We start from the raw sequence: 56,871 nt of genomic DNA, 5'->3' as shown, positions 1-56,871 counted from the left end.
ATGAGCAGCACCACCACGGCCACCGCCGCCATCAGCTTGTTGCGGTTGCCTGACGGTTCGTCGTCTTCCACGATCTCGACCACCGCCGCGCGCTCACGCTGGCGCAGCGATTTGTCGTACGCCGCTCGCCGGCGCTGGTTGGAAAGTATGTTGTGGGCCTCTTTCAAGGCCAGCTGTTGAGCAGGGTCGGGCAGGGTGTCGTCTTCGTCGGAGCGTGTCAGCTCTTCATAGACGGCATGTATCTCGGCGACGGTCGCCTCGGGCTTCACGCCCAGGATCTCGTACAAGGTCTTCCGCTTCGAAGCCTCTGTCATGCAGCCTCCGGGCTCAGTTCAGCACGTCTCCTCACAGTCACTCCTCAGTGGTCGCGGCGCACCTGCCCGGCTCAAACCGGGTCTGCTGCGCGCCACGTTGCATTGTGGCTTTGAGTCTATTGCAGGATCGCGGCGCAGCAACGCCGGCCGTGTCGCGTTTCGGCACCGTTTATCCCTTGACCGGCAAGAGGGCAAGCAAGCCCGCTTCGTCGATCACCTCAACGCCCAGCTCGCGGGCCTTGTCCAGCTTGCTGCCTGCTTCTTCGCCCGCCACCAGGTAGGTCGTCTTCTTCGACACAGAGCCCGAGACCTTGCCGCCTGCGGCTTCGATCATGTCCTTGGCCTCGTCGCGCGTGAGCACAGGCAATGTGCCAGTCAACACGAAGGTCTTGCCGGCCAGGGGCTTGGGCGACAGATCGCCGGCACCATCGTTCTCGTCCCAGTGGATGCCCGCCGCGCGCAGCTGCTCTACCACCTCGCGGTTGTGCGGCTGGTCGAAGAAGGTGCGGATGCTTTGCGCCACGATCGGCCCCACGTCGTTCACATCGAGAAGCTGCTCGACCGTCGCGCTCATGATGCGATCGAGCGCGCCGAAGTGCTTGGCCAAATCTTTGGCCGTGGTCTCGCCGATCTGGCGGATGCCGAGCGAAAACAGAAAGCGCGCCAGCGTCGTGCGCTTGCTCTTCTCTAGCCCTGCCAGCAAGTTCTGCGCGCTCTTCTCACCCATGCGCTCCAGCGCGCTCAGGCTGGCCATGCCGAGCTTGTAGAGGTCGGGCAAGGTGTGCACCACTTGCGCTTCGATCAGCTGGTCGGCGAGCTTGTCGCCCAGGCCTTCCACATCCATCGCGCGCCGCCCGGCGTAATGCAGCATCGCCTGCTTGCGCTGCGCCGGGCAGAACAGGCCACCGCTGCAGCGCCAGTCGGCACTGCCTTCTTCGCGTGCGATGTCACTGCCGCACACCGGGCACTTGCCGCCCAGGCGCTTGTAGAGATCGAAGGGTTCACCAACGTCGGCGCCGCGCTTGTCCAGCACCACGCTCACCACTTCGGGAATCACGTCACCCGCGCGGCGAACCACCACGGTGTCGCCAATGCGAACGTCTTTGCGGCGGGTTTCATCTTCGTTGTGCAGCGTGGCGTTGCTCACCGTGGTGCCACCCACAAACACCGGCTCCAGCTTGGCCACCGGCGTGAGCTTGCCGGTGCGGCCGACCTGAATGTCGATGTCGCGCACCACCGTCATCTGCTCTTGGGCCGGATACTTGTGCGCCACCGCCCAGCGCGGCTCGCGCGACACGAAGCCCAGCTTCTTCTGCAGCTCGCGCGAGTTGACCTTGTAGACTACGCCGTCGATGTCAAACGGGAAGCTGTCGCGCTTCTCGCCCATGGCTAGATGGAATGCGACCAACCCCTCAGCACCTTGCGTCACGACACGGTCGCGGCTCACCGGCACGCCGAAAGACGCGAGCGCATCCAGCATCTGGCTGTGGGTGGGTGGGATGTCCCAGCCCTGCACGTCACCCAGGCCATAGGCAAAGAAGCTCAGCGGCCGTTTGCGAGACAGCGCCGGGTCGAGCTGGCGCACTGCACCGGCCGCGGCATTGCGCGGGTTGACGAAGGTCTTCTCGTTCTTGGCCCCTTTGGCGATCAGCTCGCGCTGGCGGTCGTTGACCGCCTCGAAATCGTCGCGCCGCATGTAGACCTCGCCACGCACCTCGATCACCGGCGCATCCACGCCCAAAAGCCGCAGCGGTATCTGGTTGATGACGCGGATGTTCTGCGTCACGTCTTCGCCTTTCTCGCCGTCGCCGCGCGTGGCGGCTTGCACCAGCACACCGGCCTCGTAGCGCAGGTTGATGGCCAGGCCGTCGAACTTCAGCTCGGCGGCGTACTCGACCGGCTCATCTTCGGGCGTCAACGAGAGCTCGCGCCGCACACGCGCATCGAAGGCCGCGGCACCGCTCGACTCGGTGTCGGTCTCGGTGCGTATGCTCAGCATGGGCACGGCGTGGGGCACCGGCACAAAGCCATCGAGCACCTTGCCGATCACGCGCTGCGTGGGCGAGTCGGTGGTCAGCAGCTCGGGGTGTGCCGCCTCCAGCGCCTGCAGCTCCTGGAAGAGCTTGTCGTAAGCGGCATCGGGCAGGCTGGGCTCGTCGAGCACGTAATAGAGATGCGCATGGTGGTTGAGCTGCGCGCGCAATTCGGCAGCGCGCCGCTCAGCGGTGGAATGGGAGGCACTAGGCGGCGAGGTCATGCCCCGATTTTGCGACAAGCGAAAGCCTCCGGCTGATGCGAGTGCCAGGGGTGGCGGGCTCCACCCGCAGCTGGGCGCCAAAGGCTGCCGCGACAACTCACTTTCCGTTCGCACTGAGCCTGTCGAAGTGCCTGCGACCAGGTGCACGCGGGCTTCGACAAGCTAAGCCCGAACGGAGATTGATGCCGCGATTTTTGAAAAGCTCAATGGCTTGCCCCAGCCTCAGCTGAACAAGCGCCTCGCCATCATCGACCCTGCCGCCAGATCACGCGACTCCAGCGCCTCATACAAGCGCCCCAGCTCGGCGCCGATGGCGGCAAAGCCTTGCGGGCTCAGCGGCTGGCCGTTGTCATCCACGATCAGCGCGTCCATGCCCAGCGACAAGGCTTGGGCGCTCGCCTGCCAGGCCGAGAAGGGTTGGGCGCTCGCCTCGGTTTGCGGCACATCGAAGCTCAGCGTCACGTCGCGCACCGCGGCCTTGCTGGGGTCTTCGGCCAGCGCGGCTTGTGAGTCGAAGGTGAGCGTGAGCACGGGCGGCGCCCCCTCTTCCGTCGACGGCAACACCAGCCGGCCAGGCACCATGCCCGGCACAAAGCCGTGGCGCGCCGCGTGCTGCTGGATGTAGCCCACACTCCAGGCCGCCGAGCGCGCCTGCAGGTGCACTGCGAGCTGCGCGTCGTATTGGCTGGCAAAGCCATCGAGCTCGCGCGCGCGGCTGGCTGCGTCGAGCATGTCGGGAAAGTCGGCCATGGCGCCGATGGCTTCGGCAAACGGCTCGATCTTCTGCACAAACTCGGAATACTCGATTTCGTTCATTGCCCCCGTGCGGTTGGCCAACTGCACCCCGGCCTGGATCTCGCCGTAAAGCTGGCCCGCGACCGGGGCCTCCCACTCGCCGGTCTCGAAGTTCAGGCCTTCGACCAAAACCGGCTTGCTGCCCGCACGGCGTGTGGGCGGCTGGTGGGCTTGCACCATCTCGCCGCTCACCGGTGCTTCCAGGCTGAGCGTGGCGATGGCATCGATGAGCGCATCGACACGCAGGCTCAAGCGGCGTGGCAGCGAGGGCAATGGCGGCGACTCGGGTTCGCCGGTCACCGTGGGCTCGGTGCGCTCGGTCGGCAGCGCGTCTAGCACGGGTTCGCGGGGTTCGACTGGAGCTTCTTCCGGCCGCTTGGGGCCGGCCTTGCGCGCTTGCCAGGCGCCATGCACCACCACACCGGCCAAGACCACGCCACCCAGTCCGGCCAGTGCGATGGTGAGGCTGTTCATGGTGTTGTCGATCAGGCCGCTTCGGCCAGGCTGACCGCGGCTTCCATGTCGACGGCCACGATGCGCGACACGCCCTGCTCCTGCATGGTCACGCCGATCAACTGCTCGGCCATTTCCATTGCGATCTTGTTGTGGCTGATGAAAAGGAACTGCGTGCCACGGCTCATCTCGCGCACCAGCTTGGCGTAGCGCTCGGTGTTGGCGTCGTCCAATGGCGCGTCCACTTCGTCCAGCAAGCAAAAGGGTGCCGGGTTGAGCTGGAAGATGGCAAACACCAGCGCGATGGCGGTGAGCGCCTTCTCGCCACCCGACAGCAGGTGAATCGTGCTGTTTTTCTTGCCGGGCGGCTGCGCCATCACCTGCACGCCAGCGTCCAGAATCTCGTCGCCCGTCATCACCAGCTTGGCGTTGCCACCGCCGAAGAGGCTGGGGAACATGCGGCCGAAATGCTCATTGACCTGGTTGAAGGTGTTGGCCAGCAGGTCGCGCGTCTCCAGGTCGATCTTGTGGATGGCGCCTTCGAGCGTGTTGATGGCTTCGTTCAGGTCAGCGTACTGCGCATCAAGGAAGGTCTTGCGCTCGCGTGAGGCGGTGAGCTCGTCAAGCGCGGCCAGGTTGACAGCGCCCAGCGCATTGATCTCGCGGTTGATGCGGTCGATCTCGCCTTGCAGTCCGTAGAGCTTCACGCCTGTGTCGGCTACGTTTTGCGCCAACGCTTCAAGGTTGACCTCGGCGGCCGTCAGCTGCTCCATGAACTGCGCCCCGCCCAATTGCGCGGCCTGCTCTTCGAGCTGCAGCTTGGTGATGCGGTCACGCAGCGGCTGCAGGCTTTGCTCGTGTTGCAGGCGCTGCTCATCAGAGCGCTTCAGGCGCAGCGTGAGGTCGTCATACTCGCTGCGCTTGGCGCCGAGCGCGGCTTCGCGGTCTAGCCTCAACGCCAGCGCGGCTTCCAGGCCCACTTGAGCTGAGGCGTCTGTCAGGCGGGCCAACTCTTCTTGCAATTGAATCGCCGATTGCTCGTTGCTGGCCACTTGCTGCACCGCGGTCTCGATGCTGCGCTGCAACTCGCCGCGGCGTGACGCCAGCGCGCGTGACGAAAACTGCGCCTCTTGCGCCTGGCGCTCCAGCGAGCGCAGTTGCTCGCGGGCTTCAGAGAGCTTGCGCTCGGCGGTGATCACGGCTTCGTCGAGCTCGGCGTGGCGCTCTTGCGTGGTGGCCAGTTGCATGTCGAGCTCTTCGAACTTGGCTTCGCCCATGGCGCGTCGCTCGTTCAGCTCTTCAAGCTGGCCGTCGACTTCGGCCAGCTCGCCGTCGAGCTGCCCGCGGCGGGCGCTGGTCTGCTCGGCCAGTTGCGACAGGCGCAGCAGCTCGACTTGCAGCTGGTGCGCGCGTGTCTGCGTTTCGCCGGCTTCGCGACGGGCCGTGATGAGGCGTTGCGATGCGTCGGTATAGGCCGCCTCGGCGCGGATCAAACCACTGCGCGATTCTTCAGCGATGAGTGCCTGCGCGCGCAGCTGGCGCTCCAGGTTTTCAATCTCCTGCGCCCGGGCCAGCATGCCGGCCTGCTCGGAGTCGGGGGCGTAGAAGGCCACCGCAAACTGGCTCACCGCGTGGCCTTCGCGGGTCATGATCACCTCGCCGTGCGTGAGCTTGCTGCGTGAGGCCAGGGCGTCGTCGATGTTGGCGGCGGTGTACACGCCTTCCAGCCAATCGTTGAGCAACGCCTTCAGGCCAGCCTGATCATGATTCCCCAGGCGCAGAAGGTCGCTCAGGCGCGCAAGCGTCTGGTGTGTGTTGGCGATTGCCGCCTGCGGCGGCGTGTAGAACGCGAGCTTGGCCGGCGGCGCGTCGGTAGCAAAAGCGCGCACGGTTTCGATGCGCCCCACTTCGAGCGCATTGATGCGCTCGCGCAGCGCGGCTTCGAGCGCCGTTTCCCAGCCCGACTCGATGTGGATCTTGGTCCACAGGCCTTGCAGGCCTTCGAGCCCGTGCTTGGCCAGCCAGGGCTTGAGCTTGCCTTCGGTCTGTACCTTTTCTTGCAAGGCGCGCAGGGCGTCGAGCCGTGCGCTCAGGTCGGCTTGCTTGCCACCTTCTGCGTTGACCTGCTCTTGCTTGGCACGGCGGTCTTCGTCGAGCGCGGGCACCTGATCGTTCAGCTCGTGCAAGCGCGCATCGGCCACACCATTCGCTTCATCGGCCACGGCGTATTGGCTCTTCAGCTCGGCCAAGCGGTCCATGTCGGGCGCGGCAAGTTGGCGGCGCTCGCCATCCAGGCGCTCGCGGCGCGCATTGAACTGGCGGCTCTGGTCCTCGATGTTGCGGCTCTCCGCTGCCAGCACCTGGATCTGCTGCTGCACGCTCCCCACCACCGTACGCTGCTCGTTGCTGCGGCTTTGTGCAGCGCGCACGGCGTCTTCCACTGTGGGCAGGTTGCCGGCTTGTTCTTCGGCCTGGGCAGCCAGCACTTCGCTTTGCTCGTCGGCACCGGCGATCTGTTCGGCAATCTGCTCCAGCTCGTCTTGCGCCGAGGTCTGGCGCTCTTGCCATTGCTCGCTCTGCGCCTTGAGCTCGACCAGGCGTTGCTCTACGCGCTGGCGGCCTTCGACCACATAGCGGATGCGTTCTTCGAGGCGGCTCACTTCGAGTGCGGCTTCGGCCAGCGCGCCTTGCGACACGTGCAGCTCGTCGCTCGCAGCGTAGTGCGCCTGGCGTATGGTTTCCAGCTCGGCTTCGCCGTGGCGCAGCTCGGCCATGCGCTCTTCAAACGAATTGGTGGCGGCCAGCACTTCGCTCTTCACCCGCTCTTGCTCGCTCGCGGCATCTCGGTGCTTCAAGAACCACAACTGGTGCAGCTTGAGCGTGCCCGACTCTTGCAGGCCGCGGTACTGGCTGGCCACCTCGGCCTGCTTTTCCAGCTTGTCGAGGTTGCTGTTGAGCTCGCGAAGGATGTCGTCTACGCGGGTGAGGTTTTCGCGCGTGTCTTTCAGCCGGTTTTCGGTCTCGCGGCGGCGCTCTTTGTACTTGGACACGCCGGCCGCTTCTTCGAGGAACAGGCGCAGCTCTTCAGGCTTGCTCTCGATGATGCGGCTGATGGTGCCCTGGCCAATGATGGCGTAGGCGCGCGGGCCCAGGCCGGTGCCGAGGAACACGTCTTGCACGTCTCGGCGGCGCACCACCTGGTTGTTGATGAAATAGCTGCTGGTGCCGTCGCGCGTGAGGGTGCGCTTCACCGCAATCTCGGTGAACTGGTTCCACTGCCCGCCGGCGCGCGCATCTTCGTTGCTGAACACCAGCTCCACGCTGGCGCGGCTCGCCGCCTTGCGGTTGCCCGAGCCGCTGAAGATCACGTCTTGCATCGACTCGCCACGCAACTCGCTGGCTTTCGACTCGCCGAGCACCCAGCGCACGGCGTCCATGATGTTGGATTTGCCGCAACCGTTAGGCCCCACCACGCCCACCAGCTGGCCGGGCAGCTGAAAATTCGTGGGCTCGGCAAACGACTTGAAGCCCGAAAGCTTGATGGAGTTCAAACGCATGGAGAGAGCGATCCCGGTGGCACTGCCCGGCGCGCGGCCGAACGCACCTAAGTGCTTGATTTATTTGGGGAATCTCACGCTGACGCGAGCTTCTGGCGAGGCGCGATGATACCATCGCGCCCCTGCTCCCCTTCCCCGCAAAACCTTCTCAAAACGTGACCGTCATGGCCAAGATGTCTGCCAAAGTTCCTGCGCCCAAAGCTGCCCCCAAAACCGCACCTACACAGCGCGAAAAGCCGGCCAAGCCGCCCACGATTCCGAGCAAACAGCTCGACGTGTTTCCCAACCCCAGCCCGAAGCGCGACTACGTCATTCAATTCCAGGTGCCCGAGTTCACCTGCAACTGCCCGCTCACCGGCCAGCCTGACTTTGCGCACTTCACCATCGACATGATTGCCAACCAGCTGTGCATCGAGCTGAAGAGCCTGAAGCTGTACTTCTGGAGCTACCGCAACGAAGGTGCGTTTCATGAGAAGGTGACCAACACCATCCTCGACGACATCGTGAAAGCCACCGACCCGCGCTTCGTGCGCATCACGGCCAAGTGGTACGTGCGCGGCGGCATCTACACCAACGTGGTCGCCGAGCACCGGCAAAAGGGCTGGAAGCCGCAGCCGGTGGTCGACCTGCCAGCGCACGAGATGCAGACCGGCCTGCACCGATAATTCGCACGATGAATCCGCTGCTTTCCAGGCTCAACCCCTACCCCTTCGAGCGGCTGCGAGCCCTCACCAAAGACATCACGCCCAACCCCGCCCTCAAGGCCATCAGCCTCGGCATCGGCGAGCCCAAGCACGCTACGCCCGAGCTGGTGCTTGAGGCCATCAAGAGCAGCCTGGGCGGCCTGGCGGCTTACCCCGCCACAGCTGGCGAGCCCGCATTGCGCAAGGCCTGCGTCGACTGGCTCACACGGCGCTACGGCGTAGCGGTAGACGTGAACACGCAGGTGCTGCCGGTCAACGGCTCGCGTGAGGCGCTGTTTGCCTTGGCGCAAACGGTGATCGACCCGACAAAACCGGGTGCGACTGTCGTCTGCCCCAACCCGTTCTATCAAATCTACGAAGGCGCCGCGCTGCTGGCCGGCGCCGAGACCTTCTTCGTCAACAGCAACCCGGCCCGCAACTTTGCGGCCGACTGGGCCGGCGTGCCCGAGAGCATTTGGGCCAAGACCCAGCTGGTCTATGTGTGCTCGCCTGGCAACCCGACTGGGGCGGTGATGCCGCTCAGCGAATGGAAGCATTTGTTCGAGTTGAGCGACCGCTTCGGCTTCGTGATTGCCTCTGACGAGTGCTATTCCGAGATCTACTTCCGCGCCGAAGCGCCGCTGGGCTCGCTGGAAGCGGCCACGCAGCTCGGCCGCAAGGACTTCAAGAACCTGATCGCGCTGACCAGCCTGTCAAAGCGCTCCAACGTGCCCGGCATGCGCTCGGGCTTCGTGGCGGGTGACGCGCAGATCATCAAGCAGTTCTTGCTGTACCGCACGTATCACGGCAGTGCCATGGGCCAAACCATCCAGCAGGCCAGCATCGCCGCCTGGAACGACGAAGCCCACGTGGTGGTCAACCGTGACAAGTACCGCCGCAAGTTTTCGCAGGTCACCCCGGTGCTGGCCCAAGCACTCGACGTGAAGCTGCCTGATGCGAGTTTCTACCTCTGGGCCGGCGTGCCCTCAAACATCGCCGGCGGTGACGACATCGCCTTCGCCCAGCAGCTGCTGGCTCAATACAATGTGGCGGTCTTGCCGGGCAGCCTGCTGGCACGCAAGGCACACGGCATCAACCCGGGCGCCGGGCGAATTCGGCTGGCCCTGGTGGCCGAAGTTGACGAATGCCTGGAAGCCGCGCACCGCATCGTCTCGTTTGTTCGCTCTTACGTCACCCCTCGGTAAATCTCCATGACTCAACAACTGCAAAGCCTCATCGACAGCGCCTGGGAAGACCGTGCGAGCCTGAATGCACAAAACGCGGGCAAGGAAATCCGCGACGCGGTCGAGCATGTGCTCAACGACCTCAACAAGGGCCGCATCCGCGTGGCCGAGCGCCAGGGCGTGGGCCAGTGGACAGTCAACCAATGGATGAAGAAGGCCGTGCTGCTGTCGTTCCGCCTGAACGACAACGCGCTGATGCACGCCGGCGAGCTGGCCTTCTTCGACAAGGTGAAAACCAAGTTTTCTAAGCTCGATGAAGCGCAGGTGCGTGAGGCCGGCGTGCGCATCGTGCCGCCCGCCGTGGCCCGCCACGGCGCCTACCTCGCCAAAAACGTGGTGATGATGCCCAGCTACGTGAATATCGGCGCCTACGTCGACGAAGGCACCATGGTCGACACCTGGTCGACCGTGGGCTCGTGCGCTCAGATCGGCAAGAACGTGCACCTCTCGGGCGGCGTGGGCATCGGCGGCGTGCTGGAGCCGCTGCAGGCCAACCCGACCATCATCGAAGACAACTGCTTCGTCGGCGCGCGTTCCGAAGTCGCCGAAGGCGTGATCGTCGAAGAAAACTCGGTGATCTCGATGGGCGTCTACCTGGGCCAGAGCACCAAGATCTACGACCGCTCTACCGGCGAGGTGATCTATGGGCGCGTACCGTCGGGCTCGGTCGTGGTGGCAGGCAACATGCCCAGCGCCGACGGCAGCCACAGCCTTTACTGCGCCGTGATCGTGAAGCGCGTAGACGCCAAGACCCGCAGCAAGACCAGCATCAACGAATTGCTGCGCAGCTGAACCACCCTCAATTCTTCGCTTCCCTTCTTCGCTTTCCTTGACCAACCCGACGGGCCCCAAAGGACTTCCATGAACACCACGACGAACGGCGCCACCAGCACCAGTGCAAGCAGCGGCGGCAACATGGAGCGCGTGCTGCGGCTGATGGCCGAGAAGAGCGCGTCTGACGTCTACCTGTCGGCCGCCACGCCCATCTTGATCAAGATCAACGGGCAGATTCTTCAGCTCTCCGACCAGCCGCTGAGCGCAGCGCAACCGCGCCAGCTGCTGGCCGAGCTGCTCACGCCCAGCCAGCTCGAAGACCTGGAAGACACCGGCGAGCTCAACGTGGGCATCGGCATTCAAGGCGTGGGCAGCTTTCGTTTGAGCGCCTTCCGCCAGCGCGGATCGATTGCGGCGGTGTTTCGCTGCATTCCGCACGACATCCCCCTGCTGGGAACCCTCAACCTGCCGCCCATCCTCAACACACTGATTCTTGAGAAGCGCGGCCTGATTCTTCTGGTGGGCGCCACCGGCACCGGCAAGAGCACCACGCTCGCGTCGATGATCGAGCAGCGCAACCAGCAGATGGCCGGGCACATCCTCACGATCGAAGACCCGATCGAGTTCATGTTCCACAACAAGCGCTCGATGGTCAACCAGCGCGAGGTCGGGCGTGACACGCAGTCGCTGCAGGTCGCGCTGAAAAACGCGCTGCGCCAGGCACCTGACTGCATCTACATCGGCGAAATCCGCGACCGCGAAACCATGACGATGGCGATTTCGTACTCGCTGTCAGGCCACCTGGTGGTGTCGACCCTGCACGCCAACAACAGCTACCACGCGCTGGGCCGTATCTTGTCGTTCTACGCGCCCGAGTCGCGCCCCGCCCTGCTGTCCGACCTGTCCTCGGGCCTGCGCGCCATCGTGTCGCAGCGTCTGGTGCGCGCTTCGGCTGGCGGGCGTCGCCCGGCGGTGGAGGTGATGCTCAACACCAAGCTGGTGTCCGAGCTGATCGAGCAAGGCGACTTCAACGGCGTGAAAGAAGCAATGGAAAAGTCGCTGGCCGAAGGCTCACAGACCTTCGAAGCCGACCTCGCCAAGCTCATAGGCGAAGGCGTGATCACCCGCGACGAAGGCCTGGCCTACGCTGATTCGCCCACCAACCTGATGTGGCGCCTGGCAAACGACATGGAACCGGTGTCGCGCCTGCAGCCCAAGAAGGAAGAGAGCGACGACCAGCCCACCTTTACTGAGATCCAGCTCGACGTGCACACCGACGACGGCCGCGCAAGCAGTTTCATGCCCAGATACTGATGTCGGCCGCCCTGCAGCTCACCGAGGCGCTGATCGCACGCCGATCGCCCACACCCGAGGATGGTGGCTGCCAGACGCTGTTGATCGAGCGCCTGAAGCCGCTGGGCTTCGAATGCGAAACGTTGAGCTTCGGCCCCGACAACTTTCGCGTCACCAACTTGTGGGCCGTGCGGCGCGGCCGCCCCGGCGGCAAGCTGTTGATGTTCGCCGGCCACACCGACGTGGTGCCCACCGGCCCGCTCAACCAGTGGCACAGCGACCCCTTCGTGCCCACGCACCGAGACGGTCGGCTGTATGGCCGTGGCGCAGCCGACATGAAAACCTCGATCGCGGCCATGGTGGTGGCCATCGAAGAATTCATCGGCGCACATGGCGAGCACTGCGCTGGCATCTCCCTGCTGATCACAAGCGACGAAGAAGGCCCATCGGTCGACGGCACGGTGAAGGTCTGCGAAGTGCTGACGCAGCGCGGCGAGCACATTGACTACTGCATAGTGGGCGAGCCCACCAGCGTCACCCGGCTGGGCGACATGATCAAAAACGGTCGACGCGGTTCGCTCTCGGGCAAGCTCACCGTGAAGGGTGTTCAAGGTCACATCGCCTACCCGCAGCTGGCCAGCAACCCCATCCACCTGGCAGCGCCTGCTCTGGCCGAGCTGGCCCGCGTCGAGTGGGATCGTGGCAACGCCTACTTCCCGCCCACCAGCTGGCAGGTGTCGAATATCCACGCCGGCACGGGCGCCACCAATGTGATCCCTGGCGAGCTGGTGCTTGACTTCAACTTCCGCTTCTCGACTGAGGCCACGCCCGAGACGCTGAAGGCGCGACTGCACGCCGTACTCGACAAGCACGGCCTGAACTACGAGCTGGCCTGGACGCTGAGCGGCGAGCCCTTCTTGACGCCGCAAGGCGCGTTGGTTGAATCGCTGAGCGCGGCGATCCGCAACGAATGCGGCGTGGTCACCGAGCTATCGACCACCGGCGGCACGTCAGACGGCCGCTTCATTTCGAAAATCTGCGCGCAAGTGGTCGAGTTTGGCCCGCTTAACGAGACCATCCACAAGATCGACGAACACGTGTTGGTAGCCGACATCGAGCCACTGAAGAACATTTACCGCAAGACACTGGAAGGTCTGTTGTCATGAATCTGATTGACTGCATCACCGCGCAAGCCGCCCGCCTCAAACAGGCGGGCGTTTCGTTTGGGCATGGCACGACCAACGCTTTCGACGAAGCGGCCTGGCTGATTCTTTGGTCGCTGGGCATGCCGCTCGACGAGCTGGAGCCGCACGCCCAGCGCGAGCTGATGGCCGATGAGTTGGCCAAGATCGAGGCCGTGATCGCCGAGCGCATCACCACGCGCCGCCCTGCCGCCTACATCACGAAGGAAGCCTGGCTGCAGAACGTACCCTTCTATGTGGACGAGCGCGCCATCGTGCCGCGCTCTTTCATTGCCGAGCTGCTGGCCGATGGCGAAGGCGAGGGCACGCTAGACACCTGGCTGTCAGACACCACCCAGCGCGTACTCGACCTGTGCACGGGCAACGGCAGCCTGGCCGTGATCGCCGCCATGGCCTACCCCGACGTGGTGGTAGACGCCGCCGACATCTCCGACGACGCGCTGGCCGTGGCGCGCATCAACGTCGACAAACACAAGCTGGCCAAGCGCATCTCGCTCGTCAAGTCAGACCTGCTGACCGATTTGAAGGGCCCTTACGACCTGATCGTCTGCAACCCGCCCTACGTCAATGCTCAAAGCATGGCCGAGCTGCCTCAGGAGTACCAGCACGAGCCCTCGTTGGCCCTGGCCGGTGGCGACGACGGCATGGACCTGGTGCGCCGCATCTTGAAAGACGCATCTTCGCGCCTGAGCCCCATCGGCGTGCTGGTGCTGGAAATCGGCAACGAGCGGGCGCACTTCGAGCACGCCTTCCGCAAACTCGAAGTGGTGTGGCTGGACACCAGCGCCGGCGACGACCAGGTGCTGCTGGTCACAAGAGATTCGCTTGTGCGTTGGACTCGCTGAGGCGCGCAAGCCAGCGACGGGTGCTTATCGCAACCTGATTCGCGACATGCCTCAGCCCACTTTCGTTCGGCCTGAGGTATCGAAGGGCAGCGCAGTGCACCGACGCACCTTTCGATACCTCAGGGCGACCGGAGCCAATGAAACGGCTGAGATTCGCCGCAAATCAGGCATCGCAAAGAGGCGCTACACCCTTGTCAACGCCTGCTCGAAGTCGGCTTGTAGATCGTCGTAGTCCTCGATCCCGACAGACAGCCGCACCAGCGACTCCGAGATGCCCATGCGCCGGCGCTTCTCCAACCCCATCTCCCAGAAGATGGTCTGCGCCACCGGCAATGCCAGCGTGCGGTTGTCGCCCAGGTGGCTGGACTTGATGACGATCTCCAGCGCATCGAGAAACGCCACGGTGTCGTGCCCTGGGTTCAGCTCGAAGCTCATCAAGGCACCGTAGGCCCGAAACCAGCGCTTGGCCGTTTCGTGCTGGGCGTGGCTGGCAAGCCCCGGGTAGTGCACGGCAAGCACTGCCGGCTGTGCCGACAGCCAGGTGGCCAGGCGCAGCGCGTTGTCGCAGGCACGGTCCAGTCGCAAGGCCAGCGTCTCGGCCCCGGTGGCAATGCGGTGCGCCGCCTCGGCACCCAGGGTCGCGCCGAAGTCGCGCAGGCCTTTCTTGCGGATTTGCAACAGGCCCCAGGTCTTGGGCGCGCCCTTCTTGTACGAATCGGCAATGTTGGGGTAGGTCGTCCAGTCGAACAGCCCGGTGTCGGTGATGGCGCCGCCCAGCACGTTGCCGTGGCCGCTGATCGACTTGCTGAGCGAATTCATCACCAGGCTGGCACCCACCTTCGCCGGTTGGAACAGGTGCGGGGTGGTCATGGTGTTGTCGACCACGTACAAAACGCCGCGTTCTGCACACACTTTGCCTATGGCTTGGAGGTCGGCAATCTGGGTGCGCGGGTTGGCAATCGTTTCTACGAAGACAATACGGGTTTTGGGCGTGATTGCCTGGCCCACTTGCGTGACATCGGTGGCGTCGACCAGAGACACCGTGCAACCCAGGTTTTCAATGGTTTGCAAGAGGCTGGCGGTGTTGCCAAAGAGAAACTGGCTGGCCACGATGTGGTCGCCCTGTTTCAGCAAGGCAAACAGCATGGAGCCGATGGCACCCATGCCGGTTGCGAAGCAGACGCTGCCCACGCCGTTTTCCATCAGGTTCAGCTTGTGCTCCAGCGCATGGCTGGTCGGGTTGCCCTGGCGCGCATAGATATGGCCGCTGCGCTCGCCCTGGAAAACGGAAACCAGCTCGGTGGCCGTGTCGTAGCCGAAGGCGGCCGACAGGTGCAGCGGCTTGTGGGTGGCACCGTGTTCCACGCCGCCCAAGCGGTCGGCATGCAAGAGTTGGGTGGTCAGGCCGCGTTTCATGTTTTTTCTCTCAGATAGGTAGATTCGATTTCATCATGATTGTCATCAAGAACGTCACCCTGCGCCGGGGCACCAAGATCGTGCTGCAAGACGCGAGCGTCACCCTGCAACCCGGCGAGAAGATCGGCCTGATCGGCCGCAACGGCGCGGGCAAATCTTCGCTGTTTTCGCTGCTCCGGCACCGGCTTCAATCAGACGCCGGCGATGTATCCATCCCCCCGCGCTGGCTGGTGGGTGAGGTGATGCAGTCCATGCCCGAAACCGACGACTCTGCCACCGACTATGTGCTCGAAGGCGACACCCGCCTGCAAGCCGCCAATGAAGCGCTGATCGCTGCCGAGGCTGCCGACGATGGCCACGCCATGGCAGAGGCGCACCAAGAGATTGCCGAGGCGGGTGGATTTGAAGCCCGCCCCAAGGCGCAAGCCCTGCTGATGGGCCTGGGCTTTCGCGTTGACCAGCTCGACGAGCCGGTCAACAGCTTCTCGGGCGGCTGGCGCATGCGGCTTCAGCTTGCGCGCGCGCTGATGTGCCCCGCCGACCTGATGCTGCTCGACGAGCCCACCAACCACTTGGACCTGGACGCCCTCGTCTGGCTGGAAGCCTGGCTGCAGAAGTACGAAGGCACCATGCTCGTGATCAGCCATGACCGCGAGTTTCTCGACGCCATCACCAAGGTCACGCTGCACCTGGACGAGACCCGCCTCACGCGCTACACCGGCAACTACACCGCGTTCGAAGAAATGCGTGCCGAACGCATGATGCAAGCCCAGGCCAGCTTCGCCAAGCAGCAAGAACGCATGGCCCACCTGCAAAAGTTCATTGACCGCTTCAAGGCCAAGGCCAGCAAGGCCAAGCAGGCGCAAAGCCGTGTGAAAGCGCTGGCCCGCATGGAAAAGCTGGGCCCGGTGCTGACCAGCAGCGACTTCCAGTTTGAGTTTCGCGAGCCGCAAAGCCTGCCCAACCCGATGCTGGCCTTCTCGATGATGAACTGCGGCTACAACGGCACGGCCATCGTGAAAGACATCAACCGCTCGGTGCTGGCCGGCCAGCGCATCGGCATCTTGGGCGCCAATGGCCAAGGCAAGTCGACGCTGGTGAAGACCATCGCAAAAGAGATCCCGCTGGTCTCGGGCGAAGTCACCGAGGGCAAGGGCCTGTCGATCGGCTACTTTGCTCAGCAAGAGCTAGACGTGCTCTCGCTAGACGACGGCCCGCTGATGCACATGATCCGCCTCGCGCGCGATGTGGGCCCGCCAGCGCGCGAGCAAGAGTTGCGCGACTTTTTGGGCTCCTTCCGCTTCGTGGGCGAAATGGTCTCGCAAGCCGTGGGGTCGCTCAGCGGCGGCGAGAAGGCGCGCTTGGTGCTGGCCATGCTGGTATGGCAGCGCCCCAACCTGCTGCTGCTAGACGAGCCCACCAACCACCTCGACTTGACCACCCGCGAGGCACTCTCGATGGCGCTCAACGAGTTCGAGGGCACGGTGATGCTGGTGAGCCACGACCGGGCCTTGCTGCGCGAGGTGTGCGACGAGTTCTGGCTCGTCACCGCGGGTGCAGTACAGCCCTTTGATGGCGACCTCGACGACTACCAGAAGTGGCTGCTCGAAACCTCGCGTGAAATGGCGCGGGCCGCCAAAGACGCAGGCAACGCCAAGGTCAAGGCCAAGAAAGCCGCTGCAGCCGCGCCCAAAAATGAAGACCGCAAGGCCTCAGCCCAGGCGCGCCAAAAGTCTGCTGAGCTGGCCAAACCGCTGCGCAACGAGCTGTCCACACTGGAAAAGCGCCTGGCTGCGCTCACGCAAGAAAAAGGCAACATCGAAGCCGCCTCTGCGCTGTCCGACGTCAGCCCCACGCAGCGCGTGGCGCAAGGCAAGCGCCTGAAGCAGATCGCAGACGACACCGAAATCGCCGAAGCTCGTTGGCTGGAGCTGACCACGCAAATCGACACGCTGACGGTGGACTGATCACAGACAACGCCGTCAGCTGCGCAAGGCCAACGCCAGCGCGTGATAGGCCGGCAGCGACACCGGGTCATTAAACACATTGGCCGCACCCGGGTGCGAGGCGAAGCGGGCGATGACCATCTCGGCCGCCGGGTCGACGTAGATCGCCTGGCCATGTATGCCCCGCGCGCTGAAGGCGCCGTGCGCGTTGTGCGTCACCCACCACATGTTGCGGTAGCTCCAGCCAGTGAGCACGTGGTAGCCGGCGCGCTCGCAGCAGTCGCGCTCGCCGCCGCGGCGTATGTCGGCCACCACGCTTTCAGGCACGACCTGGCAGCCGTTGAACGCGCCGCCGCAACGCATGGCTTCGCCGAAGCGGGCCATGTCGCGCAGGCAGGCGTTGAGCCCACCGCCGCCAAACTCGGTGCCCCAGGCGTCGACGCTGAAGTAGGCGTCGTACTCCATGCCCAGCGGTGCCCACAGGCGCGATTGCAGCAGCTCGCCCAACGACTGGCCGGTCACACGGTGCATCACCCAGGCCATCACGTCGGTGTTGACCGTCTTGTAGGCAAAGCCCTGGTCGTGTTCGCCGAGCTTGGCCACCGAGCGCAGGTAGTCGGTGATCGATGCGGCGCCGTCGTCTTCGGGGCGACGTGGTGCCAGGCCTGCGGCGCGTGAGTACATGGCCACGCCGGCCTTCGGGTCGGTGTAGTCCTCGGAGTAGTCGATGCCAGTGCGCATGTCGAGCACCTGGCGCAGGGTGGCGTCGCCAAAGCCACTCGCCGCGAGCTCGGGCACATAGTGGTCGACCCTCTGAGCTTCGTCGAGCACGCCTTCGCTGAGCAAGGTGGCCGCCAAAGTGCCGACGAAAGACTTGGTGACCGACATCGACAGGTGCGGCATCTGGTGGCGCAGCGCACCGAAGTAGCGCTCGTAAATGATGCGCCCGCGGTGCAGCACCACGACGCCGTCGGTCCAGGTGGCGGCCAGCGCCTGCGACCACGTCAAGGGCGCTGTTGCGCCTATGGGCGTCGAGACGATGCCGTCGAGGTCGCTGCGCTCGGCACGCGGCAGCGCGGCCACCGGGCCATCACCCCGCCACACCTGGCGGGTGGGCAGCAGGCTGCGCTGGTGGGCAAACGCCCAGCGCAGCTGCGGGAAGCGCGCGCGGCTGTTGTCGGCGAAGCAGATACGCTTGTCGCTGTCGGGCGGTGCGCCGGTCATCCAGCCCAAGCGTTGCGGGTCGCTTGCGTGTGCATCGGGGTGGTGGGCCATCGCGGCAGTGGCGGCGCGTGCGGCCTGCATGGCGGCCTCGGTGTAGACAGTGGTCATGGGGTGCCTCTGTGTGAACGATGCTTGAACTTAGCAATGCGCAGGCCGCCTCGCCATTCGGCCCGACCCTTCACACAACAGGGTATTTATATTGCGCACAATTTAATTGCTCACACTGCATTACATTAACTGCATGGAAACGAACCCGCGCCGCGTCGATGCCCAAAGCGGAGCCCAGGCCGATTGGCTGCGGCTCGACCAGCAGCTTTGCTTCGCGCTGTACTCCACCTCGCTGGCCATGACCAAGGTCTACAAACCGCTGCTCGCTCCGCTGGGCATCACCTACCCGCAGTACCTGGCGCTGCTGGTGCTGTGGGAGCGCGATGGCATCGCCGTGGGTGAGCTGGGCGAGCGCCTGTTCCTCGACTCGGGCACCCTCACCCCGCTGCTCAAGCGCATGGAAGGCGCTGGCCTGCTCAAGCGTGAGCGCGCCGCCGACGACGAGCGCCGCGTGATCGTGAGCCTTACCTCAGAAGGCCGTGCGCTGCGCCAGAAAGCCAAGCGCGTGCCTGTGCAGCTGGCCCAAGCCACCCACTGCGATGTGGCCGAGCTGGCATCCCTGACACAACGCCTTCAGCAGCTGCGCTCGCAGCTGCTGGGCGCTGATGAAAACGCGCAGCCCGCTGCGCACTGACCCACCCACTTTTTCACCACAACGGAGTTCACCATGGCACTCGACAAAGTTCTCTACACCGCCCACGCCACCGCCACCGGCGGCCGCAGCGGCACCGCTGAATCGTCCGACAGCGCACTCAAGGTCGACCTCAGCACGCCCAAGGAACTGGGTGGCGCCGGCGGCGCAGGCACCAATCCCGAGCAGCTGTTCGCTGCGGGTTACGCGGCCTGCTTCATCGGCGCGATGAAGGCGGTGGCAGGTGGCCAGAAGATCAAGCTGCCGGACGACGTGTCGATCACGTCTGACGTGGGCATCGGCCCCATCACTGGCGGCTTCGGCATTCAGGTGGCCATGGCCATCACCATCCCAGGCTTCGAGAAGGCCCAAGCTGAAGCGCTGGTTGCAGCCGCCCACAAGGTGTGCCCGTATTCGAACGCCACCCGCGGCAACATCGACGTCACGTTGACGATTGTCTAAGCCGACCTGAGCAGGGACATCAGCCCCAGCATCAACTCGATCCGCGCCTTCGCCGGCGTGAGATCGTCGGCCGACGGCAGCACGTCGTCGGCCCGCGCCAGCACCCTGCCACCCAGGCAGCGGCTGCTGCGCAGCACCCTCACCCCACCCGCCTGAGCTTCCAGCAGCGCCGCTTCGAGATCGTGGTGTACCGTGCCGTTGCCCGTGGCTGCGACGACCAAGCCATGCACACCTGCAGCGACCAGCGCACGCACGACGGCGCCGTTGGCGCCCACATGGCTGTGCACGATCTCCACCCGCGGCCACGCCGCCAGGTCAGCCGGCAAGACATCTGTGCCCAGCGCAATGCCGAGCGGTGGCGCGCGCGAAATGTGCACCTGGGCTTGCATGACCATGCCCACCACACCCGCATCGCCAGAGCTGAACGCATCCATGCGGTAGGTGTGCAGCTTGCGCACGTCGTGGGCCGCGTGCACCTGGCCATTCAACACCGCGAGCACGCCGTGCACGCCAGCATGCCCGGCCACATGCACGGCATCGAGCAGGTTTTGCGGGCCGTCGGCCTGCGCTGAGGTGGCGGGCCGCATGGCCGCAGTCATCACCACTGCCTTGGCAGGCGCCAGCACGCGCTGCAGAAAATAAGCGGTCTCTTCCAGCGTGTCAGTGCCATGCGTGACCACGATGCCGGCCACGTCAGCGCGCGTCAGGTGGTGCGCCAGGCGCAGGGCCAACGCGCGCCACACGGCGAAGCCCATGTCCTTGCTGTCAATCTGCGCCACCTGCTCAGATTCGAGCGGCACATCGGCCAGGGCCGGCACAGCCTTCACGAGTTGCGCCACGCCGATCTGCGCCGCGGTGTAGCCCACGTCGTCACCCGCCACCGCCGAGGTGCCGGCGATGGTGCCGCCGGTGCCCAGCACCACAATCGTTCGTGCGATGTTTTGCATTTTTCTAAAAGCTGGATGAAAATACAGCCACTGGATGAATGCTCAGCCCCTGCGCTTGCAGCCAGTCGCCACCAAGCTTCCACCAAGGACCCGCCATGTACGAAGCGCCCAAGCTCACCGACCGCCAGCAGCAAATTCTCGACCTGGTGCAAAGCGCCATCGAGCGCACTGGCGCCCCGCCGACGCGGGCCGAGATCGCAACAGAGCTTGGCTTTCGCTCGGCCAACGCCGCTGAAGAACACCTGCAGGCCCTGGCCCGCAAAGGCGTCATCGAGCTGATCGGCGGCACCTCTCGTGGCATTCGTTTGAAGTCTGACACATTGCGTGCGCTCAACGAGAGCCGTGGCAAGCAGTTCAGCCTGCCCTTGCCCAGCCTGTCGCAGCTCACGCTGCCCCTGGTGGGCCGCGTGGCCGCCGGCAGCCCCATCCTCGCGCAAGAGCACATCGACCAGACGTATCTGATGGAAGCCAGCATGTTCCCGCGCCGGCCCGACTACCTGCTCAAGGTCAAGGGCATGAGCATGCGAGACGCCGGCATCATGGACGGCGACCTGCTCGCCGTGCAAAAGGCCAAAGACGCCAAGAACGGCCAGATCGTCGTGGCGCGCCTGGGTGATGAGGTCACCGTCAAGCGCTTCAAGCGCACCCGCACCAGCATCGAGCTGCTGCCCGAAAACCCCGACTTCAAGCCCATCATCATCCCCTTCGGCGATGTCGACTTCGAGCTAGAAGGCCTGGCGGTCGGCTTGATTCGCAACAACATGCTGATGTGAGGCGCATCGTGGCTTCCATCAAATCACCCAAAGCACACAGTGCGACCGAGTGCGAGACGCTGGAGCAACTGCCCAACATCGGCCCCTCGCTCGCCGAAGACCTGCGCCTGATCGGCATAGACCACCCGCGCCAGCTGCGCGGCAAAGACGCCTTCGTGCTCTACCAGAAGCTGTGCGCCGTCACCGGCCAGCGGCACGACCCCTGCGTGCTCGACACCTTCATGGCCGCCACCGATTTCATGGGCGGTGCAGCGCCTGCACCTTGGTGGAACTACACCGCACAGCGCAAGGCGCTGTTCGGCCAGGTTTGAAAGGACCCCTGCGATGACGCTCACCGCCAAAGGCACGTTCCAAGTTCAGATGAAACCCCTGGCAGAGGCCGACACACGCGACGGCGTGAGCCTGGGCCGCATGTCGCTCGACAAGGCGTTCGAAGGTGAGCTGTCGGGCACAGGCAAGGGCGAAATGCTGAGCGCCCTCACCCCAACGAAGGGCTCAGCCGGCTATGTGGCCATCGAGCGCGTCACAGCCAGCCTGCATGGGCGGCACGGCAGCTTCGTCTTCCAACATTCCGGCGTCATGGACCGCGGGGCTCAGCAGCTGTCCATCACCGTGGTGCCTGGCTCCGGCACAGGCGAGCTGACTGGCATTGCCGGTGTGTTCAAGATCAACATCGTCGACGGGCAGCACTTCTACGAGTTCGACTACTCGCTGCCCGAGTAGGCAGCGGGCGGTCGCAACCATCGATCAAGGGCGAGGCTTCAGCTGCAAGGTTCTCTTCGTTTCACCACCCCACACCGGCACATCTTTCACCTCGCGCCAGCGCTCGACAAAGCTGCTGTACAGCGGCGAAAACACGATGCCCGACTGCCCGCTCGAATGCATGAAGCGTGATTTCGACGGGTCGCCCAGGTCGTAGAGCGCACGAAACGACGGGCCGTGCTCGTCAAGGTACAGCTCGCCCGTCGTCACGTCGGGGCGCAGGCTCACCCGTGACACGTTGACGGTATAGGTGTCACCACCCACCGGCGTGCGCAGCTCGAACCATTTGTTGAGCGGCTTGACTCGGCTGAACGGCCGGTGTTCAGAGCGCGCCAGATGCACCCTGCCCCACTGCCACTTCGACACATCGGCGCCTTGCATGGCCTGCAGCTCGTCGAGAGCGCGCGTGAACGCGGCGTTGATTTGTTCGGCGCAGGTCTCGGCAGCCGGCGTGGCCTTGTTGTCGCACCACCAGGCATCGTTGCGCTCAAGCACGGCTTCGAGTGCTTCGCGAAAGCTGCGGCTGCCGATCTGCTTTTCGTACAACGGGTCGCCGACCTCGTCGCGAAAGATCGCCTGCGTGAGCTGGCGCGCCCAGGCCCAGGCGATCAGCGGCGCGGCCTTGTCGGCAGCCATCACGCCGTCAAACGCCGCCAGCTCTCGCTGTGCAGCCTGTGCGAGCGCGTGCGATGACTGTGCCTTGCGCAAGAACGGCATCAGCCGCAGGGTGCCCGCCGACAGCTGATCCGACTGGATGCTGCGCAGGCTCTCCAGGCTGTGCTTGGGCTTGGCCGCCAGCAGCTGCTCGATGCGCTGCTGGCGGTAAGGCGCCGCCCATTCGCTGGTGATGAAGTGCGGGTAGTCGACGGGGTGGATGCGCTGGTTGGCGGTGGCTATCCAGCCGCGCGCGGGGTCGAGCTCGCGCGGCGTCCAGGTGGGCTCAAGCACCCCCGCCCAGTCGTAGCGCGCGTCCCAGCCCGGTGCGGGCACCAGGCCCTTGAGGTCGTTCTCGGGCTTGCGCACCGGCACACGGCCGGCGGCCACCATGCCGATGTGGCCCTGGTCGTCGGCGACCACCATGTTTTGCATGGGTGCAAGGTGCTTGCCCGAGGCAGCGACGAAATCGGCCACCGAGCGGCTGGCATTGAAGCCCAGCCCGGCGTCCATCGTGGCCGAGTCGACGTCTAGCGCCGTCCAGCGCAAGGCCAGCGCGTAGGCGGGTTTTGCAGGGGGGCCGGTCAGCCCCTCGGTCGCACCACCAGCGTCTGAGATCACAGGGCCATGGCGGGTGTTGCGCACCGTGAGCGTCACGTCGGGCTTGCCGCGCACCTTGATCACCTCGGGGTAGGTGATGAATTTGGCCCAGCCCTCGGGCGTCTGGTACTGCGTGGCATCGTCGGGCTTGATGCGCTCGATGTAGAGGTCTTGCACGTCGGGGGCGGTGTTGGTGAAGCCCCAGGCCACGTGCTCGTTTTGCCCGAGCACCACAAAAGGCAGGCCCGGCAGCGTGGCACCGGCCACTTTGAAGCCCGGCGCCTCCAGCCGCGCAAAGTACCAAAGCGCCGGCGCCGTGAGCTTCAGGTGCGGATCATTGGCCAGCAGCGGCTTGCCGCTTTCGGTGTGCGTGCCGTGCACCACCCAGTTGTTGGAGCCCACGCCTTCCACGCCCGACTCGGGTGCGGCATTGAGCGCCTGCTGGCCCAGCGTGCCGTCGAGCTTGAGGCTGCGAAACAAGGCGGCGTAGTCGGCCGTTTGCAGCGGCTTGTCGCCCGCGTACGGCGGTAGCAACTCGTTGACGCGTTCCACCGGCAGCTTGAGCGACAAGCGCATGCGCAGCAGCTCGGCCGACCAGTTGGCGCCCAGGTCCCAGGCCATCATCGTGGCCCAGGCCATGCTGTCTTCGGGCACCCAGGGCTCAGGCTGCAAGCCGAGCAGCATGAACTCGGGCGGCCGCGCGCTCAGCTCGTTTTCCACGAAGGCGTTGATGCCGTCAGCGTACGCCGTGAGCACAGCGCGCGAATCGGCGCTGGCCTGCGCGTACTGCTCGGCGGCGACGCGCCGCACGCCCAGGGCTCGCAAGAACTTGTCGGCATCGACCGCTGACTCGCCAAAGGCCTCGGCCAAGCGGCCAGCGCCTATGCGCTTGTGCGTCTCCAACTGCCACAGCCGGTCTTGTGCATGCACGTAACCGAGGCCAAACACCGCGTCTTCACGCGAGGCCGCCTTGATGGTGGGGATGCCGTTGGCATCGCGCTCGATGCTTATCTCGGCGCGCAGGCCTTGCAGCAGCACCGCGCCCTGCGTTTGCGGCAGCACGCGCCGGCTGTAAATCCACAGCGCGGCTGCAACCGCCAACACCAACAACAGCAGCGTCCACGCGCCGCGACGTAGCCATTTCATGCGTTCTTCCTGTCGCTGTCGTGATACCGGTGAGCGTAACCGTTAGCTACTGCACACCGCATCGGTGTTGCCCAGGCCCGGCGCCGAACTGCCGGGCCAGGAGAGGTCTTTTCGCGCTTTAGGCGTTGCCTGCGCCTGCCGACAATTGCTTACAAGCTCTGGACACACCGCCATGAACACCCCTTCGTTCGAACTGACCTTCAACCGCGCCGCCGACCTGCCCGTCTTCGGCATGCCGGAAGACCGCCTCGCCCGCCTGGCCGCACGCCGCGCCTTCGTCGAGATGAAGGCCTGTTTCATGCGGGCTGCCGCCGAGGTAGAAGGCAGCACCGGCGCGCTGCTGCAACGCAAGGTGCGCTTGGCAAGCGAAGTGATCGAGCTCTGGCGCCTGCGCCTGGCCTTGTTTGCCGCCCTGCCGCGCCACAAGGCCAGCGCTGAAATGCAACGCCAGGAACTCATGCAGCAGATCGACAGCGCCTTCCCGGAAGGCGGCGGCAACACGGCCTTCGTGCCGCTGTGATTCTCTAGCGGCTGCTGACGGCAAGCTTCACCCCCAGGCCCACGAACATCGCGCCAGTGGCGCGCTGCAGCCACAGGCCCAGCCGGCCTGCACGCGCGCTGCCGGCCAGCCGCTCGCGCGCCAGGCCACCGACCCAGGCCATGGCCAGCGTGACCAGGGTGCCGTTTACCGTGAACACCAAGCCCAGCAGGCCAAAGGCCCATGCCTGGTAAGCGCTGTGCGGCGTGATGAACTGCGGCAAAAACGCCAAGAAAAACAAGGCCACCTTGGGGTTGAGCGCATTCGTCAAGACCCCGCGCCAGAACAGGCGCCGCGGGTCTATGGCAGACGGTGCCGATGCACTGCCACCGCGCGAGCGCAACATGCCAACCCCCATCCAGACCAGGTAGGCCGCACCCACCCACTTCACCAGCGTGAACGCCAGCTCAGACGCCGCCAGCAAGGCCGACAGGCCCAGCGCCGCCAACGTCACGTGGAAGAGGCAACCGGCGCCTATGCCCAGCGCCGCCAGCATGCCGCCACGGCGCCCCCCAGTGGCGGTGCTGCCGGCCACGTACAGCAGATCAGCGCCAGGCGTCAGGTTGAGCAGCAGCCCCGCCACCACGAAGAGCAGCAGGTCGTGTATGCCCAGCGCTGACAGCAGCGCCTCCACTCAGGTCAGGCCCAGGAAGTCGCCCTTGCCCAGCTCCACGCCGTTGTGGCGCAGCAAGGCATAGGCGGTGGTCACGTGGAAGTAGAAGTTGGGCATCACGAAGTGGTTGAGGTACGGCAGCCCTTTCATCACCTGCACGCCGTCGCGGCGCGGCACGTTGATGTCTTTGTCTTCGGTGCCCACGATCTGCTCCGCCGACACCGATTGAACGAAGGCGATCGTCTTGGCGATGCGCGCCTTCAGGTCGGCCAGCGAGGCTTCGTTGTCTTCATGCTTGGGCGCCTCGATGCCGGCCAGGCGGGCAACGCAAAACTTGGGGCCATCGCAGGCAATCTGGATCTGCCGGGTGAAAGCCAGCATGTCGGGCGACAGGCGGGCGACGAGGTAGACGTTGGGGTCGAACTTCTTGGCCGTGGCATGGGCCTCGGCCTTGTCGAGAAACTTGCTCAGGCTGCCGAGCATGCGAACGAACACCGGCACGCTGGCCGAGTACATGGTGATGGACATGATGTCTCCGTTTTTCGGGAGGTTGGATGCTACTTCTAACGGGCACAATCGACTTTCCCTCGCAGCAGTGGCCCTTGATGAACATCATCATCCTCGACGACTACCAAGACGCGGTGCGCAAGCTCAAGTGCGCCGCCCGCCTGGAGCACCTGAACGCCAAGGTCTTCACCAACACCGTGAAGGGCATAGGCCAGCTGTCGGTGCGGCTGCGCGATGCCGAGGTGCTGGTGCTGATACGCGAACGCACGCACTTCCCGCGGCAGCTGCTCGAGAAGCTGCCCAAGCTCAAGCTGCTGGCGCAGACCGGCCGCGCCGGCCCGCACATCGACATCGAGACCTGTACCCGCCTGGGCATTGCCGTGGCCGAAGGCGTGGGCTCGCCAGTCGCCCCGGCCGAGCTCACTTGGGCGCTGATCATGGCGTCGATGCGCCGGCTGCCGCAGTACGTGGGAAATTTGAAGCACGGGGCCTGGCAGCAGTCGGGCCTGAAGGCAGCCTCTATGCCGGCCAACTTCGGCATCGGCATGCTGCTCAAGGGCAAGACGCTGGGCATCTGGGGCTACGGTCGCGTCGGCGAGCTGGTGGCGGGCTACGGCCGCGCCTTTGGCATGAACGTGGTGGTGTGGGGTGGCGAGGCGTCGTGCGAACGGGCCCGTGCCGACGGCTACGCCCTCGCCGAGTCGCGCCAGGCCTTGTTCGAGGCCAGCGACGTGCTCAGCCTGCACCTGAGGCTGGCAGATGCCACGCGCGGCATGGTCAAGCTCGACGACCTCACCCGCATGAAACCCACAGCGCTCCTGGTCAACACCTCGCGCGCCGAGCTGATCGAAGAAGGCGCGCTGGTGTCGGCGCTCAACCGCGGGCTCCCCGGCATGGCGGCGGTCGATGTGTTCGAGACCGAGCCCATCTTGCAAGGCCAACCATTGCTGAGGCTCGAAAACGCCATCTGCACGCCGCACATCGGCTACGTGGAACAAGACAGCTACGAGCTGTACTTCGGTGCGGCGTTTGACAACGTCATCAACTTCGTCAACGGCAACCCCACCGGCCTGGTCAACCCCGAAGCGCTGAAAGTGCTCAGAGGATGAGCGCTGGCGCGCTGACACCGCACCAGCAGCTGACCCGCGCCCGCTGGGCGCTGATGTTCGGCAACTTCGCCATCGGCTGCGGCGTGATGGTGGTGGCGGGCTCCCTCAACGACCTGATCCGCTCGCTCAACGTGAGCGTGGCGGTGGGCGGCCAGCTGATCTCCATCGCCGCGGTGATGATGTGCTTTGGCGCACCCGTGCTGGCCGCGCTGGTCGGTGGCTGGGACCGGCGGCGCCTGCTCACGCTGTCACTGGTGTGGTTTGCCGTCGGCCATGCGCTCAGCGCCATCGCACCCAACTACGCCTTGCTGCTGCCGCTGCGCGCGGTGAGCGTCATCGCCGCGGCGGTCTTCACGCCGCAGGCTGCCGCCGCCATCGGCTATGTAGCGCCGCCCGAAGAGCGCGGCCGCGCCATCATCTTCATCTTTCTCGGCTGGTCTGTGGCCTCGGTGGTGGGCATGCCGGTGCACAGCTTCATCGGCGAGAGCTTCGGCTGGCGCTGGGCCTTCGGCCTGGTGACCGTGCTGTCAGGTGCCGCCGCCTGGTGGGTGTGGAAGGTGATGCCCGATGGCGTCAAGCCGCCCGCCATGCGCCTGGCCGCCTGGCGCGAGGTGTTCACCCACCCGGTGCTGATGGCCATGATCCTCGTCACTGCCTTGTCGGGTGCGGGCCAGTTCACCCTCTTCGCCTACATGGCGCCCTACTACCGCCAGGTGATAGGCGCCAACGCCGCCGAGACGAGTTTTCTGTTTTTCTGGTTCGGCGCTTTCGGTCTGCTGGGCAACCTGCTGCTGTCGCGCTACATCGACCGCGTGGGTGCGGCGCGCATCGTGGCGGTCTCCTTGAGTGCCATGGCCGTGAGCCTGGTGCTGTGGCCGCTTGCCGCCAGCGTGACGCTACTCGCAGTGATGATGATCCCGTGGGGCTTGGGCGGCTTCGCTTCAAATTCAGCGCAGCAGGCGCGCCTGGGGCATGCCGCCCCCGAGCTCGCCACGGCACTCATGGCCTTGAACACCTCGGCCATCTACCTGGGCCAGGCAATCGGTGCAGGCGGCGGTGGCGCCGTGGTGGCCGCGCATGAGGCTCTCGGGCAAACCGGCAAGGCCCTCTATGCCAACCTGCATTGGATAGGACTCGGCTGGATGCTGCTGGCACTGGCCCTGAGCGTCTGGGCCCAGCGCCAGATGACCCAGAGTGGCGGCCGCGTCTGATCGAGTGGCGCTGCGCGCCTTTGCCTGACCGCGCTCAGGCAGACAGGGCTTCGTCGAGCACGCTCGGCAGGTCGGCCAGGTCGTGCTTCACCTGGGCCGACAAACCCTCGGGCAGGTCACGCAGTGCGCCCTGGTACAAGAAGACCTCGGTGCCGCCCTGATGGCCTCGACGCAGGATCACGCTCAGCAGCATGTCGGGCTGCGCATCGGGCGTTTCCATCTGCACCGGCGTGCCGCCTTGCGACGACTCGAACACGATCATGTAGCGCGACTCACCCGTGACCGAATCGGTCACCTGCGGCAAGCAGGCCAGCACATGCATGCCGTGCCGCTGGGCACTGGCTTCGATGCGGTGCACGGTCTCGGAGACGCTGTAGCGGCTGACCCGCGCGCGCGTCAATCGCTCTTCGCCCGCAAAGGCGCGGCCACCGCTCACGGCGGCCACCATGATGGCAATACCGCTGGTCATCCAGAAGCGAAACGGGGTCTTCATCAGATACTCCTTTTGCGCTCAGAGCGGCAGACCTTACGACCCGCTGTGACGAGGGTCAAGGCATACGGGCGGTCCAAAAAGTAACGCTTTTTATCGCGGCGCAGCATCGAGGTTTTCACCCCGCTATCGGAATGTCCGGTATGGGTGTGACAGGGCCTTGACCCACGACAATCGCCGGGATTGAGAGCCCGTCATTCCGTGAAAACGGGAATGACGCGCGCCAGACCTCAGCGTCACTTGGTACCGAAGATCTTGTCGCCGGCGTCGCCCAGACCCGGAATGATGTAGCCCATGTCGTCGAGCCGGTCGTCGATCGCCGCCGCCCAGCAGCGCACATCGGGGTGCGCTGCCTGCAATGCAGAAACACCTTCCGGTGCCGCCACCAGCACCAGCGCTCGCACATCCACACAACCGCGGCGCTTGAGCAGGTCGACGGTTGCGATCATCGAACCCGCCGTGGCAAGCATGGGGTCGACGATCAGCGCGGTACGCTCGTCGAGATGCCCCACGAAGTTTTCGAAGTAATGCTCAGGTTGCAAGGTGTCGTGGTTGCGGCTCAGGCCCACCACGCTCACCTTGGCGTTTGGAATCATGTCGAGCACGCCATCGAGCATGCCCAGCCCAGCCCGCAGGATGGGCACCACTGTGACCTTCTTGCCGCGCACCTGGTCGATCTGGACCGGCCCGCTCCAGCATTCGATGGTGATTTTTTCCAGCGGAAAGTCTGCTGTTGCCTCGTAGGCGAGCAGACAGCCGAGCTCATTGGTGAGCTCGCGAAACTGCTTGGTCGAGATGTCTTTCTCGCGCAGCAGGCCGATCTTGTGCTTGACCAGGGGGTGCTTGACTTCAATGACGGGCATGGCAATACCTTCAAGTTCACTTCCATCAGCACAGGCAACAACTGTGCCTCAGAGGGGCGTTCTTTTGGACGGCCCTAGCTCTTTCTCAACCCCCTCGCTGACGCACGGCTTCGTACAAGCAAACCCCTGAGGCCACCGACACATTCAGGCTCTCCACCGCGCCCTTCATCGGCAAGCGCACCAGCTCGTCGCAGGTCTTGCTCGTGAGCTGGCGCATGCCGCTGCCTTCAGCACCCAGCACCAACGCCACGGGGCCAGTAAGGTCGATCTCGTAGAGCGATTTTTCGGCAGTATCAGACGTGCCAATGATGCGAACGTCGCGCTCCTTCAGCTCATTGAGCGTGCGCGCCAGGTTGGTCACCATGAAGTACGGCACGGTCTCGGCTGCGCCGCTCGCCACCTTGGCCACGGTGGCGTTTACGCCCACGGCGTGATCCTTCGGCGCGATGACGGCGTGCGCGCCCGCGCCATCGGCCACACGCAGACAGGCACCCAGGTTGTGCGGGTCGGTGATGCCGTCAAGCACCAGCAGCAGCAGCGGGCCTTCCATGGCGTCGAGTGTGTCGTCTAGCGAATGGCTCATGGCCACCGCCTCCACCCGCGCCACCACGCCTTGGTGGCGGTGCGTGCCGCACATCTTGTGCAGGCGGTCGTCGTCGCTGTCGACGAAGCGCACACCCGCCTCTTTCGCGCGCTCCACGAATTGCCGCATGCGTTGGTCGCGCCGGCTGGCGTCGACATGGATTTCGATGATGGATTTGGGCGTCGTCTTCAGCCGCACCGTGATGGCATGAAAGCCAAACAAGATCTTGTTGCTCATGCGCGAATGGTAGCCGTGAGGCCACGATGTAAAAGCGCCGCCCTCAGCCCAGGGCGCGCTCCACCACCGCCATCAGGTCGTTGTAGTGATAAGGCTTGGCCAGGTAGGCGTCGCAGCCGGCGGCCATGATGCGCTCGGCATCGCCTTTCATTGCCAGGGCCGTCAGCGCCACCACCTTGATGTGTGCCGTGTCGGGGCTTTGCTTGAGCAGCCGGGTGGCGCTCAGGCCGTCCATGCCAGGCATCTGCACGTCCATCAAGACCAGGTCGGGCTGCTGGGCACTTGCGATCTGCAGGCCGGTCTCGCCGCTGTCGGCCGACAGCACCTCGTGCCCTGCCTTCTTCAACACCAACAGTGCCAGTTTCAGGTTGTGCGGGTTGTCTTCGACCACGAGGATGGTTGCCATGTTGTTCCTTCAGAGACTCGCCGTGCCCACCGTTGGCAACGGGCCCAAGGTAAAGAAGAAGCAGGCCCCATGGCCCGGGGCCGACTCGGCCCAGATGCGCCCGCCGTGCTTGTCGACCACTCGCTGCGCGATGGCCAGGCCTACGCCGTTGCCCTTGAAAACAGCGTCAGAGTGAAATCGCTGGAAGGGGCGGAACAAGCGCTCCGCCGCCTTGGGCGCATCGAAGCCCGCACCGTTGTCGCGCACGTAAAACATCGGCTGGCCCGCCAGCTCGGCGTGGCCGAACTCCACCCTCGGGTGCGGCACGCCGGTGCTGTACTTCCAGGCGTTGGAAAGCAGGTTGGACAAGGCCACACGCAGCAGGCGAGGGTCACCTGCCGCGCTCAGGCCTTGCTGCACGCTGTTGTCGGCATGCGGGTGCGGCTGGCGCAATGTCAGCTCGTCGAGTATTTCCTGTGCCATGTGCGAGAGATCAACCGCTTGCACCTGCATCTCGGCGCGTGTCATGTTGGCCAACAGCAGCATGTCGTCGATGAGGCCATTCATGCGCGCGCTGGCGGCCTGGATGTAGCCCACGTACTCGCGCGCCTTCGGGCTCAGCTCGCCGGCGCTGCCCATGTTGAGCAGGTCGGCAAAGCCCGCCACCTGGCCGAGCGGCGTGCGCAGGTCATGCGAGACCGAGTAGCTGAAGCCTTCCATCTCGGCGTGCACGGTGCGCAGCTCACGGTAGGCCTTCTCGACCAGCTGCGCCTGCTGCTGGGCCTGCAGCCGCAGGCGGTGCAAGCGTATGAACACCGCCGCCTTGGCGCGCAAGATCTCGGGCACCACCGGCGAGAGGATGTAGTCGACAGCGCCCAGCCGGTAGCCGCGGTAGGTGTCGTGCGCATGCACGTACACGGCCGAGACAAACACGATGGGCGCCTCGGTGTCGGGGTGGCGCTCCTGTATGGCCTGCGCCACTTCGAAGCCGCTCATGCCCGACAGGTGCACATCGAGCAAGATCATGGCGTAGTGCCGCTCGGCGCAGCGTGCCAGCGCCTCTTCGCCCGAGCTCGCCATGTACAGCTCGGCCCCCAGGTCGCTGAGGGTCGCCTGGTACAGCCGCCGGTTGGCGGAGTTGTCGTCAACGATGAGGATGGCCGGGTTGAGGTGCATGCGAGGGGGAGCCAAGAGAAAGCGAGTGACCTTCCTCAGCTGTTCAGGTGCCGTTTTCGGGCCAGCGCGCGCTTCACTTCTGCGAGTAACCCGATGCAATGAAAGTTCGTCTTTTCCATCACTTGTTGCACTTTGCCGCTGAGCTGCGCGCGGTCCTCTCGGGTGAGCAGCTTGGCGGTGAGCACGATGATCGGAATGTCGGCTGTGTCGGGGTTGCCGCGCAGGCCATGCAGCACGTCGAAACCCGACACCTGCGGCATCATCAGGTCGAGCACGATCAGTGCGGGCAGCTCGCTGCGCACCAGGTCGAGCGCCTCTTGCCCGCCGTAGGCACTCATGGGCGTGTAGCCTGCCACCTGCAGGTGCTTGCTGACCAGGGCCACGGCCTTGGGGTCGTCGTCGACCACTAGCACCCGCGCGTCGGTTGGCGGTGTATCGAGCCCCGCGGCGGCAAGCGCTGCCAGCAAATCACCTTGCGTCACGGGCTTCACCAGCACCTGCGATGCGCCGAGTGCAAACCCCCGCTGCGCTTCGTCGGTGATGGAGACGATCACCACCGGAATGTGGCGGGTGTCTGGCCGGTCTTTCAGGCGGGCCATCATGTCCCAGCCGTCCATGCCAGGCAGGATGATGTCGAGCACCAGCGCCGCGGGGTGCAGCTCGGCAGCGCGTATGAGCCCCTCTTCGGCAGTGCGGGCAAACGCGACGCGGTAACCCTGCGACTGCAGTTGCACGCGCATGAGGTTGGCTGCACGTGGGTCGTCTTCGACCACCAGCACCAGCGGGCCATCGCCGTCTTGCGCATCTGCTTGCGCATCTGCTCCCACACCAGCCCGCGAGCCGGCCACGGCCACGGCGTGGATCAGCGGCACCGGCGTGGCCTGTACCTCACCCACCTCTCGCCATGGCAGCCACACGGTGAAGACCGAGCCGCTCCCCGCCACACTGCGCACCATCAGGCCACCGCCGTGCAGCTCGGCCAGGCGCCGCACCATGGTCAGGCCGAGGCCGGTGCCGGCGTATTGCCGCGACAACGACGAGTCGATCTGCACGAAGGCCTGGAACAACTGCTGCAGGTCTTCGGGGGCAATGCCGATGCCGCTGTCGGTGACGCGGATCTCAAGGTAGCGCAAGTGCCCGGCTTCGACTGGCGCAAACACGCGCGTGTCGGGCGCCGAGCGCGCGGCGTGCACCTGCGTGGCAGACACGCGGTCGACTGACAGCGTCACACTGCCGCCTTCGTGCGTGAACTTGAGCGCGTTAGACACCAGGTTGTAGACCACCTGCTTGGCCTTGCGCATGTCCATGCGCAGCAGGCCCAGCTCGGGCGGGCACACGGTGATGAGCCGCACGCGCGCCGCCGTGGCCCGTTCGCGCAGCACCGACAAGGCGCTGGCGGCCAACTGCGCCGGGTCGGCGTTTTCAAGCTCCAGCGGCACATGGCCCGACTCGACCTTTGACAGGTCAAGAATGTCATTGATGAGCGACAGCAGGTGCTTGCCGCTCGCGTGGATGTCGCCCACGTACTCTTGCTGCTCGGCGCCTAGCGCACCAGTCAGCCCGTCTTTCATCAGCTCGGAAAACCCAATGATCGCGTTGAGCGGCGTGCGCAGCTCGTGCGACATGTTGGCCAGGAACTCGCTCTTCATGCGGCTTGCGCGCTCGAGCTCGGCGTTTTTGCGCTGGATGTCTTCGCCACGGCTGCGCAGCTGGTCGGCCAGCAGCGAAAGCTCTTCGAGTTGGGCCAGGTTGTGCAGCGCCACCGCCAGCTGCGAGCACAGCCGGCTCACGAACTCGCGGTCGCGCTCAGCCAGGCGCGCACTCGAGGCCAGCGCCAGAACGCCCAGTAGCTTGCCCTGGTGGTGCACCGGGCACATGAGCATGGCCGCGGGTTGCACGGTCGCCAAGCCCGTCTCGATGCGCAGCCCCGCGTTGGCGTCAAAGCCCTCCAAATAGACGGGTTGGCCCTCTCGCGCCGCCGAGCCTATGGGCCCTTCGTCCAGGCGCAGGGTCGTGCGGATGTCGGCCGGCACTGCACGCGAGGCAGCCAGCCGCAACGCCCCGCCCCACTCTTCATAGGCATAGAAGGCCACCACCGGGAACAGCGGGTTCTCGCCCAACAGGGCCAGCGTGCCTTCGAGCACGGTATCGCGCAGGTTTTCGGCGTTGTAGAGGGTAAGCGCGCGGGCGTGCACGGCGTCGTAGGCGCGCTCTGCGGCCACCTGCAATTCGGCAATCTGGCGGGCGCGCAAATCGCTGTACATGCGCCAGAAAATCAGCGGGAGCAGCACCAACAGCACCACCACGAAAGCGCCGAAGATGACGGCCGTGGTGCGAGAGCGCTCGCGCTCCACCTGCTCGCGCTCGACCAGCAGGCGGTCTTCTTCGGCTTCCATGGCGTCGATGAGGGGGCGCACATTGGTCAGCGCCTGCGCGCCCATCTCGATGCGTTGCGTGGCCGAGAAATCGGTGCCACTGATCAGCAGCGCCTCACCCTGGCGGTAAAGCTGGGTGCGCACCCCCAGCTCGCGGCGCAGGTCGGCCATGCGGCTGGTCTGCCCGGGGTCGTCTGAGGTCAGGCGGGCAAGATCGGCCACGCCCTTTTCAAGCAAATCGAGCGCCACGTTGCGCTCGTTGCGAAAGATGGTGTTTTCCGTGACGAGGAAAGCCCGCTGCCCTGCTTCGGCCCGATACAGGCTCGACTCAAGGTCATTGATCAACCCCTTTACCTGATGGGTACGGCTCACATATGCGGCCGCGGCAACCGTCTGCTGCGAGTAACTCCAGGCGAAGGCGGCGAGTGCCAGGATCACCGCGGTGGCGGCCACCATGCCGGTGAGGGCAAGTTGTTGAATGGACAGTTGCCGCATCGGTACTCCTGATGTCCGACCGTAGCGCCGCGACGAGAGCGCTTCAACTGACACATGTGTCAGGGCCTGCTGGCAACAGGGCTACTGGGGTGACATGGAGACAGGTCACGCTCACAGTGATGACGTTTTCACGCCGATGTCACAGCTCGGCCCTATGGTCGCGCCACCCCCGTACCCAGTAAGCCGTACCCAAGGAGACCCACATGAAGAAATGGAAAGCAGCGCAGATGGCGCTGATCGTGGCCGCCGTTTGCGGGGCATGCGCCCAGCCCGCCGTGGCCGACCCGAGCGCGCGCCATCACAATGCCGCCACGCCCCTGGTGATCGGTCACCGCGGGGGTGCCACCGGCTACCTGCCCGACCACACGCTCGAGAACTATGCTTTGGGCATACAGCTGGGTGCAGATTTCGTTGAGCCCGACCTGGTGGCAACCAAAGACGGCCACCTGATCGCCCGCCACGAGCCCAACCTGATAGACACCACCAACGTAAAAGACCTGCCGCAGTTCGTCAGCCGCCGCCGCACGGCGATGCTTGACGGCGTGGCGACCGACGGCTACTGGGCCAGCGATTTCACCCTGGCTGAGATCAAGCAGCTGCGCGCCGTGCAACCTATGGGCGACCGCGACCCCTCGTTCAACGGCAAGTTCCAGATCCCCACGCTGGAGGAGATCATCGACTTCGTGAAGCGCAAGTCGCGCGAAGAAAACCGCCGCATCGGCATCTACCCCGAGACCAAGCACCCGACCTACCACCAGCAGATCGGCCTGCCGCTCGAAGACCGGCTGCTGGCCGTACTCACACACGCCGGCTGGAACCACCGCAGCGCGCCAGTGTTCATTCAGTCCTTCGAGACCGCCAACCTGAAGTACTTGCGTTCACGCACCAGCGTGCGCCTGGTGCAGCTGGTAGACGCCGACGACGTGAACGCCGACGGCTCGCTGGCCTTCAACCCGCCTTACGACAAGCCCTATGACTGGGTGGTCTCGGGCCGCGCCGGACAGTTCAAAGACCTGCTCACACCGCAAGGCCTGGCCGAAGTGCGCAGCTATGCCGACGGCATAGGCCCCTGGAAGTACTACCTCATCAGCACCACCTGCAAAACAGTCGTCAACGCCGCCTGCGCCGACACCAGCGGCGATGGCCTGCACGACGAGCGCGACCGCAAGCTGCTGGCCCCCACCGACATCGTGGCCAACGCCCACAAGCTCGGCCTGGTGGTGCACCCCTACACCTTCCGCAACGAGCAGAAGCGCCTGGCCAGCGACTACCTGGGCAACCCGGTCAACGAGTACTTGAAGTTCTATGAGCTGGGTGTGGACGGCGTGTTCGCCGACTTCGCCGACACCGCCTTCGCGGCGCGTGCCATGCACCTGCTCAAGACCGACCCAGACTACGCGCGTTGCCTGGTGAACGAGCGGCGCTGCGACCGCGACTGAAGTCGTCGGCCCCTCAACAAGCCGGGCGCTGCTACTGCAGCGCCCGCACCGCCATCAAGAGCCCGATCAACACCGGCTGATGAACCATATAGAAGCTGAGCGACCAGCGGCCCAGCGTGGCCAACGGTGACAGCACGGCCGGCAGCACGCCACTGACCCATACGCGGCGGTGTTTCAGCACCCACTGGCCCGATGCCAGGCCCCACCACATCGCGCCGACCCATGGCAAGAGCGGCGCATAGTCTTCGGTCACCGGTTTGTGGGTGATCAGGCCCACCCAATTGGTCAGGCGCGCGTCGAAGAAGCTGTCTCGTACCACATGCGGCAGGGCCAAGGCCACCGCGCCCATCAGCCACAGCCACGGGCCTGCACCGGCCGTGAGCCGCGTGATGATGAGCATGAGCGCAATGCCGTGCAGCACGCCGAAGCTGATGTAACTGCCGGGGAACATGAGGTAGGAACCAGCGGTGACCAGCAGCGCACAGCCCGCCACCTGTGCCCAGCGCCGCCAAAAGCGCGGCCAGCTTTGCTTCTGCTCCCAGGCAATGGCTTGGCCGAAGCCCGCGCAGAAAAGGAAGAGGCTCACGATGACCGCGCGCTGGGTGGTCCAGAACGGGTCGCGGTAGAAGTCCTGCCGGATGAACTTGAAATAGTTCAGGTCGAAGCAGAAGTGAAAAGCGGCCATCCACAGTATGGCCACGGCGCGCAAGGCGTCGAGTCGATCGAAGCGGTTGGAAGGCTGCACGCCCATTGTCATGAACACTCCATAAAGGGAGGGCGCATGTTATGGCAGCGCCAAGAGCGTCTACTTCAGCCCGACCTGTTGGGGTGCGCTCATCGCGGCGCTCACACCGCCGATGCGGTCGAGGTGCGCGCGGAACTTGTCTGCATCCTGAAAGCCGATCACGCGCGAGCCGGCCAGCTCGCCGCCCGCGGGCGCGAAGAAGAGCATGGCGGGAGGTCCGAACAAACTGTATTTGCGCAGCAGCGCCTTGTCGTTGTCGTTGTTGGCCGTCACGTCGGCGCGCAACAGCGTCATGCCCCCCATCCTCTGGCGCACGCCTTCGTCGGTGAAGGTCAACTTCTCGAACTCCTTGCAGGCCACACACCAGTCAGCATAAAAATCGAGCATCACCGGGCGCGACGAGCTGCGCACCGCGGCATCAAGCTCAGCCAGGCTGGCGATGGGCTGAAACTTCAGCTCGGCCACCGCCGTCTGTGCGGGGCCGCCGCGCAGATGTACCAGCGGGCGGGCCAAGTCGTGGCCACCCGAGGCCGCACCCACCACCTGCGCCACGGCGAACACGCCCAACAGCAAGCCCAGGCCCTTGGCGATCTGCCGCAGCGGCGTAGAAGGCCTGGGCAGCGAAGCAAACGCGCCGAGGTAGACGGCGGCCACGACCAGCACGGCCGCGGTCAACAGCATCACTAGCGAGATCGGCAGCACGGGTGCCACCATCCACACGGCCACGGCCAGCAGCATCACGCCGAACACATGCTTCACATGTGTCATCCAGGCGCCGGCACGCGGCAGCAAGGCGCCAGCCGAAAGACCCAGCAGCAACAGCGGCACGCTCATGCCGACTGCCATGGAGAAAAGCGCCGTGCCACCGAGCACCACATCGCGCGTCTGGCTGATGTAGACCAGGGCGCCGGCGAGCGGCGCCGCCACGCAGGGGCCAACGATCAAAGACGAAATGCCACCCATCACGAACACGCCCACGTACTGGCCGCCCTTCAGGCCTTGCGAAGCCTGGGTCAGCTTGTGTTGCAGGCGAGCCGGCATTTGCAGCTCGTAGGCACCGAACATTGACAAAGAGAACACTGCCAGCACCAGCGCAAACGCGCCCAGCACCCAGGCGTTTTGCAGCGCCGCGCCCAAGCCTTCACCCGCCAGGGCCGAGGCCACGCCGAACGCGGTATAGACCAGGGCCATGCCCAGCGAATAAGCCAGTGCCAGCGAGAAGCCGCGCGCCTTGGAAACGCTGCCTCCCTGCCCCACGATGATCGACGACAGAATAGGCATCATGGGCAGCACGCAGGGCGTGAACGCCAGGCCGAGACCCAGTACCAAGAACAGAGCGATGACGACGTCCAGGTTGCCCGACTTCAGTGCACGCGAGACCTCGCCGGTCTCTTCAGCGCCTGCTGGGGCTGCGACAGCGGCCGCCGGGGTGACGACAGGCGCCACTGCGACAGGGCTTGTTGCGGCCACCGTCGATGTGGCGATGGCGGCCTGCAAAGGCGAAACCGGTGGCTTCGGTGTGGCGCTGGACATCGCCACCGGCACCCACGCCGCCGCTTGCGCTTCGCTCAGCAAGGTGAAGCGAGCCGCACCGCCCGGGCCCTGGCCGGGCTCGACCTTGAAGCTGCGCTTCTGCGGCGAGTAGCACAGGCCCTTGTCTGCGCAGCCCTGGTTGCCCACGCTCAGCTTGAAGGTGCCGGCCGGCGCGCCTTGCAGCACCACCACGAGCTTCACAAGCTCGCGGAAATACTCCACGTCTTTGCCGAAGGTCTCGTCAAATTTGACCTTGCCCTTGGGCACCTGCAGGTCAGCCACCTTCATGCTGGCCGGCGCGACCTCGGCATTGAGTCGCTCACGGTAGAGGTAGTAGCCTGGCTCGATGTCGAGCCGAACCTCGATGCGCTGCGCATCAAGCGAACGGGCTGAAAGGCGAAACGCCTGCTCAGGGTCAAGGAACTCGTCGGCCGCCATGGCCTGGCCGGTCACCATGGCCCAGACCAGCGCCCACCCCATGTGTCGAAGAAATCCCCAGCGCTTCATGTTTATCTCGTTCTGACCGTGCCCGTCACGGCCCCCATTCTGCGACCGAATAAACGGCCAAGCGTTCCCAAACCTCGCCATGGGTAACAGGCTGCAGCAGCAATACATCACCAAATTGGGCCCGAACGTACGGCGTCTGGAACGCTTCATGCATGCGCCGACGCCATCACGGTGCCTCGGAGGATAAGAATGTTGGACACCACCACAACCAAGTTCTCGCATGTGAAGCCAGAAGACACCGGTTGGCGCAGCGACGGCTTGCGAGACTTCTTCTTGTACAAAGACCTGGGTGTGGCCGAGGCCACCGCCGGAAAAGTCATTGCGCACTTGGTCAAGGCCAACATGGCACCCGAAAAGGGCACAGGTTGGCACCGCCATGAGGCAGAGTTTCAAATCGTCATCATGACCCAGGGCTGGGCCAAGTTCATGTACGGCGACAAGGAAACGCTGGTGAAGGCTGGCGACTGCGTGCACCAGCGCCCGGGCATCGTGCACTACCTCTTCGATTACTCACCCGACATGGAGTACCTGGAGATCGTGAGCCCGGCTGATTTCAAGACGGTGGACGCCGAGGCGCCTTGCGACGTGCCTTCGTTCACGCCGTGGGAGTAGGAAGGCCTCCACTTCTCCGTTCGGGCTGAGCTTGTCGAAGCCAGCGCCGTGCCCTGCGTACCCTTCGACAGGCTCAGGGCGAACGGAAAATCTCAGAAGTCCATGTCGAGCTCTTCGATGTCGTCGGGCTCTTTCTTCGCCGCGGCCACCCACTCTTTCATCTCGGGCATCGCCATGATGGCGTGGCAATACTGAATGCAGGCCTTGTTGAGCTTCACGTCATAGGTGAGAAATCGCGTAGCGACAGGGGCAAACATCGCATCGGCCATGCCGCGCTGCTTGCCGAACAAGAAGGGCCCGCCGTAGGTGGCAAGGCAGTCGGTCCAGATCTCGACCACGCGGTCGATGTCGGGCTGGGCACCGGCCCAGATCTTGTAGCCCGGGTGGTGGGCCTTCAGGTTCATCGGCAGCGATGCGCGCAGGTTGGCAAAGCCCGAGTTCATCTCGCCGCTGACCGAGCGGCAGTGGGCGCGGGCGATGCGGTCTTCCGGCATCAGCCCGGCGTTGGGTTTGATCTCATTCAGGTACTGGGCGATCGCCAGCGTGTTCCACACCCTGGCACCTTCGTGGGTGAGGCAGGGCACGCGTATCGACGGCGCCAGCAGCAGCAGCTCCTTGCGGGCGTCGGCGTCGTCGGGCGAGACCATCACCTCGTCGAACTCGAGCCCGGCGAACTTGGCCATCAGCCAGCCCCGCAATGACCACGATGAATAGTTCTTGCTGCTCAGGCTCAGCGTAGCGGTCGCCTTACGCACTGCGCGAGCCGGTGCCGGCTTGGCAGAGACCCTCTTGGCGGCGGTCTTGGCTGGGGCCTTGGTGGCGGCGACTGGCGGCATGGTGCGCTCCGTGTGCTGTTTGAGCACCTTCTTGCAAGGCGTGTGCCATCTCTGTGCACGCTCGTCCACCTTGCTGGCGCGCAAGTTGCGTAAGTGAACCCATCACAGTGCGTACGGAGACAACACGATGTACCAGGCTTATCAAGCCCATGCCGATCTGATGTGGCCGCTGCGCACGCTGGCCAAAAATACCCTGCCCATGCTGCGAGACAACAGCTTCGGCTGGGCCGGCCTAGACCACAGCCGCAAGCTCGCCGCAGCCTGCGAGGTGCTCAAGCTGGGCGAGGTCACCCACAAGCGCCCACCCTTCGGCATCGAGAGCGTGATGTTCAAGGGCGAAGAAATTCCGGTGATCGAGGAAGCCACCCACGTCACGCCCTTCGCCACCTTGCTGCACTTCAAGAAAGAATTCAGCCCCGCCATGCCACAGCCCCGGGTGCTGATCGTGGCGCCCATGTCAGGCCACTTCGCCACCCTGCTGCGCGACACCATGCAAACCGTATTGCCCGACCACGACGTCTACATCACCGACTGGCACAACGCCCGCGACGTGCCGCTCGCGGCTGGCCGCTTCGGCCTGGACGAGTACACCGAGCACCTGATGGAGTTCCTGCGCGTCATCGGCCCGGGCGCCCACCTGATGGCCATCTGCCAGCCCTGCGTGTCGGCGCTGAGCGCGGTGGCGCTGATGTCGGAAGACGGCGACCCGGCCACGCCGGCCAGCCTCACGCTGATGGCCGGCCCCATCGACTGCCGCATCAGCCCAACCGAGGTCAACAAGCTGGCCATGACCAAGGGCATAGCCTGGTTCGAGAAAAACCTGGTGAGCCAGGTGCCTTGGCGCTTTCGGGGCGGTGGCCGCAAGGTCTATCCCGGTTTCATGCAGCTCACCGCCTTCATGGCAATGAACAAGGACAGGCACGTCAACGCCTTCAAGGAGTACTACGCCAACCTGGCGATGCCCGAGCCCGACGACGAAACGCTGCAAAAGACCGAGCACACCCGCAAGTTCTACGAAGAGTATTTCGCGGTAGCCGACCTGCCGGCCGAGTTCTACCTGGAGACGGTGAGCCTGGTGTTCCAGGAGCACGCGCTGCCGTTGGGTCAGCTCAAGTTTCGCGGTCGCCTGATCAACCCGGCTGCCATACGCCGCACGGCGCTGCTCACGGTGGAAGGCGAGCGCGACGACATCTGCGCAACCGGCCAGACACTGGCCGCGCAAGACCTGTGCAGCAGCCTGCGGCCCTACATGCGCACGCACTACGTGCAGGCCGGCGTGGGCCACTACGGCGTGTTCAGCGGGCGGCGCTGGAAGAGCCAGATTTATCCGGTGGTGCGAGACGTGATTCACGTGTCGCAGTAAACCGCCCGCTCAGGCTGAGGTATCGAAGCGATGCTCCGGCCTCAGCCCATCATTTCCTCACGCGAATCTTCGCCAGCTCGCCCTGCGTCTCGCTCCACAGATCAGCGCCCACGTTGGCCGCAATACCCGTGTTGATCTGCGCCAGCTTGTCGCGCATGCGCCCGGCCTCTGCAGCCGACAGCTCGTTGATCTGCATGCCCTTGCCCTTGAGGTCGGCAAGCGCCTTGGATGCCTCATCGCGTGTGTCGCGCCGCTCGAAGTCACGGCTCTTCGCCGCGGCGTCCATTAGCACCTTGTGCTCTGCCGGCGAGAGGGTGTCCCAGAACTTCTTGCTCACCAGCACGATCCACGGGCTGTAGACGTGGTTGGTGACGGTGAGGTACTTCTGCACCTCATAAAACTTGCTGGAGAGAATGGTGTTGAACGGGTTCTCCTGGCCGTCGACCGCCTTGGTTTCGAGTGCGGTGAAGAGCTCACTGAATGGCAGCGGAATGGCGTTCGCACCGAGTGTCTTGAAGCTGTCGAGGAAGACCGTGTTCTGCATCACGCGCAGCTTGATGCCGTCGAGGTCTTCGAGCTTGGTCACCGCACGCTTGTTGTTGGTGAGATTGCGAAAGCCGTTCTCCCAATACACCAACCCGACCAGGCCCTTCTCGTCGAGCTTGGCCTTGACCTTCTGGCCCACCGGGCCGTCGAGCATGGCGTCGGCCTCTTGCGCGTTGTTGAAGAGGAAGGGCGTGTCCCACAGCGCCATCTCTTTCGTGATGCCCACGAGCGTGGCGGTCGAGCCAACCATCATCTCTTGCGCGCCGCCGATGAGGGCCTGCTGCATCTGCACGTCACTGCCCAGGCTCGCGGCACCGAAAGCGCGAATTTTCATCTTGCCGCCTGAAAGCTTGTCAACCTCGTCGACAAACACCTTCGTTGCGCGGCCCTGGTTCGATTGCTCGTTGAGCCCGTAGCCGAAACGAATCAGGTGGGGCTTGATGTCTTGTGCAAAGGCCGGCGCGAAGGCCGAGGTGGCCAGCAGCACGGCGGTGGCAAGCAAAGAGCGGCGGATCAATGTCTTCATGAATGTCTCCTTCTGGTGGGAATCAGCGCAACCAAACCAACGGTGCAGTCACGATCTGAGGGAACACGGTGAACAGCGCAAGAATCACGATGTAGGTAATGAGATACGGGTTCACGCCGCGTATCACTTCGTCTAGCCGCATGCGGCCCACGCCAGCCACCACGTTGAGAACGGTGCCCACCGGCGGCGTGATCAGGCCGATGGCGCCGTTGAGCACAAACATGAGGCCGAAGTACACGGGATCGATGTGCGCTTTGACCGCGATGGGCAGCATCACCGGCGCAAAGATCAGGATGGTGGGCGTGAGGTCGAGCGCGGTGCCGATGACCACCAGCAAGACCATCATCACAGCCATCAACACCCTGGGGTAGTCGATCAAGGGGCCTAGCCAGCCTGTCATGGTGGCCGGCAGGTCGGCCAGCGTGACCATGTAGCTGGCCACTTGGGCGCCGGCGCAGAGAAACATCACGATGGCCGTCGTCTTGGCGGCACGCACCAGCACGCCGTGAAATTGCACGAGCGTCATCTCGCGGTGCACGAAGAAGGCGATGAACATCGCGTACACCGCGGCCACCACGGCGGCCTCGGTGGGGGTGAACACACCCGTCTTCATGCCGCCGATGATGATGAGCGGCATCAGCAGCGCCCAGAAGGCCTTAACGGTGATCTTGATGCGGCGGGCGAAGGGCACCGGTGGGTTGTCGACCAGCGTCAAGCCACGAAGCTGGAGCTTCCACGCGACCACCAAGCCCAGGCCCATGATCAAGCCCGGCACGATGCCCGAGAGAAACAACGCCGAGATCGAGGTGTTGGTCGTCACGCCATAAATCACGAAAGGCATCGACGGCGGGATGATGGGCGCGATGATGCCGCCCGAAGCGATGAGCCCGGCCGAGGTGGCCATGGGGTAGCCATGGGCACGCATCATCGGCAGCAAGATGGTCGCGAGCGCAGCCGTGTCGGCCAGCGCCGAGCCGCTCATGCTGGCCATCAGAATGGCGGCGCCGATGGTCACGAAACCCAGCCCCCCGCGGATATGACCGACCCAGGCCTGTGCCATCTCGATGATGCGGCGGCTGATGCCCCCGGCATTCATCAGCTCGCCGGCCAGGATGAAAAACGGCACGGCCAGCAGCGGAAAGCTGTCGACCCCGGCCACCAGGTTTTGCGCGAAGAGCTGGGTGTCGAAGAAGCCCAGCGCCCAGGCCATGGACGCGCCGGTGAGCACCAGCGCAAAGGCCATGGGCACGCCGATGCCCATGAAGCCCAGCATGGCGACGATGAAGATGACGGCGACCAGACCTTGGTTCATTTCAGGCTTCCCGCCGGGCCGCCACTAGGGCAGGCCTGCGCCCCCTTGAGGGCAGTGACCGAAGTGAGCGTGGGGGCTTCATTCCACTTCAGCCTCGTGGCCGAAATCGATGGCGTTGCCGCGGACGAGGTTGACAAGCGCCATGACACCGATGGCGACCGAGCACAGAAACGCGGGCAACGGCAACAACGCCACGGGGTAGCCCATCACCACGCTCTTGCTGCCCATGCCCACCACCACCTGCTGCCACGCGCCCCATCCCACCAGCACGCAGGTCAGCAGCACCAAGGCATGGATCAACAGCGTGACGACTTTGAGTGCAACGGGCTTGGTCTGCAGTGGTTGCAGCAAGCTCGTGAAGGCCATGTGCTCGCCCAGCGGGTAGGCCGCCGTCGCACCGATGAACACCATCCACACGAAGAGCAAGCGCGACAGCTCTTCGCTCGCGGCAATGCCGCTGCCGAAGCCATAGCGCAGCACCACGTTGATGAAGACCGCGAGCGCCATCACGCCCAAGGTGACGGCCATTGAGGTGTCGGCGAGTCGCTGCCAGCGGCCTCGCTCGGCAGGCATGTTCATGCGCTACTCCTTGCACTCAACCAATCGACAATTTCTCTGGCCAATGCCTCGCGTTCACGCAGCGCGTCAACGCAAAGCACACCCGCCTCGCCGTGCGGCGGCTCCAACGTGGCGAACTGGCTGTCGACCAGGCTGGGCGGAAACAAATGCTCGCCCACGCGCGCGGCCACGCGCTCCAGCGCATCGGCCTTGTCAATTTCCAGAAACACGATTCGCAAGCCGACGGCGCGGCTGCGCAAGAGGTCGCGGTAGCTGCGCTTGAGGGCCGAGCAAGTCAGCGCGATCGGCTCGCCGTGGCGCTGGTGCGCGGCAAGCATGTCGCCCAATTGCGCCAGCCAGGTGGCGCGGTCGAAATCGTCGAGCGCAACGCCTTGCCGCATCTTGGTTTTGCTGGAATCGGAATGAAAGTCATCGCCCTCCACCAGCCGCCAGCCCAGCTGAGCCGCAACAGCACTGGCTGCACTCGACTTGCCGCAACCGGCCACGCCCATGAACACCGCAGAACTTGTCATGTCGATCTATGGATAGCGCTATCTCAAACAACCAAAAAAATGGCGAGCTCAACTGCCTCATTTCCGCCATCGGCGTCTTCACTTCAGTGAAAGACTTGTTGCCTCGGGGCTTGCAGTAATTCGCAAGATAGCGCTATCCTAGATCGCAAACAAAAACTCTCCCATGCGGGCTAACCCGTAAATTTGGACACGCGATGACCTCCACCCGAAGCCCCCGCGCGACTGGCCGTGTGACCCTGGGCGATGTGGCTGCCGCCGCGGGCGTGAGCCCCATCACCGTCTCGCGTGCGCTGCGCGGCGAGCGCAGCGTGGCGGCCGAGCTGGTCGAACGCGTGCAGGCGGCGGCGCAGAAGCTGGGTTACGTGCCCGACCCCGCCGCAAGGGCACTGGCTTCGAGCCGAAGCTCTCATGTGGCGGTGCTGATCCCGCTGCTCACCAACACACTTTTCGTCGACCTGCTCGAAGCCGTGCACCGCACCCTGCTGCCCGCCGGCTACCAGACGCTGATTGGCGTGACGCACTACGACCCGCATGAAGAAGAGCTGCTGCTCAGCAGTTACATGGCACACCGCCCGGCCGGCTTGGTGGTGACCGGTTTCGACCGCACCGAGGCGAGCCGCCGCCTCATCGCCGCGAGCGGCGTGCCCTGCGTGCACGTGATGGAGACGACACACGCCGAGGGTGTGCACAGCGTGGGCTTCTCGCAGTCCGACGCAGGCCACGCCGTCACGGCCCACCTGCTGGCGCGCGGCCGCAAGCGCATCGCATTCGTTGCGGCCCAGCTCGACACGCGCGTGATGCAGCGCGCCGACGGCTACCGCCGCTGCCTGCGCGAAGCCGGGCTCTACGATCCCAAGCTCGAGCTGCTCAACCCCGAAGGCTCATCGCTGGGCCTGGGCGGCCAGCTGTTCGAGCACATGCTGCGCGAGCACCCCGATGTCGACGCCGTCTTCTTCTGCAACGACGACCTGGCCCAGGGTGGGCTGCTGGCCGCGCTACGGCTGGGCGTGGCCGTGCCGGGCAAGGTGGCGGTGGCCGGTTTCAACGACCTCAACGGCAGCGACCAGATGCTGCCGCCGCTCACGACCGTGCGCACTCCGCGCACGGAGATCGGCGAAGAGGCGGCGCGCATGCTGCTCTCGCTGATGCGGCACGAGCCGCTGGTGCAGACCTCGGTCGACTTGGGTTACCAGCTGGTGGTGCGCGGCAGCAGCTGACTATTCATGGTCGGACGGCAGCAAGGCTGAGGGTGGGCTCACCGCCGCAGCGCCACGGCGCGAAATCAGCTGCTTGAACGACAACCAGCGCCGCGTCGTCCAGCCCGGCAGCTGGTCGAGATAGGAATAGACGATGGGTACCACCACCAGCGTTAGCAACGTCGACGTGATCACGCCGCCAATGATGGCTCGCCCCATGGGCGCCTGGATCTCGCCGCCATCGTTCAAGGCCAGCGCGAGCGGCAACATGCCGAACACCATGGCCCCGGTGGTCATCAGAATCGGCCGCATGCGGATGAGGCCCGCTTGCAGCAAGGCATCGGCCATGGTCGCGCCGTTCTTGCGCGCATGGTTGGCGAAGTCGACCAGCAAGATCGCGTTCTTGGTCACCAGGCCCATCAGCATCACCAGGCCGATCATCGAGAAGATGTTGAGCGTGGAGCGCCACAGCAGCAAGGCCAGCATCACGCCGATGAGTGACAGCGGCAGAGACGCCATGATCGCAAAGGGCTGCAAGAAGCTGCCGAACTGGCTGGCCAGCACGATGTAGATGAAGATCACGGCCAACACCATCGCACCCAGCATCGCACCCAGAGCTTCGCCTTGCTCCTTGGTGTCGCCACCCACATCGAAGCTGTAACCGGCCGGCAGGTTGGTTGCTTTCACCAGCTTCTGCACATCGTCGCCCACGTCTCCGGATGGCCGCCCTTGCACGCCCGCGAAGACGGCCTCGCGCCGTTGCAGGTTCTGGCGGCGGATCACGTCGGGGTTCACCACGGGCTCGATGGTTGCCACGCTGTCTAGCGTGATGGGCGTACCGTCTTTCGCAAACGCCACCGGCAGCATTCGCATCTGGTCCACGCGCTCGCGTTGCGCCTCCGGCAGGCGCAGCAGCACCTGCACCTGCTCTCCATCGGGCGTGGTCCAGTAGGTAGAGATGTCGCCATTGACATAGGCCCTAAGCGAGCCGGCCAGCTGGGGTGCGGTCAGGCCGAGCTCACGCATGGCGCCGGGCCGCAGGCGCACGGCATAGGCCGGCAGGCCGGGCTTGGCGGAAAGGTCTACGTCGACGATGCCCGGGATCTTCTTCACCTTCTCGGCAAACTCTTTCGCGATGCGCGTCAGGCCCTCCGGGTCGCTGCCCAAGATGGCGACGTAGATAGGCCGGTTGAAGCCCACTGCCGCCTCAACACCCGGAATCTTGGCGATGCTCTCGCGGATGGCGTCTTCAATCTGTTTTTGCGTGCGCTTGCGCTGGCTGCGCTCGACCAGGCCGATGTTCAGCGTGGCCTGGGCACGCCCCACGGCGAAACCATTGCCCTGCCCGCCCACATTGGTCGACACCGTCTTGACCTCTGGGAAGGTGGCCACGATCTCTTCGACCTGGCGCACCTTTTCGTCACTGCGCGCGAGGCTGGAGCCCACCGCCATGCGCAGCGAGAGCTGGGTGAAGCCCTGGTCGGTTTCGGGTATGAACTCAGTGCCCACCAGGGGCGCCAGCATCACGGCGCCCACGAAGCTTGCAAAGCCCAGCAGCACGATGATGAAGCGCGGCGACATGGTGGCCAGGCGCCAGTGGCGCGGCCGCGAAGCGTCGCGCTTGCCGCCAGCACCCAGGGGGTGGGCAAAAAGGGGAATGGGCGGCACGAACGAGCGATAACGCCGCACCGAGAAAGCCCAGTGAATGAGCCGCTCGTACAACGTATGCATCACATCAAGGGCGTGGTCGGTGCCGGTGATGAGCTGCTTGATCACGGGCAGATTGCGCAGCCGCGCGCCGGGCGGGTCGCGCCATACCGACGAGAGCATGGGGTCGAGCGTGAAGCTCACAAAGAGCGACACCAGCACCGCCACCGTCACCGTCACGCCGAACGGGAAGAAAAACTTGCCCACGATGCCGCCCATGAAGGCGACTGGCGTGAACACCGCGCAAATGGCGAAGGTGGTGGCCATCACCGCCAGGCCGATCTCGTCGGTGCCCTCGCGTGCCGCGGTGTGGTGGTCTTTGCCCATGTGCACATGGCGCACGATGTTTTCACGCACCACGATGGCGTCGTCGATCAACAGCCCTATGCACAGGCTCAAGGCCATCATCGTCATGAAGTTGAGCGTGAAGCCGAAGGCGTAGATCGCAATGAAGCTAGAGATCACCGCGATCGGCAGTGTGAGCCCGGTGATGATGGTGCTGCGCCACGAGTGCAGAAACAGGAACACGATGGCCACCGTGAGCAGTGCGCCTTCGATGAGCGTGTGCTGCAAGCCGGTGAGCGAGCCCTTCACGAAGTCGCTGTTGGCATTGATGAGTTGCAGCTCCATGCCCGATGGCAGTGACTTGCGCACATCTTCCATTGCCGCCTTGACCGCTTCACCGGTGGCGACGATGTTGGCGTCTTGCTGCTTGAACACATTGAAGGTGATGGCACGCTGGCCGTTGATGCGCGAGAACGACTCAGGCTCTTTTTCACGCTCGCTGAGTACCCCCAAGTCACCCAAGACCACCGGCGAGCCGCCACGATGGCCCACCACCACCTCGGTGAACTGCTTGGGGTCGCGCACACGGCCCTCCACGCGCAGGATGGCGTCTTGCGTGGCGTTGGTGAGCAGGCCCACCGGCTGGTCGCTGTTGGCCTGGGCCAGCGCCGTGCTGATCTCGGTGGGCGTGATGCCGTAGGCGCGCAGCCGCCCGGCGTCGAGGTCTATGCGCACCTCGCGCGTGGACAGCCCGCTGATGTCGATCTTGGCCACGCCCTCTACGCGCTGGAACCGCTTGCTGATGGTCTGGTCGGCCACCAGCGACAGCTCGCGGGTGCTGCGGGTCTTCGAGACCAAGGCCATCACCACGGTGGGCTGGCTGTTGTCGTTGTCGAAGCGCGAGACCGTGGGCATCTTGGCGTCACGCGGGAAGGCCGCCTGCACCACGCCCAGGCGGTCGCGCACGTCTTGCATGGCACGCGCCATGTCGGCGTTGAGCGTGAACTGCACGCTGGTTTGGCTGCGGCCCTCAAAGCTGCGCGAGGTGATCTGCTTGACGCCCGCAATGCTGTTGAGCGACTCCTCGATCAGCTTGGTGACTTCACGCTCCACCGCTTCGGGCGAGGCGCCCGGGTAGGCCACGTCGACAAAGGCCACGGGCGGCGAAACATCGGGCATCTGCTCCAGGCCGAGCTTGCTGTAAGAGAACAGCCCCAGCACGCACAGCGCGACCATCACCATGGTGGCGAAGACGGGGTTGTTGATGGCAACGCGGGTCATCCACATGCTGCGCTCCTTACTTCTGAATAGGAGCGCCGGAGGCGGCAGCGGCCACCGACAAGGACGCGCCGCTGCTCACCGCCGAAGCAGACTTGCTGGTGACCACCGAGGCCTTGGCACCGTCGCGCAGGTTGTCGAAGCGTGCCGCCAACACCGTGGCGCCGGGCGCCAAGCCTTGCAGCACCTCGACGCGTGCCTGCGCATCATCGCGGCGGCCCGTGGTGATGGCGCGCCGCACCAGCGCGCCGCCTTCAATCACCCAGACCTGGTCTTGCCCCGAGGCGCTGACGATGGCCGACAACGGCAGCGTCAGGCGCTGCGCTTCGTCGGCCAGCACCACGCGGCCCATGGCGTATTGGCCGGCGCGAAAGAGCTCCTTTTTGTTGTCCAGCGACACGACCACGCCGATCGAGCGGCTGCCGGCTTCGGCCGACGGCGCAATGCGGTCTATGCGGCCGGTGACCGGCTGCGACGAGCCTTCGACCATCACCTGCACCGGCTGGCCCGCCTTCAGCTGCGAGACCTCATGTGTGCCCACCGTGCCGGCCAGCTCCAGCGATGACAAGTCGACCACCGTGAGCAGCTGCTGCTCGGCGCTCACCTTTTCGCCTGGCACCACGTGACGCTTGCCCACGATGCCGGCGATGGGTGACACCAGTGCGGCCTCTTTCACACCCAGGCGCACGGTAGAGAGTTGCGCCTGTGTCGACTTGAGCTGTGCCCGGGCCGAGTCGAGCTTGGCCTGCGAAGACTGCAGCCCGGTGGGTGAGATGAAATTCTGGCTCGCCAGGCTCACATTGGCCGCGTGCTGGCGCTCGGCTTCGACCAGCGCCGCCTGCGCCGACTCGACACTCGCGCTGCGTTCGGTCACGCGGCTTTGCAGGTCAGACAGATCGATGTCACCCAGCTGCTGGCCGACCTTGACGCGGCTGCCCTCGCCCACCCGCAGACTCAACAAAGTGCCCGCGGCCTTGGCGCGAACCACGGCCGTGCGCGGAGCCACCAGCGGGCCGGAAAATTGGACGACCAGCGGCATGCTCGCAAGCGCGGGCTTCACAACCTCGGCGGCCGTGAATTCCAGCGGTACGTCGGGTTTCTTGCCGTCTTTGCCGTCTTGGGAAGGCGTGTCTTTAGCCCCGTTGCCCAGCCGGGGCACCACTGCCAGCCCGATGCCCGCCGCCACCGCAGCCACGATGAAGCCGCTGACCCAGAGTCGCCTTCTTGATGCACCCATCCCGCTCGCTCCTGCAGGCGCCCACCCTCGTGGGGCTGCGCCCTGTTGTTGATCTGATGTCGTCACGGCCGGCAGTTTAGGAGCGGGGTTCCCCCGCGCGCCTGGCTCTGCGACAAACTGCAGATTGAAGGGGCCGAACCGTGCCGGTAGGCGACGGGCAGCCAAAGCGGGAGTCTAGAGGGGCGCCGCGTTTCCTTGCATCCCTAAGCGTGGCCCAGGACGGGGTGCGGCTCGTAGCCTTCACCCAGCGCCTTCAGCTCGTCGGCCGACAGGCGCAGCTCGGTGGCAGCCGCCGCCTCATCGAACTGGGGCATCTTGCTGGCGCCGATGATCGGGCCCGTGACACCCGGCTGGTGCAGCAGCCAGGCATAGGCCAGGGTGGCAGCGCTCACGCCGCGCTGGGCGGCCATGGCCTTCAGCCGGTCGACGGTGGCAAAGTCGCTGTCGCGGTAGTAATAGTTCTGCGCGAGGTCATCGGTCTCGGCGCGCGAGGTAGCACCACCCGCCTTGTCGCCCTTGGCTCGGTTGCCGGCCAGAAAGCCACGCGCCAGCGGGCTCCAGGGGATCACGCCCACGCCCTGGTCTCGGCACAGCGGCAGCATCTCACGCTCTTCTTCTCGGTAGGCCAGGTTGTAGTGGTTCTGCATGCTGACAAATCGCGTCCAGCCGTTGTCGCGGGTCACCTGCTGGGCTTTGGCAAACTGCCAGGCCCACATCGAGCTCGCGCCGATGTAGCGCACCTTGCCGGCTTTGACCACGTCATGCAGCGCCTCCATGGTTTCTTCGATAGGCGTGCGCGCGTCCCAGCGGTGAATCTGGTAGAGGTCGATGTAGTCGGTGTTCAAGCGCTTCAGGCTGGCGTCGACCGCATGGAAGATGCGCTTGCGGCTCAGGCCCTGGGTGTTGGGCGAGATGCTGCTGCCGGGCGAGGTGCTGCCGTATTTCACCTCCATGCTGACGGGGAAAAACACCTTGGTGGCAATGACGATCTCGTCACGCTTGCAGAACTCGGCGAGAAATTTGCCTGTGAGCACCTCGCTCTCGCCGGCCGAGTAAGTGTCGGCCGTGTCGAAGAAATTGATGCCCAGCTCGACGGCGCGCTTTACCAGCGGGCGGCTCGCAGCTTCATCGAGAATCCACGGGCGCCAAGCCGGTGTGCCGTAGGTCATCATGCCCAGGCAGAGACGCGAAACGTTGAGGCCTGTCGACCCGAGACGGGTGTATTTCATGGCGTGCTCCTTCAAAGAAGAACGCCAGCCTACTGCAGCGGGCCGAAGCTTGCAGGATCAGGGCAGCTTGAACTTGGCCACTTCCGAAGCCAGGTCGACGGCCTGGTCTCGCAGCGACGAAGCGGCGGCCGCGGTCTGCTCCACCAAGGCCGCGTTCTGCTGCGTCATGCGGTCTAGGTCTTGCACGGCGGCGCCGACCTGGCTCACGCCAGCGCTTTCTTCCTTGGCCGCACCCGAGATCTCGCTCAGCAGGTCGCTCATGCGCTTGGCATTGCTCACCAGCTCATTCATCGTGACGCCCGCACCCTCGACCACGCGTGTGCCCGAATCGACCCGCTCGACGCTGCTGGTGATGAGCGCTTTAATTTCCTTGGCCGCCTGGGCGCTGCGCTGCGCGAGGCTGCGAACCTCGCTGGCCACCACCGCAAAGCCACGACCTTGCTCGCCAGCGCGCGCCGCTTCCACGGCCGCATTGAGCGCGAGGATGTTGGTCTGGAATGCAATGCCGTCAATCACGCCGATGATGTCGCTGATCTTGGCCGACGATGCGTGGATCTCCCGCATGGTGTTGACCACCTGCACGATGACCTCGCCGCCGCGCACCGCCACGGCGGAGTTGGACACCGCCACGCTGGCGGCTTCCTGTGCGTTTTCGGCCGTGTGTTTGATGGTCGACGCGATCTCTTCCATCGACGAGGCGCTCTCTTCCAGGCTCGAAGCGGCTTGCTCGGTGCGGCCCGACAAATCCATAGAGGCCGAGGCGATCTCGGAGCTGGCATGCACGATCTGCTCTGACGACCCACGTACCCTGGAAACAATGTCGCGCAGCGAGCCTTGCATGTCGGCCAGCGTGCCCATCAGGCGAGCGGCTTCATCCTTGCCCCACGGATTGGGCTTGGTCGTGAGATCTCCTTCCGTCATGGCTTCGAGGTGCTTTTGCACTTCACGCAACCCACCTTGCGTGACCAGAAAGAAACAATAGAACAAATAGGCGCCTGCCGCGAGCGACAGCGCCACCACCAAGGCGGCGAAGTCGCGCACCGACGCCATGCCTGCGATGCGCTTGGCAATGAGCCTGTCCAGGTCGTCGAGCAATCGCGTGGAGAAGTCGAACTGACTGTCGATAGCCGCCTGGGCAGCACTGAGGTAGGCGGCCTTGTCGACCTTGGCGCCTTCTGCACTGAAACCCGAGCGTGACAGCTCGGCAAAACGCCGCAGGGGCTTGGTCGCCTCGTCGGACTTGAGCGAAGCCACGAGTTCGGGCGTTGCAGCGGTGGCCTTGGCCAGGCCGGTCTTGACCTGATCTTCGTGGTATTCGATCAGCGGCAGGCGATCGGCCATGTCGAGCGCCGCCGCCGCCGAGGGCTCGGTGAGGCGTTGCACCCCAGCCGATTGCACTCGCGCCATCAGCTCGATGAGCTGGGGCAGCCGCGTGGTCGACAAGTCCATCAGGTAGTAACTGTCAAGGTCGGGGTCGAGCGTGAGGTTAGAGCCGTCGGTGGCCTGGCCCAGGGTGTCGAGCACCACGCTGATGAAGCGTGTGTGCGTTTCGAGTGCAGCTGCCGGGCTGGCGCTCACCGCGGCCAGCGCCGCGGCGGCCTCGTTGAGCTTGGCGAACTGTGCGCCCGTGCCCAGGCTGGCGCCCCATTGAGCCTCGGTGCCGGCCAAAGCCTTCATTTGCGCATCGACCTTGGCGCGCAGCTCGGCCGCGGCCGGTGTACCGACCACTGCGCGGTGCTGCACCGCGGTCTTCAGCAAAGGCATCAACTCGCGGGCATACGCAACGCCCTGCCGCTCTTTGGCCGAGAACTCGATCGATGCCGCCTTGTCGGAGAAAAAGATCCACCCCAGGGCCAACACCGGTACCAGAAACATGGCCGACACCATGACCGCCTTGGTCTTGAAGTGCATGCGGCGAAACAGCCGCACGCCCGGAGCCCACACGCCGTGGTGCCTGAAGAACTCGATCAACGCGGGGCCACGCTGTACACCCTGAGGCCGGTGCACGGGTGTCGTTCCAATCGCCTGATTCATTGCCGGCCTTCGTGAGCATCGGGCAACACTCACAGCGGGATTGCCATGACATGCGATGCCTCTCGACGGCTATTTCGGCCGGTACGGGCTCAACTTGAGCAGCTCAGCCGATGCGACCTGGAATGGCAGGGCTGCTCATCTGCACATCACCGCACTGCGCCCGATGCCGCAAGGCGTGATCCATGAGCACCAGCGCGAGCAGCGCCTCGGCAATGGGCGTGGCGCGTATGCCGACGCAGGGGTCGTGGCGTCCGAAGGTTTCCACCGTGGCTGGCTGGCCTTGCAGGTCGATCGACTCGCGCGGGCTGCGTATCGAGCTGGTCGGCTTGATGGCGATCGACACCGTGATGTCTTGCCCAGTCGAGATGCCGCCCAGCACGCCGCCGGCGTTGTTGTTGCGAAAGCCGTTGGGCGTGAGCTCGTCGCCATGGGTGGTGCCGCGCTGGGTGACGCTTGCGAAGCCCGCGCCAATCTCAACGCCCTTGACGGCGTTGATGCCCATCATGGCCTTGGCGATGTCGGCATCGAGCCGGTCGTACAGCGGCTCGCCCAGGCCCACGGGCACCTGCGTCGCCATCACCGACAGGCGCGCACCGCAGCTGTCGCCGGCCTTGCGCAGCTCGTCCATGTAGGCCTCAAGCCGGGAGATGTCGGTCGCATTGGGAGCAAAGAACGGGTTGTTCGGCACGTGGGCCAACGACTCGAACGGGATCTCGATGTCACCCACCTGCGTCATGTAGCCGGCGAACGTGGTGCCGTATTGCTGCTGCAGCCACTTGCGGGCGACGGCCCCGGCTGCGACCGTGGGCGCCGTCAGCCGGGCCGACGAGCGGCCACCGCCACGCGGGTCGCGTATGCCGTATTTGTGCCAGTAGGTGTAGTCGGCGTGCCCCGGGCGGAAGGTCTGCAGGATGTTGCCGTAGTCCTTGCTGCGCTGGTCGGTGTTCTGGATCAGCAGGCAGATCGGCGTGCCTGTTGTCTTGCCTTCAAACACGCCCGAGATGATCTCAACCGCATCGGCCTCGTTGCGCTGCGTCACGTGGCGCGAAGTGCCAGGGCGGCGGCGGTCAAGCTCGGGCTGTATGTCGTCAACCGACAGCGCCATGCCAGGCGGGCAGCCGTCGATCACGCAACCAATGGCCGGGCCGTGTGACTCGCCGAAGTTGGTGACGCAAAACAAAGTGCCGAGGGTGCTGCCGGACATGGAGGCCTTGAATGGGCGTGCGAGGAGTGACGATTTTACGAGCCTTGCCTTTGGGGCGGAAAACGCGAACTCAAGGCCGCCGATTGTTGCGAGATCGGCAAGTGGTTCTTGCCTCGCACCACCTTTGTCGCAGCGCAGCATCTCCCTAGCATCCGGGCCACAGCTCATGTGAGCTCGTTGACTGACTGGAGAAGTTTCAAATGACGTTCAAGAAGAAATTTGCGTTCACCGCGATCGCTCTTGCTGCCGGCAGCAGCGCCATGGCCCAGGTTGCGCCATCGACCACCAACGTCACGCTCTATGGCGTGGCCGATGCCTATGTGCAGCTCGCAGACGGCGCCAACCGACTGACACGCGTCACCTCGGGCGGCCTGTCAGGGTCGCGCCTAGGCTTGCGTGGCAATGAAGACTTGGGTGGCGGGCTGCGCGGCCTGTTCACCATCGAGAGCGGCATCAACCTCGACGACGGCACCAATGGCCAAGGCGCGTTTTGGGGCCGCCAGGCCTTCGTCGGCATAGGTGCTGCCCACATCGGCCAGGTGACCCTGGGCCGCCAGTACGGCAGCCTGTACCCGTTGACCGGCGACTTCAGCGAGTTCGCCAACGGCAACTACGGCCCGAGCACCGCGGTGATCGGTGGCTTCGGCGGCTACGAGCCGGTGCGCGGCAGCGCCAACTCGGCCACCGCCAATGGCGGCCCGGCGCGCGTGAACAACTCGGTGAAGCTGGAGAGCGCTTCGTTCGGTGGCTTGAAGGTGGGCACGCTGTGGGGCATGGGCGAAGTGGCGGGTGGCACCACGCGCAACCGCGTGGCCGACGTTTGGGCGCGCTATACCGCTGGCCCGTTTGACGCCATGCTGTCCTATGTGGACGACAAGGCCGAAGCGGCCAGCCTGCAGGTGCGCACGATCTCCGGTGCCGCGGCCTATTCATTCGGCCCCGCTCGCGTGACGGCAGGTGTGGTGACGGTGGACGACAAGCGCGCCACCGACGCCGATGGCCGTGGCTACTGGATCGGCGCCGACTACCGCTCGGGCGCACACCTGATCAAGGCGCAATACGTGGAGAACAAGGCCAAGAACGCGGCCGAAGGCAAAACGCAGGCGTTGGGTGCCGGCTACCAATACGACCTATCGAAGCGCACGGCGTTCTATTCGTCGCTCACGCGCTTCAAGAACGAAGGCACCGGTTACGCCAACCGCTGGGCCACCACCCTGCCGGCAAGCCTGACCTCCGCGAGCGACCGCAACATCACCGAGCTGGCGCTCGGCGTTCGCCACAGCTTCTGATCGACAAGCCACCCGGTTGAACAAGAGGTCACGCGACCTCCTTACAGCCCGCACTGGCAACAGCGCGGGCTTTTTTTCGGCTCAGCTCTGAACCGGCTCGTCGCGTTGCTCCTCAACCGGCCAGTCGCGGATGTAGGCCTTGAGCATGCGATTCTCGAAATCCTGGCTGTCGACCACGGCCTTGGCCACGTCGTAGAACGAGATCACGCCCATCAGGGTGCGCTGGTTCATCAC

48 protein-coding genes and 1 pseudogene (1 of these 49 only partly in view) are annotated in these 56,871 nt (G+C 64.9%); 20 read left to right on the top strand and 29 right to left on the bottom strand.

Annotation, left to right across the window (positions count from 1 at the left end):
• From AC30QB_RS09040 to smc, 4 genes are all read right to left on the bottom strand, one after another.
• On the bottom strand, positions 1-314 hold the start of the coding sequence (locus tag AC30QB_RS09040) for a J domain-containing protein (RefSeq protein WP_489545875.1). The gene continues 397 nt to the left of window position 1, outside the view; the window shows 314 of its 711 coding nt (coding positions 1-314); it begins with the start codon at positions 312-314; the stop codon falls past the left edge of the window.
• 169 nt (positions 315-483) lie between these two features.
• Positions 484-2,571, bottom strand: coding sequence for an NAD-dependent DNA ligase LigA (ligA, locus tag AC30QB_RS09035; RefSeq protein ID WP_489545874.1), 2,088 nt, complete (start codon positions 2,569-2,571; stop codon positions 484-486).
• A 222-nt stretch (positions 2,572-2,793) separates the two neighbouring features.
• Entirely contained in the window at positions 2,794-3,840 is a 1,047-nt protein-coding gene (locus AC30QB_RS09030; protein ID WP_489545873.1) for a cell division protein FtsZ, read from the bottom strand.
• 11 nt (positions 3,841-3,851) lie between these two features.
• Complete coding sequence (gene smc / locus AC30QB_RS09025; RefSeq protein ID WP_489545872.1) at positions 3,852-7,376, bottom strand: chromosome segregation protein SMC; 3,525 nt, start codon at positions 7,374-7,376, stop codon at positions 3,852-3,854.
• Positions 7,377-7,549: 173 nt separating this feature from the next.
• On the opposite strand from smc, the gene queF reads away from it, so the two are divergent.
• The 6 genes from queF (at position 7,550) to prmB (ending at position 13,417) form a co-directional block, all read left to right on the top strand.
• The gene (gene queF, locus AC30QB_RS09020; RefSeq protein ID WP_489545921.1) at positions 7,550-8,041 is read left to right on the top strand and encodes a preQ(1) synthase; all 492 of its coding nucleotides are present in this window, start codon (positions 7,550-7,552) and stop codon (positions 8,039-8,041) included.
• Positions 8,042-8,049: 8 nt separating this feature from the next.
• Positions 8,050-9,264, top strand: a complete 1,215-nt coding sequence (dapC, locus tag AC30QB_RS09015) for a succinyldiaminopimelate transaminase (RefSeq protein WP_489545871.1) — start codon at positions 8,050-8,052, stop codon at positions 9,262-9,264.
• Between the two features lie 6 nt (positions 9,265-9,270).
• Positions 9,271-10,095: a 2,3,4,5-tetrahydropyridine-2,6-dicarboxylate N-succinyltransferase gene (dapD, locus tag AC30QB_RS09010; protein WP_489545870.1), complete on the top strand. Its 825-nt coding sequence runs from the start codon at positions 9,271-9,273 to the stop codon at positions 10,093-10,095.
• 69 nt (positions 10,096-10,164) lie between these two features.
• Positions 10,165-11,391 (top strand): PilT/PilU family type 4a pilus ATPase, encoded by a 1,227-nt coding sequence (locus AC30QB_RS09005; protein WP_489545869.1) that lies wholly within the window; start codon positions 10,165-10,167, stop codon positions 11,389-11,391.
• Positions 11,391-12,536 (top strand): succinyl-diaminopimelate desuccinylase, encoded by a 1,146-nt coding sequence (dapE, locus tag AC30QB_RS09000; RefSeq protein WP_489545868.1) that lies wholly within the window; start codon positions 11,391-11,393, stop codon positions 12,534-12,536. Before AC30QB_RS09005 ends, dapE begins: the two co-directional genes overlap by 1 nt.
• Positions 12,533-13,417, top strand: coding sequence for a 50S ribosomal protein L3 N(5)-glutamine methyltransferase (prmB, locus tag AC30QB_RS08995; RefSeq protein WP_489545867.1), 885 nt, complete (start codon positions 12,533-12,535; stop codon positions 13,415-13,417). Before dapE ends, prmB begins: the two co-directional genes overlap by 4 nt.
• Positions 13,418-13,600: 183 nt before the next feature.
• Here prmB and AC30QB_RS08990 read toward each other — a convergent pair whose 3' ends face one another.
• Positions 13,601-14,833 (bottom strand): cystathionine gamma-synthase family protein, encoded by a 1,233-nt coding sequence (locus tag AC30QB_RS08990; RefSeq protein WP_489545866.1) that lies wholly within the window; start codon positions 14,831-14,833, stop codon positions 13,601-13,603.
• A 35-nt stretch (positions 14,834-14,868) separates the two neighbouring features.
• On the opposite strand from AC30QB_RS08990, the gene AC30QB_RS08985 reads away from it, so the two are divergent.
• Positions 14,869-16,800, top strand: coding sequence for an ABC-F family ATP-binding cassette domain-containing protein (locus AC30QB_RS08985; protein WP_489545865.1), 1,932 nt, complete (start codon positions 14,869-14,871; stop codon positions 16,798-16,800).
• Positions 16,801-16,815: 15 nt separating this feature from the next.
• Here AC30QB_RS08985 and AC30QB_RS08980 read toward each other — a convergent pair whose 3' ends face one another.
• Positions 16,816-18,111, bottom strand: a complete 1,296-nt coding sequence (locus AC30QB_RS08980; RefSeq protein WP_489545864.1) for a serine hydrolase domain-containing protein — start codon at positions 18,109-18,111, stop codon at positions 16,816-16,818.
• Positions 18,112-18,244: 133 nt separating this feature from the next.
• On the opposite strand from AC30QB_RS08980, the gene AC30QB_RS08975 reads away from it, so the two are divergent.
• Both AC30QB_RS08975 and AC30QB_RS08970 read left to right on the top strand, forming a co-directional pair.
• Positions 18,245-18,745, top strand: a complete 501-nt coding sequence (locus AC30QB_RS08975) for a MarR family winged helix-turn-helix transcriptional regulator (RefSeq protein ID WP_489545863.1) — start codon at positions 18,245-18,247, stop codon at positions 18,743-18,745.
• Positions 18,746-18,778: 33 nt separating this feature from the next.
• Complete coding sequence (locus AC30QB_RS08970) at positions 18,779-19,204, top strand: organic hydroperoxide resistance protein (protein WP_489545862.1); 426 nt, start codon at positions 18,779-18,781, stop codon at positions 19,202-19,204.
• On the opposite strand, the gene AC30QB_RS08965 is transcribed toward AC30QB_RS08970, so the two are convergent.
• On the bottom strand, positions 19,201-20,151 hold the full coding sequence (locus tag AC30QB_RS08965; RefSeq protein ID WP_489545861.1) for an asparaginase: 951 nt from the start codon (positions 20,149-20,151) through the stop codon (positions 19,201-19,203). The two genes, AC30QB_RS08970 and AC30QB_RS08965, sit on opposite strands and share 4 nt — an antisense overlap.
• Positions 20,152-20,246: 95 nt before the next feature.
• On the opposite strand from AC30QB_RS08965, the gene lexA reads away from it, so the two are divergent.
• Genes lexA through AC30QB_RS08950 form a run of 3 tightly spaced genes read left to right on the top strand, consistent with a single transcriptional unit; the run spans position 20,247 to position 21,647 of the window.
• Positions 20,247-20,924, top strand: a complete 678-nt coding sequence (lexA, locus tag AC30QB_RS08960; protein WP_489545860.1) for a transcriptional repressor LexA — start codon at positions 20,247-20,249, stop codon at positions 20,922-20,924.
• 8 nt (positions 20,925-20,932) lie between these two features.
• Complete coding sequence (locus AC30QB_RS08955; protein ID WP_489545859.1) at positions 20,933-21,235, top strand: helix-hairpin-helix domain-containing protein; 303 nt, start codon at positions 20,933-20,935, stop codon at positions 21,233-21,235.
• 13 nt (positions 21,236-21,248) lie between these two features.
• On the top strand, positions 21,249-21,647 hold the full coding sequence (locus tag AC30QB_RS08950; protein ID WP_489545858.1) for a DUF3224 domain-containing protein: 399 nt from the start codon (positions 21,249-21,251) through the stop codon (positions 21,645-21,647).
• 24 nt (positions 21,648-21,671) lie between these two features.
• On the opposite strand, the gene AC30QB_RS08945 is transcribed toward AC30QB_RS08950, so the two are convergent.
• Positions 21,672-24,086: a penicillin acylase family protein gene (locus tag AC30QB_RS08945; protein WP_489545857.1), complete on the bottom strand. Its 2,415-nt coding sequence runs from the start codon at positions 24,084-24,086 to the stop codon at positions 21,672-21,674.
• A 172-nt stretch (positions 24,087-24,258) separates the two neighbouring features.
• Here AC30QB_RS08945 and AC30QB_RS08940 point away from each other — a divergent pair, with 172 nt between their 5' ends.
• Positions 24,259-24,606 (top strand): hypothetical protein, encoded by a 348-nt coding sequence (locus tag AC30QB_RS08940; protein ID WP_489545856.1) that lies wholly within the window; start codon positions 24,259-24,261, stop codon positions 24,604-24,606.
• Between the two features lie 4 nt (positions 24,607-24,610).
• On the opposite strand, the gene AC30QB_RS08935 is transcribed toward AC30QB_RS08940, so the two are convergent.
• On the bottom strand, positions 24,611-25,258 hold the full coding sequence (locus AC30QB_RS08935) for a LysE family translocator (RefSeq protein WP_489545855.1): 648 nt from the start codon (positions 25,256-25,258) through the stop codon (positions 24,611-24,613).
• Positions 25,259-25,765 carry a DUF1993 domain-containing protein gene (locus tag AC30QB_RS08930; protein WP_489545854.1) on the bottom strand — a complete coding sequence of 169 codons (507 nt, stop codon included), beginning with the start codon at positions 25,763-25,765 and terminating at the stop codon, positions 25,259-25,261.
• 77 nt (positions 25,766-25,842) lie between these two features.
• Between AC30QB_RS08930 and AC30QB_RS08925 the strand changes: the two genes are divergently transcribed.
• Positions 25,843-26,853: a D-2-hydroxyacid dehydrogenase family protein gene (locus AC30QB_RS08925; protein WP_489545853.1), complete on the top strand. Its 1,011-nt coding sequence runs from the start codon at positions 25,843-25,845 to the stop codon at positions 26,851-26,853.
• Complete coding sequence (locus AC30QB_RS08920) at positions 26,850-28,064, top strand: MFS transporter (RefSeq protein ID WP_489545852.1); 1,215 nt, start codon at positions 26,850-26,852, stop codon at positions 28,062-28,064. The genes AC30QB_RS08925 and AC30QB_RS08920 overlap by 4 nt, the downstream gene beginning before the upstream one ends.
• 34 nt (positions 28,065-28,098) lie before the next feature.
• Here AC30QB_RS08920 and AC30QB_RS08915 read toward each other — a convergent pair whose 3' ends face one another.
• The 6 genes from AC30QB_RS08915 to AC30QB_RS08890 all read right to left on the bottom strand — a co-directional run bounded on the left by AC30QB_RS08915 (position 28,099) and on the right by AC30QB_RS08890 (position 34,668).
• Complete coding sequence (locus tag AC30QB_RS08915) at positions 28,099-28,557, bottom strand: hypothetical protein (RefSeq protein WP_489545851.1); 459 nt, start codon at positions 28,555-28,557, stop codon at positions 28,099-28,101.
• Positions 28,558-28,790: 233 nt separating this feature from the next.
• Positions 28,791-29,417, bottom strand: a complete 627-nt coding sequence (upp, locus tag AC30QB_RS08910) for a uracil phosphoribosyltransferase (protein WP_489545850.1) — start codon at positions 29,415-29,417, stop codon at positions 28,791-28,793.
• Positions 29,418-29,502: 85 nt separating this feature from the next.
• A complete protein-coding gene (rlmB, locus tag AC30QB_RS08905) occupies positions 29,503-30,237 on the bottom strand; it encodes a 23S rRNA (guanosine(2251)-2'-O)-methyltransferase RlmB (protein ID WP_489545849.1) in 735 nt (244 codons plus the stop codon).
• Positions 30,238-30,280: 43 nt separating this feature from the next.
• Complete coding sequence (locus AC30QB_RS08900; RefSeq protein WP_489545848.1) at positions 30,281-30,643, bottom strand: response regulator; 363 nt, start codon at positions 30,641-30,643, stop codon at positions 30,281-30,283.
• A gap of 9 nt (positions 30,644-30,652) precedes the next feature.
• On the bottom strand, positions 30,653-31,798 hold the full coding sequence (locus tag AC30QB_RS08895; protein WP_489545847.1) for a sensor histidine kinase: 1,146 nt from the start codon (positions 31,796-31,798) through the stop codon (positions 30,653-30,655).
• Between the two features lie 35 nt (positions 31,799-31,833).
• Entirely contained in the window at positions 31,834-34,668 is a 2,835-nt protein-coding gene (locus tag AC30QB_RS08890; protein ID WP_489545846.1) for a response regulator, read from the bottom strand.
• A 203-nt stretch (positions 34,669-34,871) separates the two neighbouring features.
• Between AC30QB_RS08890 and AC30QB_RS08885 the strand changes: the two genes are divergently transcribed.
• Positions 34,872-36,107 (top strand): glycerophosphodiester phosphodiesterase, encoded by a 1,236-nt coding sequence (locus AC30QB_RS08885; RefSeq protein ID WP_489545845.1) that lies wholly within the window; start codon positions 34,872-34,874, stop codon positions 36,105-36,107.
• Between the two features lie 31 nt (positions 36,108-36,138).
• Here the strand turns inward: AC30QB_RS08885 and AC30QB_RS08880 are convergent, their stop codons facing one another.
• Together AC30QB_RS08880 and dsbD are read right to left on the bottom strand one after the other, a co-directional pair.
• Entirely contained in the window at positions 36,139-36,858 is a 720-nt protein-coding gene (locus AC30QB_RS08880) for an acetyltransferase domain-containing protein (RefSeq protein ID WP_489545920.1), read from the bottom strand.
• Positions 36,859-36,912: 54 nt separating this feature from the next.
• Positions 36,913-38,892, bottom strand: coding sequence for a protein-disulfide reductase DsbD (gene dsbD / locus AC30QB_RS08875; RefSeq protein WP_489545844.1), 1,980 nt, complete (start codon positions 38,890-38,892; stop codon positions 36,913-36,915).
• 189 nt (positions 38,893-39,081) lie between these two features.
• Between dsbD and AC30QB_RS08870 the strand changes: the two genes are divergently transcribed.
• Positions 39,082-39,504, top strand: a complete 423-nt coding sequence (locus AC30QB_RS08870) for a cupin domain-containing protein (protein ID WP_489545843.1) — start codon at positions 39,082-39,084, stop codon at positions 39,502-39,504.
• 92 nt (positions 39,505-39,596) lie between these two features.
• On the opposite strand, the gene AC30QB_RS08865 is transcribed toward AC30QB_RS08870, so the two are convergent.
• Positions 39,597-40,340 carry a glutathione S-transferase family protein gene (locus AC30QB_RS08865; RefSeq protein ID WP_489545842.1) on the bottom strand — a complete coding sequence of 248 codons (744 nt, stop codon included), beginning with the start codon at positions 40,338-40,340 and terminating at the stop codon, positions 39,597-39,599.
• Positions 40,341-40,467: 127 nt separating this feature from the next.
• Here AC30QB_RS08865 and AC30QB_RS08860 point away from each other — a divergent pair, with 127 nt between their 5' ends.
• Complete coding sequence (locus AC30QB_RS08860; protein WP_489545841.1) at positions 40,468-41,703, top strand: polyhydroxyalkanoate depolymerase; 1,236 nt, start codon at positions 40,468-40,470, stop codon at positions 41,701-41,703.
• A gap of 49 nt (positions 41,704-41,752) precedes the next feature.
• On the opposite strand, the gene AC30QB_RS08855 is transcribed toward AC30QB_RS08860, so the two are convergent.
• The 4 genes from AC30QB_RS08855 to AC30QB_RS08840 all read right to left on the bottom strand — a co-directional run bounded on the left by AC30QB_RS08855 (position 41,753) and on the right by AC30QB_RS08840 (position 45,178).
• Entirely contained in the window at positions 41,753-42,775 is a 1,023-nt protein-coding gene (locus AC30QB_RS08855) for a TRAP transporter substrate-binding protein (protein WP_489545840.1), read from the bottom strand.
• Between the two features lie 22 nt (positions 42,776-42,797).
• Complete coding sequence (locus AC30QB_RS08850) at positions 42,798-44,087, bottom strand: TRAP transporter large permease (protein ID WP_489545839.1); 1,290 nt, start codon at positions 44,085-44,087, stop codon at positions 42,798-42,800.
• A gap of 78 nt (positions 44,088-44,165) precedes the next feature.
• Entirely contained in the window at positions 44,166-44,666 is a 501-nt protein-coding gene (locus AC30QB_RS08845) for a TRAP transporter small permease subunit (RefSeq protein WP_489545838.1), read from the bottom strand.
• Positions 44,663-45,178 carry a gluconokinase gene (locus AC30QB_RS08840; protein ID WP_489545837.1) on the bottom strand — a complete coding sequence of 172 codons (516 nt, stop codon included), beginning with the start codon at positions 45,176-45,178 and terminating at the stop codon, positions 44,663-44,665. The genes AC30QB_RS08845 and AC30QB_RS08840 overlap by 4 nt, the downstream gene beginning before the upstream one ends.
• A 194-nt stretch (positions 45,179-45,372) precedes the next feature.
• Between AC30QB_RS08840 and gntR the strand changes: the two genes are divergently transcribed.
• Entirely contained in the window at positions 45,373-46,395 is a 1,023-nt protein-coding gene (gntR, locus tag AC30QB_RS08835) for an HTH-type transcriptional regulator GntR (RefSeq protein WP_489545836.1), read from the top strand.
• On the opposite strand, the gene AC30QB_RS08830 is transcribed toward gntR, so the two are convergent.
• From AC30QB_RS08830 to aroC, 5 genes are all read right to left on the bottom strand, one after another.
• Positions 46,396-49,653, bottom strand: coding sequence for an efflux RND transporter permease subunit (locus tag AC30QB_RS08830; RefSeq protein ID WP_489545835.1), 3,258 nt, complete (start codon positions 49,651-49,653; stop codon positions 46,396-46,398).
• 10 nt (positions 49,654-49,663) lie between these two features.
• Positions 49,664-50,881, bottom strand: a complete 1,218-nt coding sequence (locus AC30QB_RS08825) for an efflux RND transporter periplasmic adaptor subunit (protein ID WP_489545834.1) — start codon at positions 50,879-50,881, stop codon at positions 49,664-49,666.
• Between the two features lie 203 nt (positions 50,882-51,084).
• Positions 51,085-52,110, bottom strand: coding sequence for an aldo/keto reductase (locus AC30QB_RS08820; RefSeq protein ID WP_489545833.1), 1,026 nt, complete (start codon positions 52,108-52,110; stop codon positions 51,085-51,087).
• Positions 52,111-52,167: 57 nt separating this feature from the next.
• Positions 52,168-54,144, bottom strand: coding sequence for a methyl-accepting chemotaxis protein (locus tag AC30QB_RS08815; protein ID WP_489545832.1), 1,977 nt, complete (start codon positions 54,142-54,144; stop codon positions 52,168-52,170).
• A 103-nt stretch (positions 54,145-54,247) separates the two neighbouring features.
• Positions 54,248-55,348 (bottom strand): chorismate synthase, encoded by a 1,101-nt coding sequence (aroC, locus tag AC30QB_RS08810; RefSeq protein WP_489545831.1) that lies wholly within the window; start codon positions 55,346-55,348, stop codon positions 54,248-54,250.
• Positions 55,349-55,548: 200 nt separating this feature from the next.
• Here aroC and AC30QB_RS08805 point away from each other — a divergent pair, with 200 nt between their 5' ends.
• Positions 55,549-56,637, top strand: a complete 1,089-nt coding sequence (locus AC30QB_RS08805; RefSeq protein WP_489545830.1) for a porin — start codon at positions 55,549-55,551, stop codon at positions 56,635-56,637.
• Between the two features lie 81 nt (positions 56,638-56,718).
• Here AC30QB_RS08805 and AC30QB_RS08800 read toward each other — a convergent pair.
• Positions 56,719-56,871 (bottom strand): annotated as a pseudogene (locus AC30QB_RS08800) (CBS domain-containing protein); the annotation flags it as partial.

The sequence above is a fragment of the Rhizobacter sp. genome, from assembly GCF_046595475.1.
Taxonomy (GTDB): Bacteria; Pseudomonadota; Gammaproteobacteria; order Burkholderiales; family Burkholderiaceae_C; genus Rhizobacter.
Note: the sequence above shows the minus strand (reverse complement) of the source record. Positions and strands in the feature narration are given on the sequence as shown.

Excerpts from the sequence above, each read along its gene's own strand:
- smc (WP_489545872.1), bottom strand. The coding sequence starts at position 7,376 with ATGCGTTTGAACTCCATCAAGCTTTCGGGCTTCAAGTCGTTTGCCGAG.
- AC30QB_RS08915 (WP_489545851.1), bottom strand. The coding sequence starts at position 28,557 with ATGAAGACCCCGTTTCGCTTCTGGATGACCAGCGGTATTGCCATCATG.
- AC30QB_RS09005 (WP_489545869.1), top strand. The coding sequence starts at position 10,165 with ATGAACACCACGACGAACGGCGCCACCAGCACCAGTGCAAGCAGCGGC.
- queF (WP_489545921.1), top strand. The coding sequence starts at position 7,550 with ATGTCTGCCAAAGTTCCTGCGCCCAAAGCTGCCCCCAAAACCGCACCT.
- AC30QB_RS08925 (WP_489545853.1), top strand. The coding sequence starts at position 25,843 with ATGAACATCATCATCCTCGACGACTACCAAGACGCGGTGCGCAAGCTC.
- AC30QB_RS08840 (WP_489545837.1), bottom strand. The coding sequence starts at position 45,178 with ATGACAAGTTCTGCGGTGTTCATGGGCGTGGCCGGTTGCGGCAAGTCG.
- AC30QB_RS08880 (WP_489545920.1), bottom strand. The coding sequence starts at position 36,858 with ATGGGCGTGCAGCCTTCCAACCGCTTCGATCGACTCGACGCCTTGCGC.
- AC30QB_RS08965 (WP_489545861.1), bottom strand. The coding sequence starts at position 20,151 with ATGCAAAACATCGCACGAACGATTGTGGTGCTGGGCACCGGCGGCACC.
- AC30QB_RS08985 (WP_489545865.1), top strand. The coding sequence starts at position 14,869 with ATGATTGTCATCAAGAACGTCACCCTGCGCCGGGGCACCAAGATCGTG.
- AC30QB_RS08825 (WP_489545834.1), bottom strand. The coding sequence starts at position 50,881 with ATGGGTGCATCAAGAAGGCGACTCTGGGTCAGCGGCTTCATCGTGGCT.
- dapE (WP_489545868.1), top strand. The coding sequence starts at position 11,391 with ATGTCGGCCGCCCTGCAGCTCACCGAGGCGCTGATCGCACGCCGATCG.
- prmB (WP_489545867.1), top strand. The coding sequence starts at position 12,533 with ATGAATCTGATTGACTGCATCACCGCGCAAGCCGCCCGCCTCAAACAG.
- AC30QB_RS08830 (WP_489545835.1), bottom strand. The coding sequence starts at position 49,653 with ATGTGGATGACCCGCGTTGCCATCAACAACCCCGTCTTCGCCACCATG.
- AC30QB_RS08815 (WP_489545832.1), bottom strand. The coding sequence starts at position 54,144 with ATGAATCAGGCGATTGGAACGACACCCGTGCACCGGCCTCAGGGTGTA.
- AC30QB_RS08850 (WP_489545839.1), bottom strand. The coding sequence starts at position 44,087 with ATGAACCAAGGTCTGGTCGCCGTCATCTTCATCGTCGCCATGCTGGGC.
- AC30QB_RS08900 (WP_489545848.1), bottom strand. The coding sequence starts at position 30,643 with ATGGCAACCATCCTCGTGGTCGAAGACAACCCGCACAACCTGAAACTG.
- AC30QB_RS08920 (WP_489545852.1), top strand. The coding sequence starts at position 26,850 with ATGAGCGCTGGCGCGCTGACACCGCACCAGCAGCTGACCCGCGCCCGC.
- AC30QB_RS08820 (WP_489545833.1), bottom strand. The coding sequence starts at position 52,110 with ATGAAATACACCCGTCTCGGGTCGACAGGCCTCAACGTTTCGCGTCTC.
- AC30QB_RS08930 (WP_489545854.1), bottom strand. The coding sequence starts at position 25,765 with ATGTCCATCACCATGTACTCGGCCAGCGTGCCGGTGTTCGTTCGCATG.
- upp (WP_489545850.1), bottom strand. The coding sequence starts at position 29,417 with ATGCCCGTCATTGAAGTCAAGCACCCCCTGGTCAAGCACAAGATCGGC.
- lexA (WP_489545860.1), top strand. The coding sequence starts at position 20,247 with ATGTACGAAGCGCCCAAGCTCACCGACCGCCAGCAGCAAATTCTCGAC.
- AC30QB_RS09030 (WP_489545873.1), bottom strand. The coding sequence starts at position 3,840 with ATGAACAGCCTCACCATCGCACTGGCCGGACTGGGTGGCGTGGTCTTG.
- AC30QB_RS08870 (WP_489545843.1), top strand. The coding sequence starts at position 39,082 with ATGTTGGACACCACCACAACCAAGTTCTCGCATGTGAAGCCAGAAGAC.
- dsbD (WP_489545844.1), bottom strand. The coding sequence starts at position 38,892 with ATGAAGCGCTGGGGATTTCTTCGACACATGGGGTGGGCGCTGGTCTGG.
- AC30QB_RS08890 (WP_489545846.1), bottom strand. The coding sequence starts at position 34,668 with ATGCGGCAACTGTCCATTCAACAACTTGCCCTCACCGGCATGGTGGCC.
- AC30QB_RS08980 (WP_489545864.1), bottom strand. The coding sequence starts at position 18,111 with ATGACCACTGTCTACACCGAGGCCGCCATGCAGGCCGCACGCGCCGCC.
- AC30QB_RS08970 (WP_489545862.1), top strand. The coding sequence starts at position 18,779 with ATGGCACTCGACAAAGTTCTCTACACCGCCCACGCCACCGCCACCGGC.
- AC30QB_RS08860 (WP_489545841.1), top strand. The coding sequence starts at position 40,468 with ATGTACCAGGCTTATCAAGCCCATGCCGATCTGATGTGGCCGCTGCGC.
- AC30QB_RS08805 (WP_489545830.1), top strand. The coding sequence starts at position 55,549 with ATGACGTTCAAGAAGAAATTTGCGTTCACCGCGATCGCTCTTGCTGCC.
- rlmB (WP_489545849.1), bottom strand. The coding sequence starts at position 30,237 with ATGAGCAACAAGATCTTGTTTGGCTTTCATGCCATCACGGTGCGGCTG.
- AC30QB_RS08945 (WP_489545857.1), bottom strand. The coding sequence starts at position 24,086 with ATGAAATGGCTACGTCGCGGCGCGTGGACGCTGCTGTTGTTGGTGTTG.
- AC30QB_RS08940 (WP_489545856.1), top strand. The coding sequence starts at position 24,259 with ATGAACACCCCTTCGTTCGAACTGACCTTCAACCGCGCCGCCGACCTG.
- AC30QB_RS08885 (WP_489545845.1), top strand. The coding sequence starts at position 34,872 with ATGAAGAAATGGAAAGCAGCGCAGATGGCGCTGATCGTGGCCGCCGTT.
- AC30QB_RS08975 (WP_489545863.1), top strand. The coding sequence starts at position 18,245 with ATGGAAACGAACCCGCGCCGCGTCGATGCCCAAAGCGGAGCCCAGGCC.
- AC30QB_RS08950 (WP_489545858.1), top strand. The coding sequence starts at position 21,249 with ATGACGCTCACCGCCAAAGGCACGTTCCAAGTTCAGATGAAACCCCTG.
- AC30QB_RS08895 (WP_489545847.1), bottom strand. The coding sequence starts at position 31,798 with ATGCACCTCAACCCGGCCATCCTCATCGTTGACGACAACTCCGCCAAC.
- AC30QB_RS08865 (WP_489545842.1), bottom strand. The coding sequence starts at position 40,340 with ATGCCGCCAGTCGCCGCCACCAAGGCCCCAGCCAAGACCGCCGCCAAG.
- dapD (WP_489545870.1), top strand. The coding sequence starts at position 9,271 with ATGACTCAACAACTGCAAAGCCTCATCGACAGCGCCTGGGAAGACCGT.
- AC30QB_RS08855 (WP_489545840.1), bottom strand. The coding sequence starts at position 42,775 with ATGAAGACATTGATCCGCCGCTCTTTGCTTGCCACCGCCGTGCTGCTG.
- aroC (WP_489545831.1), bottom strand. The coding sequence starts at position 55,348 with ATGTCCGGCAGCACCCTCGGCACTTTGTTTTGCGTCACCAACTTCGGC.
- AC30QB_RS08990 (WP_489545866.1), bottom strand. The coding sequence starts at position 14,833 with ATGAAACGCGGCCTGACCACCCAACTCTTGCATGCCGACCGCTTGGGC.
- gntR (WP_489545836.1), top strand. The coding sequence starts at position 45,373 with ATGACCTCCACCCGAAGCCCCCGCGCGACTGGCCGTGTGACCCTGGGC.
- ligA (WP_489545874.1), bottom strand. The coding sequence starts at position 2,571 with ATGACCTCGCCGCCTAGTGCCTCCCATTCCACCGCTGAGCGGCGCGCT.
- dapC (WP_489545871.1), top strand. The coding sequence starts at position 8,050 with ATGAATCCGCTGCTTTCCAGGCTCAACCCCTACCCCTTCGAGCGGCTG.
- AC30QB_RS08845 (WP_489545838.1), bottom strand. The coding sequence starts at position 44,666 with ATGAACATGCCTGCCGAGCGAGGCCGCTGGCAGCGACTCGCCGACACC.